This is a genomic window from Streptomyces sp. HSS9-12 (genome assembly GCF_054963655.1).
Map to the genome: position 1 here is coordinate 1 of NZ_JBUEGC010000054.1, position 41,283 is coordinate 41,283.

Annotated in this window: 35 protein-coding genes, 1 tRNA gene and 5 pseudogenes; 20 read left to right on the forward strand and 21 right to left on the reverse strand. The window is 68.8% G+C overall.

Features of this window, described 5'->3' with window-relative positions:
• Nucleotides 1-96: 96 nt before the first annotated feature.
• From ACY34J_RS24120 to ACY34J_RS24145, 6 genes are all read right to left on the reverse strand, one after another.
• Nucleotides 97-1,239 carry an LLM class flavin-dependent oxidoreductase gene (locus ACY34J_RS24120; protein WP_462728743.1) on the reverse strand — a complete coding sequence of 381 codons (1,143 nt, stop codon included), beginning with the start codon at nt 1,237-1,239 and terminating at the stop codon, nt 97-99.
• A 32-nt stretch (nt 1,240-1,271) separates the two neighbouring features.
• The gene (locus tag ACY34J_RS24125; RefSeq protein WP_462728742.1) at nt 1,272-2,456 is read right to left on the reverse strand and encodes an SfnB family sulfur acquisition oxidoreductase; all 1,185 of its coding nucleotides are present in this window, start codon (nt 2,454-2,456) and stop codon (nt 1,272-1,274) included.
• Nucleotides 2,457-2,461: 5 nt separating this feature from the next.
• The gene (gene ssuE, locus ACY34J_RS24130; protein WP_462728741.1) at nt 2,462-3,016 is read right to left on the reverse strand and encodes an NADPH-dependent FMN reductase; all 555 of its coding nucleotides are present in this window, start codon (nt 3,014-3,016) and stop codon (nt 2,462-2,464) included.
• Nucleotides 3,017-3,073: 57 nt separating this feature from the next.
• Complete coding sequence (locus ACY34J_RS24135) at nt 3,074-4,291, reverse strand: acyl-CoA dehydrogenase family protein (protein ID WP_462728740.1); 1,218 nt, start codon at nt 4,289-4,291, stop codon at nt 3,074-3,076.
• A 51-nt stretch (nt 4,292-4,342) separates the two neighbouring features.
• Nucleotides 4,343-5,461, reverse strand: a complete 1,119-nt coding sequence (gene sfnG / locus ACY34J_RS24140) for a dimethylsulfone monooxygenase SfnG (RefSeq protein ID WP_462728739.1) — start codon at nt 5,459-5,461, stop codon at nt 4,343-4,345.
• Between the two features lie 161 nt (nt 5,462-5,622).
• The gene (locus ACY34J_RS24145) at nt 5,623-5,706 is read right to left on the reverse strand and encodes a putative leader peptide (RefSeq protein ID WP_351532065.1); all 84 of its coding nucleotides are present in this window, start codon (nt 5,704-5,706) and stop codon (nt 5,623-5,625) included.
• Nucleotides 5,707-5,842: 136 nt separating this feature from the next.
• Here ACY34J_RS24145 and ACY34J_RS24150 point away from each other — a divergent pair, with 136 nt between their 5' ends.
• Nucleotides 5,843-6,790 carry a LysR family transcriptional regulator gene (locus ACY34J_RS24150; RefSeq protein ID WP_462728738.1) on the forward strand — a complete coding sequence of 316 codons (948 nt, stop codon included), beginning with the start codon at nt 5,843-5,845 and terminating at the stop codon, nt 6,788-6,790.
• 684 nt (nt 6,791-7,474) lie between these two features.
• On the opposite strand, the gene ACY34J_RS24155 is transcribed toward ACY34J_RS24150, so the two are convergent.
• The gene (locus tag ACY34J_RS24155; protein ID WP_462728737.1) at nt 7,475-7,975 is read right to left on the reverse strand and encodes a transposase family protein; all 501 of its coding nucleotides are present in this window, start codon (nt 7,973-7,975) and stop codon (nt 7,475-7,477) included.
• Between the two features lie 325 nt (nt 7,976-8,300).
• Entirely contained in the window at nt 8,301-9,473 is a 1,173-nt protein-coding gene (locus ACY34J_RS24160) for an epoxide hydrolase family protein (RefSeq protein WP_462728736.1), read from the reverse strand.
• 102 nt (nt 9,474-9,575) lie between these two features.
• Here ACY34J_RS24160 and ACY34J_RS24165 point away from each other — a divergent pair, with 102 nt between their 5' ends.
• Nucleotides 9,576-10,151 carry a CGNR zinc finger domain-containing protein gene (locus tag ACY34J_RS24165; protein ID WP_462728735.1) on the forward strand — a complete coding sequence of 192 codons (576 nt, stop codon included), beginning with the start codon at nt 9,576-9,578 and terminating at the stop codon, nt 10,149-10,151.
• Here ACY34J_RS24165 and ACY34J_RS24170 read toward each other — a convergent pair.
• Entirely contained in the window at nt 10,094-11,815 is a 1,722-nt protein-coding gene (locus ACY34J_RS24170; RefSeq protein WP_462728734.1) for a hypothetical protein, read from the reverse strand. The two genes, ACY34J_RS24165 and ACY34J_RS24170, sit on opposite strands and share 58 nt — an antisense overlap.
• Nucleotides 11,816-12,104: 289 nt before the next feature.
• Here ACY34J_RS24170 and ACY34J_RS24175 point away from each other — a divergent pair, with 289 nt between their 5' ends.
• Nucleotides 12,105-12,308: a cold-shock protein gene (locus ACY34J_RS24175; protein WP_462728733.1), complete on the forward strand. Its 204-nt coding sequence runs from the start codon at nt 12,105-12,107 to the stop codon at nt 12,306-12,308.
• Between the two features lie 64 nt (nt 12,309-12,372).
• Here ACY34J_RS24175 and ACY34J_RS24180 read toward each other — a convergent pair whose 3' ends face one another.
• Together ACY34J_RS24180 and ACY34J_RS24185 are read right to left on the reverse strand one after the other, a co-directional pair.
• The gene (locus ACY34J_RS24180; RefSeq protein ID WP_462728732.1) at nt 12,373-12,750 is read right to left on the reverse strand and encodes a fic family toxin-antitoxin system, toxin component; all 378 of its coding nucleotides are present in this window, start codon (nt 12,748-12,750) and stop codon (nt 12,373-12,375) included.
• Nucleotides 12,750-12,971 carry a hypothetical protein gene (locus ACY34J_RS24185; protein WP_462728731.1) on the reverse strand — a complete coding sequence of 74 codons (222 nt, stop codon included), beginning with the start codon at nt 12,969-12,971 and terminating at the stop codon, nt 12,750-12,752. Before ACY34J_RS24185 ends, ACY34J_RS24180 begins: the two co-directional genes overlap by 1 nt.
• A 493-nt stretch (nt 12,972-13,464) precedes the next feature.
• Between ACY34J_RS24185 and ACY34J_RS24190 the strand changes: the two are divergent.
• Nucleotides 13,465-14,563 (forward strand): annotated as a pseudogene (locus tag ACY34J_RS24190) (MerR family transcriptional regulator).
• Between the two features lie 103 nt (nt 14,564-14,666).
• On the opposite strand, the gene ACY34J_RS24195 reads toward ACY34J_RS24190, so the two are convergent.
• The gene (locus ACY34J_RS24195; protein WP_462728730.1) at nt 14,667-17,090 is read right to left on the reverse strand and encodes an ABC transporter permease; all 2,424 of its coding nucleotides are present in this window, start codon (nt 17,088-17,090) and stop codon (nt 14,667-14,669) included.
• Nucleotides 17,087-17,779: an ABC transporter ATP-binding protein gene (locus ACY34J_RS24200; protein WP_462728729.1), complete on the reverse strand. Its 693-nt coding sequence runs from the start codon at nt 17,777-17,779 to the stop codon at nt 17,087-17,089. Before ACY34J_RS24200 ends, ACY34J_RS24195 begins: the two co-directional genes overlap by 4 nt.
• Nucleotides 17,780-18,001: 222 nt before the next feature.
• Between ACY34J_RS24200 and ACY34J_RS24205 the strand changes: the two genes are divergently transcribed.
• Nucleotides 18,002-19,297 carry a sensor histidine kinase gene (locus tag ACY34J_RS24205; protein WP_462728728.1) on the forward strand — a complete coding sequence of 432 codons (1,296 nt, stop codon included), beginning with the start codon at nt 18,002-18,004 and terminating at the stop codon, nt 19,295-19,297.
• Entirely contained in the window at nt 19,294-19,980 is a 687-nt protein-coding gene (locus ACY34J_RS24210; RefSeq protein ID WP_462728727.1) for a response regulator, read from the forward strand. Before ACY34J_RS24205 ends, ACY34J_RS24210 begins: the two co-directional genes overlap by 4 nt.
• Before the next feature lie 185 nt (nt 19,981-20,165).
• Here ACY34J_RS24210 and ACY34J_RS24215 read toward each other — a convergent pair.
• A pseudogene (locus tag ACY34J_RS24215) lies at nt 20,166-20,312 on the reverse strand (ATP-binding protein); the annotation flags it as partial.
• A gap of 145 nt (nt 20,313-20,457) precedes the next feature.
• Here ACY34J_RS24215 and ACY34J_RS24220 point away from each other — a divergent pair.
• The 10 genes and pseudogenes from ACY34J_RS24220 to ACY34J_RS24265 all read left to right on the forward strand — a co-directional run bounded on the left by ACY34J_RS24220 (nt 20,458) and on the right by ACY34J_RS24265 (nt 28,968).
• Nucleotides 20,458-21,522, forward strand: a complete 1,065-nt coding sequence (locus ACY34J_RS24220; protein WP_462728726.1) for a tyrosine-type recombinase/integrase — start codon at nt 20,458-20,460, stop codon at nt 21,520-21,522.
• Entirely contained in the window at nt 21,519-21,833 is a 315-nt protein-coding gene (locus ACY34J_RS24225) for a helix-turn-helix domain-containing protein (RefSeq protein ID WP_462728725.1), read from the forward strand. The genes ACY34J_RS24220 and ACY34J_RS24225 overlap by 4 nt, the downstream gene beginning before the upstream one ends.
• Nucleotides 21,834-22,238: 405 nt before the next feature.
• On the forward strand, nt 22,239-23,477 hold the full coding sequence (locus ACY34J_RS24230) for a tyrosine-type recombinase/integrase (protein ID WP_462728724.1): 1,239 nt from the start codon (nt 22,239-22,241) through the stop codon (nt 23,475-23,477).
• Nucleotides 23,478-23,723: 246 nt separating this feature from the next.
• Nucleotides 23,724-23,948: a hypothetical protein gene (locus tag ACY34J_RS24235; RefSeq protein ID WP_462728723.1), complete on the forward strand. Its 225-nt coding sequence runs from the start codon at nt 23,724-23,726 to the stop codon at nt 23,946-23,948.
• Nucleotides 23,949-24,148: 200 nt separating this feature from the next.
• Nucleotides 24,149-25,234: a Mu transposase domain-containing protein gene (locus tag ACY34J_RS24240; protein WP_462728722.1), complete on the forward strand. Its 1,086-nt coding sequence runs from the start codon at nt 24,149-24,151 to the stop codon at nt 25,232-25,234.
• Between the two features lie 129 nt (nt 25,235-25,363).
• Nucleotides 25,364-26,148 (forward strand): annotated as a pseudogene (gene istB / locus ACY34J_RS24245) (IS21-like element helper ATPase IstB).
• Nucleotides 26,149-26,204: 56 nt separating this feature from the next.
• The gene (locus ACY34J_RS24250) at nt 26,205-26,978 is read left to right on the forward strand and encodes a methyltransferase domain-containing protein (RefSeq protein ID WP_462728721.1); all 774 of its coding nucleotides are present in this window, start codon (nt 26,205-26,207) and stop codon (nt 26,976-26,978) included.
• Between the two features lie 391 nt (nt 26,979-27,369).
• Complete coding sequence (locus tag ACY34J_RS24255) at nt 27,370-27,675, forward strand: hypothetical protein (protein ID WP_462728720.1); 306 nt, start codon at nt 27,370-27,372, stop codon at nt 27,673-27,675.
• Nucleotides 27,669-27,872 (forward strand): hypothetical protein, encoded by a 204-nt coding sequence (locus ACY34J_RS24260; RefSeq protein ID WP_462728719.1) that lies wholly within the window; start codon nt 27,669-27,671, stop codon nt 27,870-27,872. The genes ACY34J_RS24255 and ACY34J_RS24260 overlap by 7 nt, the downstream gene beginning before the upstream one ends.
• A 1,022-nt stretch (nt 27,873-28,894) precedes the next feature.
• Nucleotides 28,895-28,968 (forward strand) — tRNA-Met (locus tag ACY34J_RS24265).
• A gap of 198 nt (nt 28,969-29,166) precedes the next feature.
• Here ACY34J_RS24265 and ACY34J_RS24270 read toward each other — a convergent pair.
• The 3 genes and pseudogenes from ACY34J_RS24270 to ACY34J_RS24280 form a co-directional block, all read right to left on the reverse strand.
• Nucleotides 29,167-30,045: an alpha/beta fold hydrolase gene (locus tag ACY34J_RS24270; protein WP_462728718.1), complete on the reverse strand. Its 879-nt coding sequence runs from the start codon at nt 30,043-30,045 to the stop codon at nt 29,167-29,169.
• 134 nt (nt 30,046-30,179) lie between these two features.
• Nucleotides 30,180-31,266, reverse strand: a pseudogene (locus tag ACY34J_RS24275) (integrase core domain-containing protein).
• Between the two features lie 351 nt (nt 31,267-31,617).
• Entirely contained in the window at nt 31,618-32,463 is an 846-nt protein-coding gene (locus tag ACY34J_RS24280) for a ribonuclease H family protein (protein ID WP_462728717.1), read from the reverse strand.
• Nucleotides 32,464-32,550: 87 nt separating this feature from the next.
• Here ACY34J_RS24280 and ACY34J_RS24285 point away from each other — a divergent pair.
• Nucleotides 32,551-32,643, forward strand: a pseudogene (locus tag ACY34J_RS24285) (hypothetical protein); the annotation flags it as partial.
• Nucleotides 32,644-32,679: 36 nt separating this feature from the next.
• Here the strand turns inward: ACY34J_RS24285 and ACY34J_RS24290 are convergent.
• Genes ACY34J_RS24290 through ACY34J_RS24305 form a run of 4 tightly spaced genes read right to left on the reverse strand, consistent with a single transcriptional unit; the run spans nt 32,680 to nt 37,066 of the window.
• Nucleotides 32,680-33,444, reverse strand: a complete 765-nt coding sequence (locus ACY34J_RS24290) for a carbohydrate ABC transporter permease (RefSeq protein WP_462728716.1) — start codon at nt 33,442-33,444, stop codon at nt 32,680-32,682.
• Between the two features lie 53 nt (nt 33,445-33,497).
• A complete protein-coding gene (locus ACY34J_RS24295) occupies nt 33,498-34,457 on the reverse strand; it encodes a carbohydrate ABC transporter permease (protein ID WP_462728715.1) in 960 nt (319 codons plus the stop codon).
• A complete protein-coding gene (locus ACY34J_RS24300) occupies nt 34,447-35,778 on the reverse strand; it encodes an ABC transporter substrate-binding protein (RefSeq protein WP_462761975.1) in 1,332 nt (443 codons plus the stop codon). Before ACY34J_RS24300 ends, ACY34J_RS24295 begins: the two co-directional genes overlap by 11 nt.
• 25 nt (nt 35,779-35,803) lie before the next feature.
• Nucleotides 35,804-37,066, reverse strand: a complete 1,263-nt coding sequence (locus ACY34J_RS24305) for an ROK family transcriptional regulator (RefSeq protein ID WP_462728713.1) — start codon at nt 37,064-37,066, stop codon at nt 35,804-35,806.
• A 77-nt stretch (nt 37,067-37,143) separates the two neighbouring features.
• On the opposite strand from ACY34J_RS24305, the gene ACY34J_RS24310 reads away from it, so the two are divergent.
• Genes ACY34J_RS24310 through ACY34J_RS24320 form a run of 3 tightly spaced genes read left to right on the forward strand, consistent with a single transcriptional unit; the run spans nt 37,144 to nt 41,257 of the window.
• Complete coding sequence (locus tag ACY34J_RS24310) at nt 37,144-39,357, forward strand: alpha-N-acetylglucosaminidase (RefSeq protein WP_462728712.1); 2,214 nt, start codon at nt 37,144-37,146, stop codon at nt 39,355-39,357.
• Nucleotides 39,354-40,256 (forward strand): N-acetylmuramic acid 6-phosphate etherase, encoded by a 903-nt coding sequence (locus ACY34J_RS24315; RefSeq protein ID WP_462728711.1) that lies wholly within the window; start codon nt 39,354-39,356, stop codon nt 40,254-40,256. Before ACY34J_RS24310 ends, ACY34J_RS24315 begins: the two co-directional genes overlap by 4 nt.
• Nucleotides 40,253-41,257 carry an N-acetylglucosamine kinase gene (locus ACY34J_RS24320; protein WP_462728710.1) on the forward strand — a complete coding sequence of 335 codons (1,005 nt, stop codon included), beginning with the start codon at nt 40,253-40,255 and terminating at the stop codon, nt 41,255-41,257. The genes ACY34J_RS24315 and ACY34J_RS24320 overlap by 4 nt, the downstream gene beginning before the upstream one ends.
• Nucleotides 41,258-41,283 lie beyond the last annotated feature (26 nt).

Below are 41,283 nucleotides of genomic sequence, written 5' to 3' on the forward strand. Positions count from 1 at the left end.
GGCGTAGCGCTTGTTGCGTGTGGTCGTCCGCCGCAGCAGGCAGTGGTCGGCCACACGCCGAATCTGGTGGTCAGTGCGTAGGTGCCTGATGTTGTTTCAGCTGGCGAACGGTACCTGCGCCGCCTGCTCCGGCCGGGGGTCGTGCGGGTGGTGCCACAGGCCCTGCGCGGCCAGCCGTGGCAGCACTCCCTCACCGAACCAGTACGCCTCCTCCAGGTGCGGATAGCCGGACAGCACGAACTCGTCGATGCCAAGGGCGTGGTACTCGCGGATTCGTTCGACGATCTCGTCGTGGCTGCCGACCAGCGCGGTGCCCGCGCCACCGCGCACGAGGCCGATGCCGGCCCAGAGGTTCGGGTGGATCTCCAGGCTCTCCCGGCTCCCTCCGTGCAAGGCGAGCATGCGCCGCTGTCCCTCCGACTCGCTGCGGGCCAGTCCGGCCTGCACAGATTGCACCGTCTGCGGGTCGAAGCCCGCCAGCAGGCGGTCCGCTTCGGCCCATGCCTGTGTGGAGGTGTCGCGGGTGATGACGTGCAGGCGGATACCGAAGCGGACGGTGCGGCCCTCCTGCGCGGCCAGCGCCCGGATCCAGGCGATCTTCTCTGCGACCTGGGCGGGCGGCTCACCCCAGGTGAGGTACACGTCGGCGTGCCGTGCGGCGACCTCCCCGGCCACGGGGGACGAGCCGCCGAAGTACACCTCGGGCACCGGGTCGGGTACCCGGGCGAGCTTCGCCTCCTCGAGTTGGAGGTGCTCCCCCGCCAGGTCGACGGTCTTTCCGTCCCACAACTCCCGTACAACGTGGAGGAATTCGCCAGTACGGCGGTAGCGGGCGTCCTTGTCGAGGAAGTCGCCGTAGGCGCGCTGCTCGTGGCCCTCGCCGCCCGTGACGACGTTGAGCAGGAGCCGACCTCCGGTCTGCCGCTGGAAGGTGGCGGCCATCTGCGCGGCGAGGGTGGGCGAGACGAAGCCGGGGCGGAAGGCGACCAGGAACTTCAGGCGCTCGCTGTGCTGGGAGACCATGGCAGTGGTCAGCCACGCGTCCTCACACCAGGCACCGGTGGGGGTGAGCGCACCCACGAATCCCAGGTTTTCGGCGGCGCGGGCGATCTGGCTCAGGTAGGCCACTGTCGGCGGCCGGTCTGGTCCCAACGCGGTGGCCGGGGTGCCGTGGCCGCCGCCGACGACATGGCGGCTGTCGCCGTTGGTCGGAAGGAACCAGTGGAAGGTGAGGGACACGTGAGGTCTCCGATCTGAATGCCCACTGCCCGTCACAGCAGGCCGTGGCGCGGTGGCCGTGTGCCGCTGAGCACGTATCTGCCGATGTGCTGGATCTTCCAGCGGGCCGGGTCGTGCAGGGTGTGGGTGCGGGCGTCACGCCAGTGGCGATGCAGGTTGAGGGAGTTGAGCGCGGAACGGGTGCCGGCCACCTCGAACAGGGCACCGGTCACCTCGACCGCGACGTGTGCCGCGTGTGCCTTGGCGGCGGCCACGGCGATCGACGCCTCGGCCGCCGAGTCGTCGGTGAGGTCGGCGCGCGCCGCGTCCACCGTGCGGGCCGCCTCGCGCAGCAGGGCTTCGGATGCCCGCAGTTTGACGGCGAGTTCACCGAACCGCTGGATCAGCAGCGGGTCCTCGGCAGCCGTCTCGGCCCCGCTTTCGAACCAGGGACGGCTCTTGGTGCGGACGAACTCGGCGGCTTCGGCCAGGGCACCCCCGGCGATTCCCACGTCGATGGCCGCGTGCAGCAGCTGTGCGAGCGCACCGTGGAGTTGGGGTTGCTGGAAGGTGAGGTGATGGGGCAGGACGCGGTCGGCCGGAACGGGCACGGCGTCGAGCCGCACGGTGCCGCTGGCCGTGGTGCGCTGACCCATTCCGTCCCAGTCGTCGATCACGCTGAGGCCGGGGGCGTTTCGGGGGACGTAGGCCACGTGCAGGTTCTCGTCCTCGGCGCGGGCGAGGACCGGGATCCAGTCGGCGAACAGCGCACCCGTGGCGTAGTGCTTGACGCCGGTCAGGACGTAGGAGTGGTCGGAGCGTGGTTCGAGGCGGGTACGGATGTCCTGGACGTGTTTGGTGCCCGCCTCGGACTGGGCGTTGCCGAAGCGGCGTCCGGCGAGCACCTCGGCGAAGAAGAACCTCTGCTGCTTCTGGCTGCCCTGACGGCGTACCACGTTGACGTAGACGAAATGGCTCTGCGGGATCTGGGCGAGGCTTGCGTCGGCTGAGGCCAGCAGCCGGAAGATCTCGGCGAGGGTGAGCATGCTGACGTCTGCACCGCCGTGCTCGGCGGGGACGGTGACGGCGAGGAGCCCCGACGCGGACAGTTTCTCCACCTCGGCCCGTGGGAGCTTGCGTTCGGCGTCGCGTGCGCAGGCCCCGGCGCGGAATTCCTCGGCCAGGGCGGCGGTGACGGCGAGGGCCTCGGCGTCGTCGGCGATCACGTGCGCGGACATGGTGCTCAGCCGGCCGCGGCCAGGATGGGGCTGTGACCCAGCGCCGTCGAAAACTGGTCGATCACCTGGGTGAGTGCCTGGACAGCACTCGCCACGACGGCCACAGAGCCGTCGTCGCGCACGGTGATGTCCTTGTCGAGGGTGAACCAGCCCTGCACGATGTGGGCCGCGCCCATGGAACTGAGGACCGGGCGGAGCGCGTAATCGATGGCCAGGACATGGGCCGTCGACCCGCCGGTGGCCAGCGGCAGCACGGTTTTGCCTGTGAGGGCGTACTGCGGGAGCAGGTCGAGGAGTGCCTTGAGGACGCCGGAGTACGACGCCTTGTAGACGGGGGTGGCGATGACGACGCCGTCTGCGTGGGCGAACAGTTCGGTGACCTCCACGATGGCGGGGTGCCGGAAGTCGGCGCCGAGCAGGGCCTGGGCGGGGATGGTGCGGACGTCCAGCGGGATCACCTCGTGGCCCTGTGCGACGAGCCGGTCGTCGAGGTGGCGCAGCAGCCGGTTGGTGCGGGAGGAGGCGGAAGGGCTGCCGGAGACGGACAGGACGGTGGCCATGGGTCCTCTTTCGGGGAGCGGAGGCGCCCGCGCACGGCGGGCGCCCCCGGGGAAGGGTCAGGAGTACCAGGTGGGTTCGGGCAGTGCGCCTTCGAGGACCCAGCGGCCGACCTCACGGCGCTTGTAGGTGACGGGGTCGTGCAGGGTGTGGGTGCGGACGTTGCGCCAGAAGCGGTCCAGGCCCTCGGCGGTGGTGGTGGACCGGGCGCCGGTCACCTCGAAGATGCGGCTGGTGATCTCCAGGGCGACCTCGGTGGCGCGGGCTTTGACGGCCGCCACGCGCACCTCGAACTCGCCGCGGATCTGCTCGGTGACCGCGCCGGGGTCGTCGTGCAGCGTCTGTCCCTCGGCGGCGACGGCGTCGGCGAGCGCCTCGGCTGCCCAGAGCTTCGCGGTGAGGTCACCGTAGGTGTCGATGACGTGGGGCTCGTCGACCGCGCGCTCGTGGCCGCCGTGCAGCCAGGGCCGGGTCTTGCTGCGGGTGTAGGTGGCCGCCGTCTCCAGCGCGCCGCCGGCGATGCCGAGGTAGAAGCTGACGAAGACGAGCTGGATGGTGGGCACGTTGAGGGTGTTGTAGGTGCGCGGCTGGAACTCCTTGTCGACATAGCCGGCCGCCGAGGACCACGGTGTGCGGACGCCGTCGATGGTGACGCTTCCGCTCTCGGTGAGCCGCTGGCCGATGTTGTCCCAGTCGTCGTGGAAGGTCAGGCCATCGCTGTCGGAGGGCACGATCGCGAAGACATGCTGGTCGGTGCCGTCCAGGGCGCCTTCGAGGACGGTGACGTCGGAGACTTTGCTGCCGGTGGAGAAGGTCTTGCGGCCGGTGAAGACCAGGTCGTCGCCTTCCTCGGTGACGACGACGTCCTTGTCGCGCGGGTTGACGGCCCCGCCGAAGAACCAGCGGTTGCGCGCGGCCTCGGCCTCGATGTGCTCCCACTGTTCGCGGGTGCCGACCAGGCGGGCGGCCCAGTTCCACAGGTAGTGGTAGCCGAGGAGCTGGCCGATGGAGCCATCGGCCTTGGCGACCTCGCGTACGACGCGGTAGGCGGTGGTCCAGTCCTGGCCGGCGCCGCCGTGCTCGAGGGGGCCGAGCAGGGTGACCAGGCCGGAGTCCTTCAGGAGCTGGACCTCGGCGTACGGGGTGGCGCCGGCGCGGTCGCGTGCGGCGGCGTCGGTGGCCAGGACCGCCGCGACCTCGGCGGCGCGTGCGGTCCAGTCCTGGGCGGTCGCCGGGGCGGGGCGGGTCTGCCATTCGGTGGCGGTGGTGGTGCTCATGCGGGTGACCTCTTTCGCGGGGCGGAGCGATGTGGGAGAGGCAGGTGCGGGTCAGACAGGCGCGGGGGCAAAGTGGGGCTCGTCGTCGGGAAGCTGCGTTTCCAGTTCCCGTACGAGAGGCAGCACGTGCTTGCCGAAGTACGCGACCTCCTCGTGGTAGTGCAGAAAGCCGAGGAGAAGGAGGTCGACGCCGAGCCTGCGGTAGGCGACGATGCGCTCGGCGATCTGCTCGGGAGTGCCGATCAGCCCCGTGCGGAAGCCGTCGTTGTACTGGACCAGGTCCTCGAAGGTCGAGTCCTGCCACATGCCCTTGCCGTCGGCGGTGGACCGGCCCGCCTGCTTCACGGCCGCACCGAAGCCCTCGACGGCGTCGGAGTCGGCCTTGGCGACGATCTCCCGGAGGGTGTCGCGGGCCTCGGCCTCGGTGTCGCGGGCGATGAGGAAGCCGTTGAGACCGAACCTGGGTGCCGTGCGGCCCGCTCGGCCCGCCGCGGCGCGTACGTCGTTGATCTGCTCGACGACTCCGTCGAAGTCCTTGCCGTTGGAGAAGTACCAGTCGGAGACCCGGCCGGCCATCTGCCGGGCGGCGGTGGAGTTGCCGCCCTGGAAGATCTCCGGGTGGGGGCGCTCAGGGGCGCTGAGCGGCTTGGGCTTGAGGGAGAAGTCACGCAGCCGGTAGAAGTCACCGGCGAGTTCGGTGTGGTCCTCGGTCCAGATCTGGCGCAGGGCGCGGATGAACTCCTCCGAGCGGCGGTAGCGCTCGTCGTGCTCCAGCCAGGGCTCGCCGAGGGCGGTGAACTCGTCCTTGAACCAGCCACTGACGACGTTGACGGCGAAACGGCCGCCGGACAGGTGATCTGCGGTGGCGCCGAGTTTGGCGAGGACACCCGGGTGCCACAGGCCGGGGTGGACGGCGGCGATGACCTTCAGGCGCTCGGTGGCCAGCAGCAGGGCAAGGCTGAAGCTGGTCGACTCGTGCTGGAACTCGGCACCGTAGCTGGCCATGTAACGGACCTGGCTGAGCGCGTACTCGAAGCCGTTGTTCTCAGCGAGGACGGCGAGTTCGCGGTTGTAGTCGTACCCCCAGTGGGTGCGCTGCTCGATCGTGCTGGTGACCAGTCCCCCGCTGACATTGGGAACCCAATAGGCGAATTTGACGGGCGCGGGCATGCGGAACTCCTGTTGCGGAATGCATGGTTGTTCAGGGACGCCACATCCCGGGAAAGGGGCGGGCGCGCGGCAGCGCACAGTTCAGATGGCGCGGTAAAAACGTGGCAGCGGCGTGTGCGGCGACAGCCGTGGCGTGACCAAGGGGCGGCGGATCGCGAGGATCAGGCCGCTGAGCAACAGGAGGCGCTGGAGACGCGCGCGAGGTCGACATGGCGTCGCCGCGTGAGGTCCAGTCGCATCTTCATGCCGTCGATCGTGGCAGTGGCCGCTGAGGACAGTCAAGGGAAATCCGACCGGTTCCGTATCGCGGACCACCGGATTTCACGAAGCTGTGACAGGGAAACCCTTGAACCGGTCCCGGGACGTAGGAATTCTGCTGCCGTGCGGACAGAACAACTGGAATACATCGCCGCAGTGACGCGTCTCGGCTCGCTGCGCCGGGCCGCGGAGGAACTACGCCTGTCCCAGCCGGCATTGAGCGAAACCGTCAGAAACCTGGAACGCGAACTGGGAGTCGATCTGCTGGAACGCAAACGCACCGGGGCGACGATGAGCGCGGAGGGCCGGGAGCTGCTGCCGCACATCGTCGGCGTACTGGAGGCGGTGGACCGGCTGCGGGCCGCGGCGGGCGAGCAGCACCGCATCAGCCGCATGGTGCGGGTGGGTACGGTCAACGCTGCTACCGTGCCGCTGCTCATCCCGGTGGTGCGCGCCTTCCGTGCCGCGCACCCCGTCACCCAGGTGGAGGTGGTCGCCGCGCAGCAGACGGACATCCACCGGGCCCTGACCGAGGGCGGTTTCGACCTCGGCCTGGTGAACCACCTGGAGGGCGACGACGTGCCGGCCGCCCTGGAGTCGACACAACTGCTGCACGGGCAGCCGGTGGTGTGCCTGCGGCCCGACAGCCCGCTCGCATCCCGAGCCGCGGTGAGCGTGGACGACCTGCTGACCCAGCCCCTGATCGCCATGCGCTCCGGTTACGTCATGAACCGCTATGTGCACCGGCTCCTGAACGGCCGCGCCCCGTCCCTGGCGTACTCCACCGACGGAGCGGAAATGGGCAAGCTGATGGTCGCGCAGGGACTCGGGGCCACTGTACTGCCGGACTTCAGCATCATCGGGGATCCGCTGGAGCGACTCGGCGCCATCACCTACCGGCCATTGGCAGGCGCCCCGCCCCGGGTGCTGCTGATGCTGCAAGGACGCAGAGCCCAGTCCGTGCCGCGGGCGGCGCGTGACCTGCGGGAGACATTCGTGCGCCGGGCTGGGAAGCTGGGCGGGACGCTGAGCTCGTCGCCGAACCAGGAGGCTGATTCGGTGACTGGCTGAGTGGCGGTGCCGTGGTGGTGCCGCAGGGCGACGTCCGCGGCGGCCGGCCAGGCGCTCGGGGCGTTCTCCCGACGGGGTTCCGCCGTGATGCCTCGCCTCCAAGAGACATGGTCGAAAGCGGCCGCAACGGGGATGCGAGCGGGGCGAACACGCCGAAACCCCGCGGTGCCCTGCACGGACACCGGGGACGGTTCGTCGGGTCGCGCAACCGCCAGGCGGAGTTGTGTGAGCGGCGCGGCCACGAGTGCCTGAGGGCGGCGGGGGCCGGTCCCCAGCACGAGCTGGTCGTCACGGACCGCGTCGTGCGCACACTGGCATGCCCATGGCCGTATGGGGCTGCTTCGCCCGGCACCGGACATCATCTTGCCCTGTCACGCGCCACCCGCCCGCACGGAGTGGCAACCCACACAGGGGTGCGGGGCGCCCTAGCAGGCGACGGCGCCCACTGTCATCCGTATGCCGAAAACCGCCACGGCCAAAGGCTCTACCCTGCGCCTCTTTGACCGCGGCAATGGTGGCTGACCCCGGCCAGCCGCCGCCAAGCTGACAGGGCACCGGCAGTGCCAAAGGGCGAGCACGGTCGCGTCTGTCTCGGGTGCGAGTCAGGCACCAGGGGATACGGCGGCCACCGTGAAATAGATGACGCGGCCCACACGCGTGCCCTGCCCGCAGATCGAGGCGAGGTCACTTCGGATCTTGCCTGGGACATCGGTGGCCTGGATGGTGCAGGCCACCACCACCCGCTGGGTGGAGGCCAGCGCTGCGAACAGGGACGTGCCAGGCAGTTCCCTTGGGATGTTGGTCCAGTGGCTTTCGGCGTCCCGGCCCTGGTCCCCGCCGCCGCTGACGCCGCCGGTTGCGAAGTAGGCCAGGATCTCCTCGCGCCAGCGGCGCAGAGTCTTTCGACGTCGCCCTGGCGGTGAGCTTGGCGCGGGGCGTGGCGTAGGGCTGGACCTCGGTCCAGGTCCGACGAGCAGACGCCGGTTCGGGACACCGCCAGATCCGCTTGCGCCATCGCACCCGCACCGGCCGTCCGAAGCACGGAGCGTCGTGCAGCAGCTGGACTTGGCGGCCGTGGCTGATCGCGACCACCCCGCAGTCAGGACAGCCGGTGAGGACGTCGGCGGACTCGACCTCGAGCAGCACGCTGCCGTCCTCGCCGGTGGCCACATCGAGGACATGCATGCTCTGGACACCGATCAGTTCATCAGCCCGCGGACACCACCGGCCAAGAGACGGCGACGGCCCGCAGGCACACGTAGAGTGCGCCAACGTCAGGGTCTTTCAGGAGGAGCAGCTTGGTCGCCGCCGATCGTGAAGGCCCTGACGCCTTCTCAGCTCGCTGACACGCCGAGCAGCAGACCCAGTCGTGGGTCCTTTCTGGGTGGCCCTGAACTGCAGCACCACTGTCGAGATGCGGGGGAGATTGCCACCTCTCCCGCGGATTACTTTGACGAAACGGTCTTGATCTGGGTCGCCGGTCATCGAGTGCCGGGTCGCCGAGCCGCGTTCACCGATTAGCGGCCAGCACTGCCGCGAGGCCTTCTTGCAGATCTTTGACGAAATACTCGGGAACCTCCAGCGACGGGAAATGTCCCCCGCTTTCGGGCGACCTCCATCGGACGATCTGTCGGTACCGCTCCTGTGCCCAGGGGCGCGGACACTTCTCGATGTCGCGGGGATACATACTGATGGCTGACGGGACGTCGACCCGAAGTTCGGGATCGAGCGAGTTGTGGCTTTCGTAGTAAATGCGGGCCGCCGATGCGCCGGTCCGCGTCAGCCAATAGAGGGTGACGTCGTCAAGAATGCTGTCTCTGGAAATCGTCTCGAACGGGCTATCTTCGGTGTCTGACCACTCGGCGAACTTGTCAAGGATCCAGGCAAGAAGGCCGACCGGTGAGTCGACGAGCGAGTAGCCGATGGTCTGCGGTCGGGTTGCCTGCTGCTTCGCGTACGCCGCGCGGTGGCGCCAGAAATCGCAGGTTTCCTCGGTCCACTTGCGCTCGACCGCCGTCAGCCCGTCCGTTGTCAACCCGGGCGGTGCCTCCGCGAATGTTGTGTGGATGCCGAGAACGTGCGCCGGGAACCTGCCGCCGAGGACCGTGGTGATATTACCTCCCCAGTCTCCGCCGTGGGCTGCGAACTTGCTGTAGCCGAGCCTTCCCATCAGTTCCACCCATGCGGCCGCGATCTTTTCGGTTCCCCACCCGGTGGTGGCCGGCTTGTCGCTGTAACCAAAGCCTGGTAGCGACGGGACCACGACGTGGAACGCTGGCGTGTCTGCATCTTTTGGATCTGCCAGCTCGTCTACTACATCGATGAACTCAGCAATGCTGCCTGGCCAGCCGTGCGTCAGGATCAGAGGAGTGGCATCTGCGCGCGCGGATCGGCGGTGCAGGAAGTGGATTCCCAGGTCATCAATGGTCGTGCGGAACTGGCCGATACGGTTGAGGCGCTCTTCGAACGACCGCCAGTTGTACCCGGTGCGCCAGTAGTTCACGACATCGGCGAGGTCGGCGAGAGGAACGCCCTGTTCCCATCGGCGAGGGCCGGGCGCGGCGCGATAGACCGTCTCAGCCTCCGGTAGTCGCGCCGCGGCTAGTCGCGCGCGCAGATCGTCGAGGTCAGCGTCAGTTGCGTGGGCTTCAAATGCTTGCACGTCGCTGGTTGGACGGGGCATGAGACCTCCTGGCCATCGCGGCACCGGCTATGACCTTCGCGAACCGGCTAAGACGGTTCTAGCATGTCTTCATGCCAGCGTGGAACCAGCTAAGGTGGTTCCATGCGTGCTGGGTTCCCTGACTTCCGCCTCGGTAACGTGCTGGCGACCAGCTTCACGGGGACTCTGTCGGAGCGTCATGGCAACGCTGTGGAGCGCATTCCCACGCCGCACCGACTCATCGACTGGCTGGCAGTGAACGGCCTCGCCGTGGACTCCTGCACCACTGCCCAGCTCGAACTCGCTCGGGAACTGAGGGAGTCGATTCACATCGCCGCGACAGCGGCCGCGATCCAGGACGCTCTCCCTGCATCCGCTGTCCAAGTCATCAATGACTGCAGTGCTGAGGGTCGGGCTGCTGCGATCCTGACGCCCGAGGGTAAGCGGCAATGGCGGCTCAGCTCGGGTTCCTGCGTGGAAGATGCCCTCAGCGTGATCGCCGCCGATGCGATCAGCATCATTGCAGGCGAACGAGACGGAAGATTGGCCTTGTGTGCATCACCAACCTGCCAAGCCGCCTTCTTCGACACCAGCCAAAGTCGCACCCGCAAATGGTGTGACATGAACACGTGCGGGAATCGTCAGAAGAAAGCACGCTTCAACGCCAACCAGCGCAAACACCACAGATCAGCGGAGTGATCGTTACGCTCGGTACATCCAAGGGGGCCCCACGCCTGCGACACATCTGTCGCGGTGGATGCACCCCAACGGCACACTAACCTTGACTCTGTCGGGGATCTTGATGTTGAGGTCAGCTGCCGAGAGTTCGCCAGGACTTCGTCCGGGGGATCCCCTGCTGGTCCAGCAAGGTCTGGAAGGCGGTCGGCGGCCTCGATGAAGAGGTTTCCTCGGTAACTGGCCGACCACTGAGTCGCTCGATGTTCACGGCGATGGCCGTGAGTACGTGTTGCAGGTGGGCTTTCGGCTGTCCTCGGTAGCGGCAGTGGCGCATGCCGTGTCCGTGGGCGAACTCGTTGATAGTGCCCTCCATGCCGGAGCGGACCGCGTAGCGGGCCTTCCAGTCGGACGTCTGCTGCTCGGTGCGGACGCGGACTTGCAGGTCGCGGAGTTCTCGCGGGGGAAAGCCCATATTGCGGGCGTTCTCGCGGGAGCTGGTGCACCGGGTGCGGTCCGGACACGGCTGGCACTGACTTCTTGGTGAATCTCGCCACGATCAACGGGGCGGCGGTGGGCGAGGAGGTCGGGTAGGGGCCGTGCCAGCCCTTGCTGACCTGGCCCCGGGGGCAGGTGACTTGCCGCCGGTCGAAGTCGATGCGGAAGTCGTCCCGGTCGAATCCTTCGTTCCTGCGGTGCTGACGGGTGGGGTTGCCCGGCAGAGGCCCGCTGACGGTGACCTGGTGTTCGCGCTCGGCTCGTTCCAGGTGCACCAGGGAGGTGTAGCCGCCGTCGACCAGGTGCTCGGCGGGCAACAGACCACGACACTCCAGGCGCGTGTGAATGCCGGGCAGGGCCTGGGCGTCCTTCGTGGCGGCCGAGGTGGTGGCCACATCCGTGATCACGTTGACGCTGCTGGAAGCACACGTCTCGGTGACATGGGCGGCGAACCCCTTCCAGCTGATGATGTGCCCGTGACGGACGTAACGCGCGGTGGTGTCGTAGGGGGAGACGATCGCCGAGGAGGAGGACGGCAGCCCGCCGTCATCAGCAGTGCGCCAGCACAGGCGGCCTGTCGCGTCGCGGTAGTAGTTCTGCACGACGATCTGCCGCAGAGCCTCGGCCTGCGGGCCGGGACGGTAGCCCGGTCCGGTCCGGTGGAGGTGCTCCAGCAGCCGGCAGGCGTCGTCGCCGGCGGCGAGGATCCGGGTCTTGGGCCGGGTGGGGTTCTTGCCCAGGCGGACCGGACGGCCATAGCGACGCCCCCACTCCTCGTCAATCAGGCCGACCAACAGATGCCCGGCCGTACGGGCCACTTCCTCCAGCGCAGCACGGACCGCCTCGGTGATCAGTTCCAGCCCACACGATCTGCTGCAGCTTCTGCCCCTCCTGGTCAGCCAGTCTGCGTACACGGACAGGCTCAGCCACCGCGCCTCCACCGGTCGAATCGGTGCACCGCAGCCGGGCCCTTCGAAGCACTCGCTGTAGGCCTCCCCCGGCGCCGACCAGGACGAGCGCGCTGGCTGTGGAAAGCGCAACAGACTGTTGCTGTATCCCTTGTCGGCCGCGAGGCTGTCGGGCTTCGTGCGCGGCCTATTTGGCCCGATGCGGGGGACGCGGATCTTCTCCAGCACGGCCTTGAACTGGGTGCAATCCGCCCGCTGCCCGCCGTTGACAATCCGGGGCACGGGCGGCAGCGGCCGTCTGCGCTCAGGTGGACACTGGTCGCCCCGATACACCGCTCGGGCCGATGCAAGCACCCGACCACCGCCGTCCGGCACCCATGGCGGGGCACATACCTTTGGCCGTTGCTCTCTGGCGGCGGCCAGTTCCGCGGTGTAGCGTCGCTGACAGATGTCGTGGTTCGCAGAACCTGCCCGCGCTCCGGCGTGGGCGCTTTGCTGTGCAGTGCAGGACCAGGGCGATCACCTCCGGGTCCGCGCGGTGCGGATCCGATATCGACTGAGAGGCACCAGCATGGCCAGCGGAACCGTCAAGTGGTTCAACTCCGAAAAGGGCTTCGGCTTCATCGCCCAGGACGGCGGCGGCCCGGACGTCTTCGCGCACTACTCCAACATCAACTCCTCCGGCTACCGTGAGCTCCAAGAAGGCCAGGCCGTGACCTTCGACGTCACGCAGGGCCAGAAGGGCCCGCAGGCGGAGAACATCACCCCCGCCTGACCTCGCGGCTGGGCATCAGCAGGCCCCGGAGCATGCGCTCCGGGGCCTGGTGCATCCTGCTCGGTCAGGTGATCCAGGTCTTCACGGCTGCGGCGGTGTCGCGGATCGTGAGGCGCCCGTCGGTGACGGCGGCGACGAGGTCGGCGGCGGCGTCGGTAGTCACCTTGATCTGATGGCCGCTGGCCTGGAGATAAGCGGCGGCGACCATCGCGGCGAAGAGTTCGTTGCTGTGCTCAAGTGCGGGGACGCGGGCGACGCAGTGCAGTAGAGCGGCGGCCCGGTGGTGGGGCTCGGGGTAGACGAGGGCCCCCATGACCGTGTGGCGATGGCGGGCTGCAGCGGCGGCCATGGCGCCGTAGTCGGTGACGTCCGGATCGCCGGGGACATACGTCTGGGCGACCTCCAGGAGCCAACTCTCGTCGATGGAGACGATCGGTGCCATCAGGCGGCGGTCTGCCCCTCGCCGGTGCCGAAGCGGGTGGCGAAGCCTTCGGCGTGCTCGGCGGCGAACGTCTTGGCGGCCTCGGTGAACCGGGCGCGCGTGATGTCGGCGGTCAGCAGCTTGGCTGCGTATTGCTCTGGCTCGGCGTGCCCGCCGGCCGCGAGGCGCTCCAGTTGCTCGTAGGTCTCGTCGTCGACCTCGATACGGATTTCCCTGGCCATGCCCCTCACGGTATCGGGACTGACCGGGCGGGGGGGAGGGCAGATGCCCGAACAGACCAGGCGTAGTGCCGCACAAACCTGCGGCACGGGCAGCCGCCAGGTGCCTTCCCCGTGAGACCGAAAGGTGCGCCCAACTCTCCCCACCGGAGGATCACAGCCCGGCAGCGGGCCGGATCAGCCGTGTGCCTGCCTGCCTCCGGTTCGCCGGGGCCCCGACTGGCTATGTCAGTTTCAGAGGGAGTCATTTCGAAGCGACTTCGGGAGTCATTCTGGGGCGGGCATCGTGATCAATGTCAGTGACTTTTGATGTCACTCGGCCGCTGCGGGGCCACTCGGTCCGGTTCCAGGCTTCTCTGAACCAGACCATCGCTCTGGCTTGCGGGAGTCGCCTCGGGCCGCTGCTTCGCGTTCGGCTCTTGCTGCCGTGAGTGAGGTTCTTGACCCTCACGTGGCGTCAGGCTGCATAGTCGGTGCCGTGGAGGATCACTGGACCGTGGGACGCGTGGCCGAGCTGGCCGGCGTGAGCGTTCGCACGCCTGCATCACTATGACGAGATCAGGCTCGTTCAGCCGTCGGCGCGGACCGCGGCCGGATACCGGGCTTATTCGGCAGGCGACGTGGAGCGGCTGCGGGAGGTGCTGGCCTATCGGCGGTTGGGCTTCGGGCTGCGGGAGGTTGCGGAACTGGTCGGCGACCCGTCCACCGACGCGGTCGCGCACCTGCGCCGACTGCGCGGCCTGCTGCTGGAGCGGCGTGATCGCGCTGACGCCATGGTGGCGGCCATTGACAGGGAACTTGAGGCACGGGCGAAGGGACTGATGGTGACGCCGGAGGAGCAGCTGGAGATGCTCGGTGCACGGCTGTACGACGCGATCGGCGGCGCTTACACCGCGACACGGCGTACCGAGCCGCGGATCGCCGCGCGGATCTGGGACGCGCTCGGGGACGCGCAGACGGTGCTGAACGTCGGGGCCGGCACCGGCTCCTACGAGCCTGCTGATCGCGACGTGACCGCGGTGGAGCCATCGGCGGTCATGCGGGGGCAGCGGCCAGTTGGCTCGGCGCCGTGCGTGGCCGCTGCCGCGGAGAGCCTGCCGTTCGAGGATCAGTCCGTCGACGTCGCGATGGCCGTCTCCACCGTTCACCACTGGGGGGACCCGGTAGCGGGGCTGCGCGAGATGCGGCGCGTGGCCCGCCGCGTGGTGGTGCTCACGTTCGACACCGACGAGCCCGGATGGCAGGACCGGTTCTGGCTCACCCGCGACTACCTGCCCGAGTTCGCCTCCGTCCTCGCGGAGTTTCCCTCGCTTGCTGGGATGGCCGGCGCGATCGGCGCCCGCGCTGAGCCGGTGCCCATCCCGTGGGACTGCGCTGACGGCCTGTTCGAGGCGTACTGGCGCCGACCGGGGGCGTATCTGGAGGATCATGTGCGCCGTGCGATGTCGGTGTGGACGAGGGTCGGGCCAAAGGCCGAGCAGCGGGCGGTGCGAAGCCTCAGCGCCGACCTCGACTCCGGCCGGTGGGCCGAGCGCAACAGCGGCCTCGCCGACCTCGACGCGGCAGATCTCGGCCTCCGCCTGCTCATAGCTTGACCCGCGTCGCAGGTTCAGCGTCATGGCGGCTCCTGGACGGCCCGCTGGTGCTTGACCCAGCGGGTCTGGCGGATCTGCCCAGCGGCTCGCGCTCCGCCGGACGCTACTCGGTGCGCAGCGCCGTGGCCGTAGGGGCCTTGGCCGCCCAGCCGGCCGGAACCAGCGCGCCCAACATCGCGATTACGACCCCGCCCAGCCCCAGCAGGACCAGCTGAGCAGGGCCGTACACACCGAGGACCGACGACGGCATACGGGTGCCTACGGCACGCCCCATCATCGGCATGACAACGTGGTGCAGCGCGTACCCCGCCGGTACGCCGATCAGCCCGCCGACCACGCCGATCGCGGTCACCGAGGCGAGCACCAGGCTGATGGTCTGCCGCGGCGACATGCCGATCGCCTTGCAGACGCCCAGGTCGCGGATGCGTTGCCGGGTGTCCAGGACGACGGAGTTGAGCACGCCGAGGCCCGCTACGGCGACCAGCATGAGGGTGAGCAGCACCGCCATCGCGTCCATGATGAGGATGACGCCCTTCTGCTCCGAGGGCGGGATGGTCGTGGCGTCGCCGCCCAGAGGCTGTACCACCGCCGCGAGCTTCGCTGCGAACTCGTCGGCCGAGACGCCGGACTTCACGTCGGCGAGAAAGGTACTGGGCTCGGCCGAGGGGAAGTTGGCCATGTCCGCGTGGATCTCCAGCTCATGGCCCGAGGTGTCGAAGGACTCACCGACGATCCGCAGGTCGGCGGTCTCCTTCTCGTAGGTCACCCGCACCGTGTCACCGACCTTGGTGCTGGTCCGTTCCAGGAAGCGTGAAGGCACCACGACCTGCCCCTTGCCGGTGATCCAGTGCCCGGAGAGCATGTCGTAACTGCCGGAGCGGGAATCCCCTTCGTAGAGGCTGGCCTGGACCGAGCCGGAGACCTGGGCCACGGCGACCTCGGTCTGGAGCTTGCCGTAGTACGACTTCAGCCCCGCCTCGGACTTGAGGGCGGCCCGCACCTTCGCCGGATCGGCGACCTTGGGCCTGGACGTGCCGGCCGTGCTGCTGCTGACGGGAGACGGGCTTGCCGCGTCGTCCACCGCAGGAGGCTCCGGCGGCGCAGGAGGAGCGATGTCGTCCAGCTTGACCGTCGTGACCGTGACCGCGGCACGGCTCTCGGGGTCCTGCGAGGCGCCAACCGCACTCAGGGACGAGGTCAGTCCCACCGCGAAGGTCGCCGCGACCGTGCCGAACGCCACCGCGAGCAGCAGCGCGAGGGCACGCACCGGATGCGTGAAGGGGGTGGCGAGGCCGTAGGTCACCGGCCGAGGCAGGGGCAGCCGTCCCATCACCCGGTGCGCCCACTGCCCGCGCCCCGTGCGCGGTGCCCGGCCGACCGCGATGGCCTCGACCGTGTGCAGGCGTCCGGCGCGCAGTGCCGGGACCAGCGCCGCGAGTCCCACGACGAGCAGTGCGGCGGCCGGCACCGCGACATCCACCCACCAGGCCACCGAGAGCGAGACGGTGCCGTACATCTCCTGGGTGTCCGCCAGCAGCGGCACCGCCAGGAGGTTGCCCAGCACAACGCCCACGGCGATGCCGGCACCGGCCGGAATCAGCGCCTGGGCCACGTAGGCGCGGACGACCTCGCGCGGAGTGAAGCCGATGGCCTTGAGGATGCCGATCCTGCGCAGGCTGGTGCCGACCGCACCGCTGATCACACTGCTGACGATGATCACCGACATCACGATGCCGAGCACACCGAAAGCCATCACGAACGGGACGGTCGCCGCCGCACCCTGATCAGCGGCGCGCTTGGTGTCCAGCCAGGACTGGGTACCCAGCAGCGCCCCGGACTTCACGGAGGCGGCGAGCTTCGCCCGGTCGGCGAGGATCTGCCTCTTCGTGCTCGCGGAGTCGAAGCGGTAGAGCATCTGACTCGTGACGGTGTTGCCCTGCGAAGCCAGCGCGTCGACCTGCGCCGAGGTCGCCCAGGCGTCGGCGGACCTGCCGGCCGACACGGCGAAGCCGACGACCGTAAGTGTCGGGGCGTTGGCGGCGTCCGACGCCTTGAAGGTGGAGCCGATCTCGACGGAGGGGCCCTCGAACGACGCGCCGAGCACGATCTCGCCCGGCTTCTGCGCCCACCGGCCGGACTTCAGTTCCACGCGGTCCACGTCACCGTCCGGACCGGACCGCCCGACCAGGGTCAGCGTCGGCATTTGGAAGCCTGACTGGTCCACCGGGCGGAACGCCGTGGACGGGTACGGCCCAGCGCTCGCCGTGACACCGGCCAGCTTCCCGGTCTCCGCCAGCTGCGCCGCACTCGCCTTGGCCGGATCGAACTGTGCGGTGATGTGCGCGCCCCGCTGCTTGTTGAAGGCGTGGTCGAAGGGGGCGGCTGCGGCGACCATGAGCGACCCGGCAACCACGGCCGAGGCCACGGCCATCATCGTGGCCACGGCGATCACCACTGTCTGCACCCGCCGCCGGCCCACCCCGGAGCGTACGACCCGGCCCAGCGCGCCGGGACCGAACAGGCTCATCGGACGGCCTGCGCGTACGAGTCGAGGGCGACCTGACCGTCGACCAGGTGAATCGTGCGGCTCGCGCACGCCTCCGCCAGCGTCAGGTCATGCGTCACCAGCACGATGGTCTGTCCCCCGCGGTGCAGATCCATCAGCAGATTGCGGACGTCGTGGCCCGAGGCGGTGTCGAGCGCGCCGGTGGGCTCGTCAGCGAGCAGCAGCGCGGGCCGGTTGATCAACGCCCGGGCGACCGCGACCCGCTGGCGTTCACCTCCGGACAGCCGGCCCGGGTAGGCGCGGGCATGTTTCTGGATGCCCAGCATCTCCATGAGCTCACCCGCGCGGGCCGCGGCCTTGCGCCGGCTGGTCCCGGTCAGCTGGGCCGGGAGCTGGATGTTGTCGGTGACAGTGAGGTCGTCGAGAAGATTGAAGAACTGGAAGGCCATGCCGATGTGCTCGCGACGGAACCTGGCGAGTGCGTGCTCGCTCAACTGGTCGATCCGTCGCCCGGCCACGATCACGGCTCCATCGGTCGGCTTGTCCAGGCCGGCGACGAGGTTCAGCAGGGTGGACTTGCCGCTGCCGGAAGGGCCCGTCACGGCAAGGGCCTCACCCTTGGCGACGCTGAACGTGAGCGGTCCGAGTGCCGGCGCGCCGGCGCTGTCGTAGCGCTTCGCCGCACCCTCCAGCTCGATCACTTGATGCATACGAGTTGTCCGTCCTTCACGGTCGCGAGGCACATGCCGTTTTGTCGGCCCCGCGAATCTAAAGGCTGCCGCGGATGGGGCGCGTCGGCCGTGGAACCAACATCAGGCCCTTCCTCCGGAGGGTTCGGCCGCGGAGTCATACCTGAGAAGGAGTCCTCTGGGACAACGCCCTGAACGGACAGGCGGACGCGGGCCGGGCGGAGAGCGCACGACAATGTGGGGATGGAGACGGAAGACCGGCGCAGCTGGCATCAGCAGCTCATCGACGCGTTACGCCCGGAGGCGAAGGCCTCCCCGCTGTCTCGGCGAGCGGTGCGCACCGATGTGGCGCTGGCGGTCGTCCTGACCGTCATCGCCCTGTTCGTGGCGGTGCGCTATCCCGGCGGCGGGCCGGTGAACATCGACCCGAAGGCCAATGTCGGGGCCGGGGTCCCGGCCCCGCCCTCGCCGCCCGTCCCTGGTCAGGCACCCGTGGAGGACGAGCCCTCCTCCGTGCCCTGGGCCCTGGTCGTCCTGTCGACGCTGCCGCTGGCAGCCCGGCGCCGGTATCCGCTGACCCAGTTCGTGGCGGTACTGGGCGCGGCACTGGCCATCGGCAGCTCCGCCTCCTGGATCACCGTCCTGGCCTGTGTCATCGGTGCCTACAGCGCCGTCGTATACAGCCGATACCGGATAGCGGCGATTGCCGTCCTGGTGATCGCCGCCGCGCTGTCCGGTCTCGCTTTCCGCAACGCGGACCCTGTGCTCCCGGGATGGTCCAGCCCGGGATTCGTGCTGCTGGTGGCCGGGATGCTGGCCAGCCTCGTCCGCTTCCTGCAACTGCGGCTGGCCTCCAGCCGGGACCGGGTCACACAACTGCAGGAGGCTCAGGAAGAGGCCACGCGCCGGGCCGTCGAGGAAGAGCGTGCCCGCATTGCCGCCGAACTGCACGACGTTGTGACCCACAATGTGAGCGTGATGGTGATCCAGGCAGGCGCGGCCCGCAAAGTGATGGATGTGGTACCCGAGCAGTCGAAGGAGGCACTGCTGGCCGTCGAGGCGGGCGGCCGGGCCGCCATGGCCGAACTGCGCCATGTGATGGGCCTGTTGGCCGCCCCGGACCGCGAGAGGCCCGACGGCCTGGAGCCCCAGCCCGGGCTCGCGCAGCTCGACGCGCTGGTCGCACGAGTACGCGCCGCCGGGACGCCCGTGAGCGTCGAGGTGTGGCTGCCGCCGGATTCGCTCCCACCCGGGGTGGACCTCGCGGCGTATCGCGTCGTACAGGAGGCGCTGACCAACACGATCAAACATGCGCGCGGCGCGGAGGCGTCCGTCGCCATCGGTTACACCGACGACGGGCTGGAGATCGAGGTCACGGACACCGGCGGCGACAAGGAATCCCCGCCGGTGGAGAGCAACGGCCGTGGCCACATGGGGCTGCGCGAGCGGTTGGCCGTCTACAAGGGCGAGCTGACGGCCGGGCCGACAAAGGCCGGCGGATACCGGGTCACGGCCCGTATCCCGCGGAGCACCGTATGAACATGGACCAGCCACCGCTGCGCGCCGTCATCGCCGACGACCAAGCCCTCGTACGCACCGGTTTCAAGATGATCCTGGCCGCGGACGGCATCGAAGTGACGGCCGAGGCGGCCGACGGGTCCGAGGCTGTCGCAGCGGTCCGCCGTACGCGGCCCGACGTCGTCCTCATGGACATCCGGATGCCGGAGATGGACGGCATCGAGGCCACCAGGCGCATCCTCGGCGACGCCGGCCCGGACGGAACGCGGGTCATCATCCTCACCACGTACGACCTTGACCACTACGTCTACGCCGCGCTCACGGCCGGCGCCAGCGGCTTCCTGCTCAAGGATGTCACCCCCGAACATCTGGTCTCCGCCTTACGCCTGGTGCAGTCCGGCGACGCTCTCCTCGCGCCCACGATCACTCGTCGGCTGATCGAGCGGTTCGCCCATCGCGACGAACCGCAGACCATCGCCGCGCACCGCGATCTGTCCGACCTGACCCCGCGCGAGCTCGAGGTGCTCCGCCTTCTCGCGACGGGTCTCAGTAACGCCGAACTCGCCTCCCGGCTGTTCCTCAGCCCGACCACGGTCAAGAGCCACATCGGCCGCATCCTGTCGAAGCTGGACCTGCGCGACCGGGTCCAGGCCGTCGTCTTCGCCTACGAGACGGGTCTGATCGCCCCGGGCGGTGGCGCCTAGCTCAAGCGTATGTCCAGCATCCCGGGCGTCGCCGCAGACCAGTGGCTGTGTCACTCTTCGCTGATGTCGTTTCGACATGAGTTCGGGAAGTCACTCGCGGAGCTGCCGCGTGATCGATGTCGATGAAAATTGATGTCACTCAGACGCCTTTGAGGGCTGCGCTGGCGAAGCGGCGCTCGGCAAGTTCAGCCGACTGCGGTCTGCTCAGCCAGGGCTTTGGTGTGGGCGAGGCGGTAGGAGTCGGTCCCGGTCTCGATGATCGTGCCGTTGAAGGTCAGCCGGTCCACGATCGCCGCGCAGAGACGCGGGTCGGTGAACGTCTTCGTCCAACCATCTGGGGCTGGCACTTGTTCCCTCACAAGAGTTGCCGCTGCCACCTGGCCGTATCCCGCTCTGTCAGTCCTCGTTGGTTCTCGCGGTGGCGCCCCGGTTTTCAAGGTGCTGCCTTGACCGTTCAGGTGCGAGGAAGGTGTGCCGGTGGCCGAGGCCAGACTCCAGGTCATCGCGGGCGGGGCCGTCCCGCAGCAGCCCCTGGCGACGGACCCGTGGCAGTTCCAGGCCGTGTGTGTCGATGCGTTCGTCGCCTCGTGGCGGGCTCGCGGGTTCAGCCCGGTGACCATCGACAACGACATCGGCCTGCTGGAGCGGACCCTGTCCGCGTTGGGGCGGCCGGCGTGGGAGGTGACGCCGGAGGACATCGACCGCGTGGTCGGTGACCTGGCGGTGAAGGGCCGGGCGACCTCGACCCGGCGCGAGTATGTGCAGATCTTCAAGGGCTTCCACCGGTTCCTGCAGGCCCGCAAGGCGGCCGAGATCGAGGCCGCGTTCGGCGTCCGCCTGGTCTGTCCGGTCGACGAGTTCAATGCCTCCCGGCATGTCGGCGACGACTCCCCGGCCCTGGTGCCGCCGCCGACACCGGAGCGAGTGGCGGAATTCTTCGACTTCATGAAGCAGCGGATCGCGACCGCGAGGAAGTACGGGCCCGCCGCAAGGGACTATGCGCTGTTCCGGACGCTGTATCACGCCGGGGTCCGCTCGGAGGAGGCATCGCTGCTGGAGCAGCCGGATGTGCACTTCTCGCGGGGCCCGTTCGGCAAGCTGCACGTCCGCTTCGGCAAGGGAGCCCACACCTCCGGGCCACGGCCGCGCTGGGTGCCCATGCTCGACGGCCTGGACCTGGTGCTGCGGTGGTTCCTGGAGGACGTGCGGGGCAAGTTCCCCGACTCGCCGGTGCTGTTCGCCGACGAGTCCGGCGGAAGCCTGCATCGCGGGACCATCCGCAACCGGCTGCGCTATCTGATGGAACTCGAAGGCCGCCCCGCCGCCGAACGGTTCAGCCCGCATGCCCTGCGAAGAGCCTGCGCGACCCACAACTACGAACGCGGCGTCGACCTGGTGGCGATCCAGCAGATGCTCGGGCACTGGACGGTCAGCTCGACCATGCGCTATGTCCGGCCCTCCGCGACCTTCATCGAGGACGCCTATCAGCGGGCCGTCGCTAGCACCCTGGCCGAGTTGACCGGGAAGGACACCACGGCATGAAGATCCGATGGCGGCTGCGGATGGCCGCCGCCCAGCGCGAGGTGTGGACCGGGACGGAACTGCGGCGGCTGCTGGCCGAGAAGGCCGGCCTGGAGCTGTCCTCGGCGTCGGTGTCCGCGCTGTTCACCAGGGAGCCCTCGCAGGTGAAGATGACCACCCTGGCCGCGTTGTGCACCGCGCTGGAGTGCACCCCCAACGACCTGATCGAGGTCGACGCGACCCCCGTTGAACGGCCCGTCGCACCGCCCCGACCGGTCGCCGATCTTCCCAAGGCGGCCTCCGCCCGGGGCCGGTCGATGCCGCCCCTGTGACCGGCGGAGACTGCGGTGGGCAAGAAGCAGCGGGACTGCGTCACATGCGGGGCCCCGGTCGGCTATCGCGACCGTGAGCACTGCTGCCGGTGCTGGCGTCGGATGCAGGAGCAGGCAGCGAAGGCGGCATGTCCGTCCTGCGGCAAGGACCGCGTGCTCCAGCCGGACACCGGCCGGTGCATCACCTGCTCGCGGGTCTGCCAAGAGTGCGGCCATCCTGTCCGTGCGGCCCAGAGCAGTCTGTGCCGGGACTGCCGCCGCAAAGCCGAGCGGCTCGCCGCCCAGCAGCCCTGCCCGCGCTGCGGCAAACCCGGCTATCTCCGGGAGGACACCGGCTGGTGCGGGTCGTGCTCGCGCCCGGGTCCGCCGAAGCAGACGCCGCGAGTCTGCCGCGAATGTGGGCAGTTGCGGCGCCATGCCGGTCTGGGGCTGTGCTCGGCCTGCTGGCAACGGCACCCCGGCCGCCCCTTCATCCGCGGCGAGCATCTCCGTGACCAGCTCACCGACCCGCCCGCCTGGCTCGACGACTTCGTCGCGCATGTCGCAGCCCGCTTCTGCGTCGCCCGGGCCTGCGGCCTCGTCACCGACCTGGGCCGGATCCTGAACGACGAGCACGCCAACTCGCCTCAGGCCCTGCTGGAGCGATCCGGCAAAACCGGACGGTCGATGGGCTCCTTCGCCCGCGCCCTGGAGGACTTCTTCACCCTCCACGGCCTGGCCCTGCCCACCAACCAGGCCGAACGGCTCGCCGCCAGTCGGCGCAAGCGCCGCATTGACGCCGTCCCCGAACCCCTTCGGCCCGCTGTCGTCGCCTTCGACGCCTCCCGCATGCGAGCCCAGGACCGGGCCCGCCGGGCCGGCACCCGCCCCCGCAGCGATCACACCCTGGAAACCGCCCTGTCCATCCTGCGCGACCTGGCCCGCTTCCTCACCGAGCACCGCGGCAAGAACGACTGGGCCCTGGTCGACGTCCACGACATCGAAGCCTTCCTGGCCAGCCTGCCCAAGGCCCGCAAGCGGCAGCTGGTCGTGCTGCGGCAGTTCTTCCGCTTCGCCCGCTCCCAGCGCATCGTGCTCATCGACCCCACCCGCACCCTGACGGCGAAGGAGCCGACCGGCTTCCGCGGCCGCACCCTCACCCTCGACCAGCAGCGCGAACTCTTCCGCCGCTGGACTACCGACGACCTCGTCCACCCGCACGAGGCCCTGCTCGGCATCCTCTCCCTGCTGCACGGTGCCTCCAGCGCAGAGGTCCGGATGCTGAAGATCGCCGACATTGACCCGCGGACGCAGACGATCCGGCTCGGCAAGCGACCCCACCCGATGCCGCTGGACCCTGCCTCCTGGACGGTGCTGCAGCGGTGCCTGGCCCACCGCGCGGCATGGCCGACGGCCAATCCACACGTGATGGTCACCAAGGGAACCAAGGCCGGGCGGAGCCCGGCCTCAACTGCCTACCTCTCCCACGTTCTCGACGACTGCGGATATCCGCCTCGCATGATCCGCTGCACCCGCCTCGTCGACCTGGTGAACACCATGGACCCCAAGCTCGTCGCCGCCGCCTTCGGGATGGACCCGCAGGCCACCTTGATCTATCTCGCCGAACGCGTCGACGAGGGGCGACTTCACCGACAGACGCCATAGCGCGGACTCGAACTTCCCACGCAGTGCGGCCCGTTGTGGCATCCTGACCACAGCTCTCGTCGGGACCATTGCCGACAGGCGGCTCGTGACCGCCGGAGAGTACGCAGCCATAACGGATCCCGGACCGGGCACCTACTGACTCAAACCGGGTGAACCTGCCAACGTTCATGATCGTTGGACCGGGCTGTTTCGGCTGCGGTAAGCCGCCCCGTCAGCGCGGAGGACAACAACGCTGACGGAGATGTCATGGCGGCGGTTCTGCCGTTCCTGTCCAGCCTTCCCGGCAGGCTCGTAGCCCTCGGCCTGATCTACTTCGGTCTCGTCGCGGTGCCGACCATGGCCGCCGTGTTCTTCCGCTCGCCCAATCGCCAACAAAACGCGAAGGAAGTGCTTCAACTGCTTCTGACCTGGGGACGCCAGCCACCCGCCCAGCGCAGAGGACGACGACGCTTGCCGCCTCCGAACCCGTGATGTTTCGGCGGCACCTCGCACGAGTTCGCCGGAACAAGTGCGCTTTGCTGAAGGACTCGTTGGAGGCGATGGCGACGCTGTTCTTCTCCTCCCGCTCGGTCAGGATGGCTAGGGCGACGTTCAGTGGCCCCACCAAGGCGACTCCAACTGGCCTCAGTGGGAGGGCGTTCGGGGGCACTGAGGGGTAGTGGCGAGGCGAAGTGGCCCCACCTTGGCTGGAGGTGTGGGTCGACCTGGCCGGGCAGCGGGTGAAGTGCTACCTGTTCGCGTTCCGCCTGGCCTATTCGGGCCGGGCCGTCCATCGGATCTCCCGTTCCTGCGGGCAACAGGCGTTCTTCGAAGGACACGTGCACGCCCTGTCCGTGCTGGGCGGGGTGCCGGCCGGGCAGGTGCGCTACGACAACCTCACCCCGGCCGTTCGCAAGGTGATCTTCCGTAGTCGGCTGCGAGAGGAGAACCCGAAGTGGACCGCGCTGCGCGAGTTCTACGGGTTCCGTCCGTTCTATTGCGAGCCGGGACTGCGCGGCGCCCACGAGAAGGGCGGAGTGGAGGGTCAGGTCGGCTACTTCCGGCGCAACTACCTCACCCCGGTCCCGCGAGTGGCGACGCTGGAGGATCTCAACCAGCAGATCACCGTGTTCGAGGAGCGCGAGCTGGACCGCCGGATCCGTTCGCGGATCCGCACGATCGGCCAGGACTTCGCCCGGGAAGCGCCGCACCTGCTGCCGCTGCCGCCGGAGCCGTTCGAGACAGCGATGACCTTCCAGCCGAGGGTCGACCGCTACAGCCGGATCACGGTGAAGATGTGCTCGTACTCCGTCCCGGTCCGCTTCATCGACCGCAAGGTCACCGTCCACCTGACCGGCGACACGCTCGTCGTGTTCGAAGGCCGCCGTGAGATCGCCCGCCATGCCCGGCTCGCCGGCCGCGGCCTGGAGCACCTGGTGCTGGACCACTATCTGGAAGTGCTGCTGCGCAAACCTGGCGCTCTGGACCGCTCCGAGGCACTGCACCAGGCCCGCGCCGAGGGCACCTTTACCGCCGAGCACGAGGCGTTCTGGGCCATGGCCAAGCAGCGGCTCGGCGAGATCGAAGGAACAAAAGCCCTGGTCAGGATTCTGCTCCTGCACCGTCACCAACAGCACGCCGATGTGCTCGCGGGTCTGCGGGGCGCCGTCGAGCTGGGCACCTGCAGCCCTGGAGGCCCGCAAGGCCGCCCAGGCCGCCGGCCGGGCCCCCACCGTCACCGCCACACCGGCGCCGCCCGTTCAGCCGGGACCGCTTGACCCGCAGCTGCCACAGGTCTGCCACCTCACTCCGCGCCGCCTGGCCAGGCCCCTGCCCGAAGACGCCCGCCCGCTGCCCCGCCTGGAGCAGTGGGACGAACTGCTCCAGCTTCGCCGGAAGGATTCGTCATGACTGCCGTCCATCACGCGCTGACCGCCCAGGCGTTGGACGCCGCGATCGACACCGCCTGCCGGATGCTGCGGCTGCCCACCATGCGGGCGCAGCCGCCGACACCATCGCCCGCGCCGAACGTGAAGGGCTCTCCTACGCCGGGTTCCTCGCCGAACTGCTGATGGCCGAGTGCGAGGACCGCGACCGCCGCCGGGCCGAACGCCGCATCCGGGCCGCTCACTTCCCGCGCGAGAAGTCCCTGCGCGACTTCGACTACAGCGCCAACCCCAACGTCGATCCGGCCGTTATCCACTCCCTCGCCACCTGCGATTGGATCACCATGGGCTACCCGCTGTGTCTGATCGGCGATTCCGGCACCGGCAAGTCCCACCTGCTGATCGCCCTGGGCACCGCGGCCGCCATGGCCGGCCACCGCGTCCGCTACACCACCGCAGCCAGCCTGGTGAACGAGCTCGTCCGAGGCTGCCGATGACAAGCAGCTCGGCAAGACCATCGCCCGCTACGGACGCGTCGACCTGTTGGAAATCGACGAACTCGGCTACCTCGAACTCGACCGCCGCGGCGCCGAGATGCTCTTCCAGGTCCTGACCGAGCGGGAGGAGAAGAACAGCATCGCGATCCCTCCAACGAGGCGTTCACCGGCTGGTCCAAAACCTTCACAGACCCGCGGCTCTGCGCGGCGATCGTGGACCGGCTCACCTTCAACGCCACCCTCATCGAGACCGGCACCGAGTCCTACCGCCTGGCCCGCACCAAGGCCAAGAACAACGGCACCCAGTAGAAGCCTGTCCTTGAATGGCGCTGCCCACGGATCATGGACCGTGTTTCACTTCCCTCATGTCAACAACTCTCGGAGCGCCCCGACCTGACCAGGCTGCCTACATGCTGCGGGCTGCGGGCAGCATCGCCGGCCGCGGCTACAAGCAGGAGTTAATGGAGTTGCTGGACGTCCAGTCAGGGCAGACCGCGCTCGACGTGGGATGCGGCCCGGGTACAGACCTGCCGACGCTGGCAGAACGCGTCGGCGTGAGCGGCACAGTGATCGGCGTGGACCGTGACCCGGCGATGCTGTCCGAAGCCCGCCGACGCACCAGCGACCTGCCAGTAGTGGAGATCCGCGAGGGAGACGCCCACGCCCTGCCCGTCGAGCCCGGCACGGTGGACCGGGCCAAGATCGACCGGGTCCTCATGCATGTCGCCGAGCCGGCCAGCGTGCTGGCACAACTCCACCTGGCCACGCGGCCAGGAGCGCGGATCGCTCTGGCGGAGCCGGACTGGGACACCCTGGTGGTCGATGCGGAGGATCTCGACACGAGCCGAGCGTTCACGCGTTACACCACGTCGGAAGTGGTCCGTCACGCCACCATCGGCCGCAGCCTCGCCCGTCACGCGGACCAGGCAGGCTTCGTCGTCGAGACAGTGAGTGCCACGACCCCGGTCTTCCTCGACTTCCAGGACGCGGATCGCACCCTGGGACTCGGCCGCAACATGCAGCAAGCCTTCCAGGACGGTCGCATCGACGAAGCACGCGGTCGTCGGTGGTTCGTCTCGCTCTCTGAGGGACCTTTCTTCGCTTCCTTCACACTCGTCACCGTGATCTGCTCCCGCTGACGAAGGGCCGGGACTCGCGCGGTGACAACTGCGCAGTCCCGGTTCCCGATCCGGGGCCCGGCGGTCCCAAATCAAGCCGCCCCGCGGAGCCACCTCACAACGCCTGATCTTCACAAATCGCCCGCAAGTTGGGGCCAGTTGGAGTCGCCTTGGTGGGGCCGCTGAACGCCGCCCTAGCCAGGTCAGGACCTGGAACAGCAGCTCAGCGCCTCGCCGGTCGAGTTCCATGTGTTGGGTCGGGGACGGGACGCCGTGCGCCCTTCCGGGTGTCGGTTTTCCCGTCCCCGCCCGCTGAACCGGACGTGCCCGTTGGCCGAGCATCCGGCTCTCCACGTGATCCGCTGAGTCGAGCGAGGTATTCGCTGACCTGGCCGACGAAGGCCACATCATCGTGGTTCGTCCGGCGGAAGCGTGCTCCGTCGGGATCGACCCCCCGCCCCAGCAGGAGCCGCCCGACCTTCTCGCGGCCCCGACCGTTTCCTACGGCCTGGTGGGCGCCTTCACCCCGACGAGCCTCGATGAGCCGGACGGTGAGGAAGAGTTCGAGGACAGCTGGGACGAGGACGACGATCCGCTCGGCCCACCGGACGATGCCGTCGACGGTTCCCCCGAGCACGAGCCCTCCGTCGCTCCTGCCCGCGTTCTCCCCCGCCCGTCCCGGATCTACGACGCCGCCCAGGAGGCAGCCCAGTGGTAGCAGCCCACCATGCCGACCCCGTCCCCGAAGGGGGACAGCGGGTGGCGGCGTATGCGCCGCCGACCACACGGGACGGCTTGCAGCAGTTCGTCAGTGCTCCCCCACTGCGGGCCCAGCCCGCCGAAGATGAGGAATGGTCCCTCGAGGAACGCCTGGACTACCACTCCCGGTTCGTCGTCCTGACCACCCGGCCATAGAGCGCATCTCTCTGTCGGTGCGGCGGCTGATGCTCCTCATGCACGCCGACCGCTCCCCGGTTCGCCTTGACCCTGAGATACGCCTCCCAGACCACATGCTTCGAGATCTCGAACGACTTCGACCCGCTCACCCGGCTCCTCCCGGCATCGCCGGTTGACCGCCAAACAGGCCAGGATGATCCGTCCCCTTCGCTCCACCCGCACTACCAGGCTTCGTCACTACTACGAGACGGTCCGTCCCCGTCCCCCGCATCGGTACTCCGCCCCTTGCGGTGTTGGCCGCTTGGGGTTCTCCCTCCCGCTGCCGGACAGGCTGTCCAGCGGCCGTATCGGGGCGACAGGTTCTCACATTCCGTGAAAGAGCCCGGGCCAGGCTCGCGCCGCCTACATACCGGACGCCATCCGGGCAGTCAGCAGGCCCCCCGGACTTGTCCCAGATCCCTGGTCTCGCCCTGGTTTCGACGCCACTGGAATTTCTTACGACACGTCATCAGCGGTTCGCTCACGCTCGCCTTCCTGACCCACACCTGACGCGATCAAAGTCGCGCCTTTTCCCGCAGCACTCACCACGACCGGCACTTATGAGGGGGCGGGGGTCGGCAGCGGCCGGTAGACGCCTTCCCCGCGCAGCCGCTCCATAAGGCTGAACAGGGGTATCAGGTAGCCGCCGTCGAAAGCCTGCGTGCTCATGACCCACCACAGTAGGAACCCGCACTGACATCCAGGTACCGAGTTTCGCCGCCGACCGGCCTGGGGCAGGTCCGGGCGCGGCCCGAGAGGGGCTCGCGGACGACCAGGTCACCCCCTGACCGCTCCCGCATCGTCATCGAAGTCGGCTGACCACCTGGCCCCGACCGGGCGGGCACGGACTGCGCGATACGGCGGTCACGAACGGGCGGCGCCGGGGACAATGTCCGATTGGCCGCCGGCGGACCGGGGACGGTAGATCAGCGACCTGGCGCAGCGCGGGCGAAAGTCGATTCGGCCGATCCGGGTCGGTGCCGTACAGTTCACGGTACCGACGCGGGGTGGAGCAGCTCGGTAGCTCGCTGGGCTCATAACCCAGAGGTCGCAGGTTCAAATCCTGTCCCCGCTACTCAGACGTGAAGGCCCGGTGTATACCGGGCCTTCACTGCGTCTGGGCGCGTTCGAATAATGCTCTGCCCAGCCCATTAAAGGAAAACCACGGTGCGCGGGATGCGGCCAGGCCCGCATCCCGCGCTGAGTTGCTCCGCTGACATGAGGCTCTCCGGCGAAGGCCGGACGGAGCCGGGTTGGCCCACCGCGTGCTTGCTCAGGAGGCCTTGGACGCGGTGTTCGCGATGGCCTCGATGAGGCTCGGCCACAACTGTTCCGGCAGGTCGTGACCCATCCCAGGAATCACGATCAGTTCGCTGCCGGGTATCGCGGCGGCGGTTGCCTGCCCGCCGCTGAGGCCGACAAGGGGGTCCTCCTGGCCGTGCAGGACCAGCGTGGGAACGTTGACGGAGCGTAGATGGGGGGTACGGTCCGGTGATGCCAGGATGGCGGCGTACTGGCGGAGGTAGCCCTCCGGCCGGTGCGCGCGGTCGTAAGCCGCCGTCACGCGCTCCCGAAGCACATCGGGAGCGACCGGGAACGCCGGAGAGCCGATGACGGACGCCCGGTTCACTCCATCGGCGACGATTTCCTCCCGGGTCAACGGCGCGCCGGTGTAGCTGGGCATCGCCGCTCGGGCTCGCTGGGAGGCATGGCCGACGGAACGATCCCCGGTGGTGGACATGATCGAGCAGAGCGACCGCACGCGATGCGGGTGGTCGATCACCATTTGCTGGGCGATCATGCCACCCATGGAGGCGCCGACAACATGCGCGGCGGGAATCTCGAGCGCGTCGAGCAGGCCCGCGGCGTCCTGGGCCATGTCGGCGAGCAGATAGGGCACGCGGGAGGTGTCGCCCGCGAGCACAGCGGCCACGTCCGGTGGCGGGTGCTCGTCGAGGCTAGTAGACAAGCCGCAGTCGCGGTTGTCGTAGCGCACAACGAGGAAGCCGCGGTCGGCAAGGGCGGCGCAGAACTCCGGGCGCCACGAGGTCATCTGAGCGCCCAGCCCCATCACAAGAAGCATGGCGGGATGCTCCGGGTCGCCGAAGACGTCATACTCGAGCTCGATCCCGTTGGACTTGGCGCGCGGCATCGCGTGGCTCCTTGGTGGCCTGGGGCAGGATCGTACCGTCCAGTCGGTACGGTAGCGGTGTCCCGGCCTTGCGGCACCTCCCCGGGGCCGAAATCAGCCAGACCGTGTGCCGTTCGGAAACTCATCGCCCCTGGTCAGGCTGCGTATCTGTACTCGTTGATCACGCCGCCGAGTATTCGGGTGCGTAGAACCCGGTGAGCGGACGGGGCGACCATGGGCGTCGGGTGCTCCCGGACGAGGGGAGGGAGCTGTCGACGAGCCTGGTGGGGGCGATGACCGTTGTAATGCCGGGCGTACGCATCGAGGACGTGCCGGGCGTGGAACTCGTTCCAGATCAAGAGGTGGTCGAGGACCTCGCGCCGCAGGGTGCCGATGACCCGTTCGCAGTGGGCGTTCATCCGAGGGGCCCGCGGCGAGGTCCTCACAGCCCGGATGTCGTCGGCCGCGAAGACCGCGTCGAAGGAATCGGTGTACTTCGCCTCCCGGTCGCGGAGCAAGAAACGCAGGGAGTCCACCCGCATACCCAACTCGACGGCAAGGTTTCTCGCCTGTTGCACCGTCCAGGGACCCGGTGGGATGGGCAGTCACTCCCGCGATGTGCAGCCGGCGTGTGCCGTGCTCGAGGAACACGAGCGCGTACACCCGGCGCAGATCGACCAGGTCGATGTGGACGAAGTCGCAGGCGATGATGCCCTCGGCTTGCGCGGTCAGGAACTCACGCCACGTCGGGCTGCTGCGGCGTGGGGCTGGATCAATGCCCGCTGCGGTGAGGATCTCCCAGATCGTCGTCGAGCCGACCGGGTGTCCGAGCCGGACGAGTTCCCCTTGGATCCGTCGGCAGCCCCAGCGCGGATTCTCCCTGGCGAGCTGCAGCACCAGAGCCTTCACCGCACTCGCGGTCGACGGTCGACCGGGCCTGCTCCGGCGCTTACTGTAGTCCCACCTCCGGGCGATCAGCCTGCGGTGCCACGCCAGCAGCGTCGTGGGCGCCACCGGGAACACCTGCGCCCACCGGCGCCGGGGGATCAGCGAGGACAGCCCTGCGAACCACAGCCGATCCGTCAGCTCATAGCGCACCGGCTTCGTGAGCTGCCTGCGCAGCACCCCGTTCTCGTGCCGCAGCACCAGCAATTCCGCGTCCTTCGCCATGTCCCGGCGTAGCAGCACCGCCGGGACCACGAGCAGCTTTCGCGCCACCTGGTACACCAGTGAAACGATCACCCGGACAGGGTTCCAGCAGACCGTGATGCCGCGCCAGACCACCTCCAAGCAGCAGCGATGAGTTTCCGAACGGCACACGGTCGGCGTTGACCAGGTCGAGCACGACCTGCTCGTCATCGGTCTCATAGGGCCGCACTGAACAACTGCGCGCCGCCACCGCGGCCCTGCTTCAGACCAAGCGTCTGACCCACAGATCCCCCTCCGCACCCCTTCAGTCCCTCCGCATGACGTACGTCGGCGTCATCGGCGACAACTGGGCCCCTCGTGACCAACAGCCCGCCCCCACCGCACCGGGTCAGCGGCCATCGCCCCTGAGCCGGTGGGCTCGTTACCGCCCGGAGGTCGGTGCCGTCAGCGGCCGCTGGACCGGCTTCCGCCACGGCGCCAGCCGGATGCCTTGCGCGACCGGTAGGTCTCCCCCGCCGCAACGCGCTGCTGGTTGGCCACGAACCCTTTCTCGGCGGTCTCCGCCTCGGTGCCCCGGCAGGCTGGATGTCCCCACCCCTGCGGGTTCTTCGCGATCGCCTCTCCGGTGGCGTACGGCCGACCGCAGCGGCATCGTCCTGGAAACTTCGCCGGGATGCAGCCCGCCGGGAGCGTAGCCTCCTCCCCTCGCGGTGACTCTTCCTTCGACGCTCGCGGACTCGACCGCTGCGTGGGCGGAACGGAACGCCGACTTCGGCTGCGAGTGCCAGCAGGCGCAGCGGGCTCGGTCGGCGGCGGGGCGGATCCGTACGAGGTTCCTGCAGGCTGCTGGGTGCGGGCCGCGTGGCTGGCGGCCTGGTCAGCGAAGGCGTTCAGTTCGTCCCCGCCGACCTGGTGCGCCGCAACGTGTACGAACTCCACCGCGCGGCTGGCCAGCAGCGTGTCGATGCGTTCGACCAGGCCCTGGTTGGCCACCGGCTTGCCCGCGGCGGTCTTCCAACCGTTCTTCTTCCAGCCTGGCAACCAGAGGGTGACCGCCTTCATCGCATACTGCGAGTCCATGCGTACCTGCATCGGCACGGCCGGATCCGTTGCCTGAAGCAGTTGCTCCAGTGCGGCCAGCTCCGCGACGTTGTTTGTGGCTGTGCCCAGGGGGCCTGCCTGCCAGCGTCCTGGGGCGCCGTGGGTGTCTGCGATGCCCCATGCCCAAGCAGCGCGGCCTGGATTGCCTTTCGAGGCCCCGTCACAGGCGGCGGTGATCCGTTCCGTCATGCACCGATGATGCCAGCGCCGCAGACCAAGGACACAGAAGGCCAGGACCAATGGCGAACCAGCAGGCTGTCGGTGGCCGGGGGCACCATGTGGGGATGCAGAAGTCGCACCAGCTCCCCGCGCGCAGCACTTCCTGTGTTCCGCTATCACCCCGATCCCGTGGCCACCGGGTCGGTTGTGATGAGCGGCGAGCCGTGCGCTTGCTGTGGTGCAACGTCAGCTCTTGATTGCTCCCTGAGTGATGCCGCTGATGAAGCTGCGCTGGAACGTCAGGTAGACCAGAACGATCGGGGCGATGACGATCAGACTGGCAGCCGCCAGCAACGGGATGTCCGTCGAGTACTGGCCGACGAAGAATCCCAGACCGGTCGGCGCGGTCCGCCGGTCCGGGTCCTGCATCATGACCAGCACTAGGAGGAACTGGTTCCACGACCACATGAAGTACAGGACCGACAGCGTGGTGATCGCCGGCCGGGAGATTGGCAGCAGCACCCGCACCAACACGACGAGGTCCCTGGCGCCGTCGATGCGTGCCGCCTCGACCAGTTCGCCGGGGACGCTGGAGAAGTGCGCCTGCATCCAGTAGACGCCGAACGGCATGAACAGCGCCGCCTCGGCCAAAATGATGCCGAGGTAGGAGCTGGTGAGGCCGACTTCGCGCAGGTTGAAATAGAGCGCCACCACCACGAGCTCCACCGGCAGCGTGAGTCCCAGCACGAACCCGATCGACAGCGTCCGGTTGCCCCAGACCCTCAGTATGGTCAGCCCGTAGGCGGCGAGTGTGGCCAGCACCACCGACAGCGGCACCACGCAGAACGCGATCAAGATGCTGGAACGCATCAGGTCGGTGAAGTGACCCTGCTCCCAGGCGAGCGTGAAGGTCCGCCACGACCAGTGGTCCGGGATACTCAGCCCGCTGACCGGCGAGCCCGGAGGGTGCACGGCGGCCAGGACGATGCCTAGGAACGGCAGCAGCACCATGACCGCCAGCATTATGAGGACTCCGTACCGGACGCCGACACCGCCGCGTGTTCTCATCCCTTGTCCCTCCTGACGTACCGGATGGTGCTGACGATGGCGACCACAAGCACGGTCAGCACGACGGCCAACGCGCTGGCGCCGCCGATGTCGCCCTCTTTGAAGGCGAGCCGGTAGACCAGCAGGGCAGGCACGTTGGTCTGCCCGACCGGGCCGCCATTCGTGGTGACGAAGACGAGGTCGAAGCTGGCCAGCGCCGCGATCGTGGTGATGACGCCGGCGATCGTGATTTCCTTCCGCAACCCGGGCAGGGTGACGTGGCGGAACTGCTGGAACGGCCCGGCGCCGTCGAGGTCGGCCGCCTCGTAGAAAGACGGGTCGATCTTCTGCACCCCGGCGAGGAGGAGCATCATGCACAGTCCGCTCATCGTCCAGGTCCCGATGAGTCCGAGCGCGACCAGCGCCAGGCGGTAGTCGCCCAGCCAGGCCCGGGTGAGCGAGTCCAGTCCCACCAGGCCGAGGAACTGATTGACGACGCCAGACTCGCTATACATCCATCGCCAGGTCACGCCGACGGCGACGAGCGGCAGCACCTGCGGAAGGAAGAAGACGACCCGGAAGAACGTCATTCCCCGGCGCACCTTCCCCATGATCAGGGCAGTCATGAGCAGCCCGACGGCGATGGGGATGACCGAAAAGAAGACGATCAGCACCAGGCTGTGCAGAATGGCCTCATAGAGCGCCGGGTCCTGGAAGATCTCGACGTAGTTGTCCAGGCCTGTCCAGGTCGCCGGCAGGACACCGTCCCACTTCAGCAGGGACAGGCGCAGCGTGTTCAGTGCCGGCCAGATGGCGAAGCCAAGGTACACGCCGAGTGCGGGCAGCACGTAGAGCCAGCCGCGCACCCGCCGTCCGCGGCCGCGCGGGCGGGGTGCGCGGCCAGCGGTGGCTCCGTCTCCGCCGAGGGCCGACGCGTCCCGCGGCGGGGAGACGGGCGTTGTTACGTCATGAGCCATGATGCTCGTCCCACGACTTCTGCAGGGAGCGCAGGAAGTCGTCGGTGGTCATCTTGCCGCTGATGAGGCCTTGGACGCCGGGGGTCAGCTTGTCGATCATGCCGGGAGTCGCGAAGTCGGGGAACGGAACGATCCCGTTGCCCTGCGCCACCGGAGCGAAGCTGGCCGCGATCTGCCGGCTCAGCCCCTTCGCGCCCAGCTTGGCCTTGGTGTCGACCGGCATGAATCCGGTGCCGAATTGAATCTTCGCCGCCTCCGGCGAGCTCAGGTAGTTCAGGAACGCCGCGGCGACATTGGGGTGCTTGGACTTGGATGAGATGGCGTACGCGACGCTCGCCCCCGAGGCAACCTTCACCGGTGTGCCCGACTCCGAGGGCATGAGGAAGAAACCGACGTCATCTCCCATCTCGGACTCGAAGGTGGAGGCGGTCCAGTTCCCGGTCACCACGAACGCGCTCTTGTCCTTGGCGAAGTTGGCCCATGCGTCGGCGTCGGCCGTGGCGTTCGCCGACGCGGGGACATATCCCTTGCGCACCCAGTCGGTCAGCGTCTGGGCGGCCTTCTTCGCGTCCTGGGTCTCGATCGTGGCGCCCGGCCGCCCGTACACCCAGTCCCGGTAGGCGCCGACATCGCCGGTGACGTTGAGCAGCGCGTTCCAGAGGTGGAACCCGCCGGTCTCGAGCGCACCGATGCTCAGCGGAGCGTGTCCCGTGTCCTTCACCCGCTGCATCGCGGTCTCGAATTCGGCCAGCGTCTTCGGGACGTCCTTGACGCCCGCATCGGCCAGGATCTTCTTGTTGTAGAACACACCCAGCACGGAGAGCGCGCCGGGTGCGGCGTAGAGGCCGCCGGCGCCGAACCGCTTGGCCGACTTGTCGGACCTCAGCACCTCAAGGCTGGCTTGCGGGAACTTGCGGTTCCAGCCGTAGGCCTTGGCCCAGGGCTCCAAGTTCAGGACGAGGCCCGCCGGGACAAGGGAGTTCATCGCGCCGGGGTTGTATTCGGCGATGTCCGGCGGCCGGTCGGCCGACATCGACAGTTTGATCGACTTGACGTAGTCGGTGAAAGGCGTCTGCTGGGTCTTGATGGTGACGTTCGGATGCTTCTTGGTGAAGCCGTCGATGAGTGCCTCGGTGGGCGGGTCGTCGGTGTAGGCGAGAGTGAGCGTCACCGGTTCACTGGGCACGGCCGTCGATGCATCGATCTTTCTCGCGTCATCTCCCCCGCTGGAGCCGCCGGTGCCCGCGCAGGCCGTCAGGGCGAGAGCCGCCGCAGTGCCGAGCGCCGCGAGCGCCGTGCGCCCCCGGGCTGGTGCCGTCATACGCATGACCGTCCTCCTTGTGTCTTCAACGGGCCTCCTGACGACCGTTTCGTGCCAGGCCGAACTCGGTGCGCTCAATCTCGTCCAGCGAGTGGCGCAGGGCCCCGTGGACGACGGCGTCTTCCTGGAGGGTCGAGACCTCCAGAGCGGGCTGGTCCAGGGGCTGGTCGGAGAGGTGCCGGCGGACCGCGGCGAGCAGCGTCTCGCCGCACCGGGCCATGGGCCCGCCGATGACCACGAGCCGGGGGTTGAGGATCGCCCGGAACGCGGCGACGCCCTTGGCGAAGCTGTGTGCGACCACGTCGATCGCCTCAAGGGCCGACGGCGTACCGTCAGCAACGGCATCCAGTACGGCGTCGAACGCCCGGCCCCCGGCAGCTTCGATCCGGTCTCGGAACGCGTCGTCGCCGTCGCGTTCGGCGGCCGCCGCGGCCAAGCGAACGATCTTCTCGCCGCCGACCCGTTCCTCGAACGGGCCGAGCCCGTGCGGATGGCGGGAACCGGCACCGGCTCCTGTCCCCGCCCCGTCCTCGAACACGTCGAGGAAGCCGACGTCACCGGCGTCGTTGGAGGAACCACGGTAGAGCTCGCCGTTCAACACGATTCCGGCGCCGACGCGTTCGCCCCAGTGGACCATCACCAGGGAGTCTTCGCGCCGTTCGGCGCCACGCCACCGTTCGCCTTGGGTGGCCAGCTTGACGTCGTTGTCGAGATAGACCGGGCAGTCGAGGGCCTCTTTCAGACGGCGCATGACGATGTCGCCAGTCAGACCGGGCATGCTGGGAATGAGGCGGATCACCCCGGTCGCCCGGTCGACGATGCCGGGCGTGCCCACCGAGGCGAACCAGACGTCGCCGGAACGGACGCCCGCCGAGTCGAGCGTCCGTTCCACCGTGGCCTGGAGCGTCTCCACCGCCCCTTCACCGCTCACACCGGAGCCCAACTGCACGATGTCGGTCGCGGCGACCGTTCCGGCCAGATCCGCCACGGCCACCCTCAGGTCCTGCGGGCTGATCGAGAGGCCGAGCACGAAACCGGCCTCGGCCCGGAACCGCACGAGTTGCGCGGGCCGTCCCGCCCGGGAGGAGTCACGATCGACGGAGCCGAACTCGACAAGGCCCTCCGCGGCCAGTGTGTTGAGGGAGCGGGTGACCGCCTGCCGGGAGAGCCCGACCGCCTTGGCCAGCGCGGACACGCTCATGCTGGGCTCGGCGCGCAGCCGCCGCAGAACGGCTGCGGCGTTTACCTCCCGCATGAACTGCGAGCCGACGGCGACTATTTGCTCCATGAGGATCTCTCCGCCCCCTTGCTAGGCTATTAATTATGGGCCGTACGAAACTAACCCCACAAGGGGCGTGACTTGCGATGTCGGCCGGTGACGGCGGGCAAGTGCCGCTGTGGGCAGGCGCGGTCCGAGGTCTCGCCCACCGCCTTCTCGGACCTGCGGCGGTCGAGGCGATCCGGTTCGTTTCGTCCGCCAACGTGGGGCGTTGCTATGAGTACGAGGCGAGGGGCGGTGTGCTCACCGTCGCCGCGACGGACGGAGTGAGCGCGTCCGTCGCCCTCCATCACTATCTGCGGGAATGCTGCGGTCTGTCGGTGGGCTGGGACACCGTGCTGCCACTGCAGGTGACGCCCCTTCCAGCCGGCCGACTCCGTCAGGGCTCGGCGCGGGTCCGTGAGGGTTACTACCTCAACTTCTGCACCTTCAGCTACACGATGCCTTATTGGGACTGGTCCGACTGGGAACGTGAGATCGACTGGATGGCTCTGCACGGCATCACCATGCCGCTCGCCATCACCGGTCATGAGGCCGTACTGCACGCCGCCTACTCCCAACTCGGCCTCACCGACTACGAGATCCGCGCCTTCCTGGGCGGGCCGGGCTACCTGCCGTTCCAGTTCATGGGCTGTCTGGACGGCTTCGCCGGGCCACTCCCCGCGTCCTGGATCGAGAGCCACCGCGAGCTGGGGGCGCGCATCCTCGAGCGCGAGCGTTCCTTCGGCATGACGCCCGTGCTTCCGGCCTTCACCGGACACGTCCCGCGGGAGGTCGCGGCGGAGTCGGCACGAGCCAGTCGCCGCGACTGGCAGGGGTTCGAGACCTGGGTTCTCGACCCTGCCGACCCGTTGTACGAGCGGATCGGCGCCGAGATCACCCGCGCCCAGATCAAGCTCTTCGGCAGCGATCACCGGTATGCCGCCGACCCGTTCATCGAGATGGTCCCAGTCGACGCCGACCCGGCCTTCCCGGGGCGCGTGGCGGCGGCAACGCTGGCCGGTCTGCGGGCCGCCGACCCAGACGCGGTCTGGGTCATGCAGGCTTGGCCGTTCTCCTACCAGCGGGAGTTCTGGACCAAGGAGCGGGTCACCGCCTTTCTCGGCGCGATACCCGGTGGCCGGATGCTCGTGGCCGATCTATGGGCGGAGCACGATCCGTTGTGGAACCGCCTCGACCAGTTCTCAGGGGCACCTTGGCTCTGGTGTGCGCTGCTCAACTTCGGCGGTCGGACCGACCCGGTCGCCGACCTGCGTCGGGTACCTGCTGAGATCGATGCCGCACTGGCGGCTCCGAGGCCGCCCACCGGTCTCGGACTGGCCATGGAGGCGACACGCAATAACGCCGTCTTCTTCGAGCTTGTGGCCGATCAGATCTGGCACCGGGTCGCGGACGTCGACGCCTGGCTCGACACCTTCGTGGTCCAGCGTTACGGCGAACTGGGCGACCGGACGGACGCGTTGCTGGCTGCCTGGCACGGGCTCCTGGACTCCATCTACGCTGCCCGGAGCCTGCGGATTTTTCCCGAACAGTTCAACGGCGTCATCACCGCCAGGCCCTCGTACGCGCGCATTCCAGGCGGCGTAGCGGAGCTGCGCGCCGACGTGGCCCGAGCCCTCTGGTACCGGCCGACCGTCCTGGCCCAGGCATGGGAACGGATGATCGACGTGGCCGACTACGATCGTGACCTGATCGCCGGTCCGCTGGGGCACGATCTCGTCGAGGTAGGCATCGCCTTCATGGCCAGGGTCGCCGACCGCTATCACCTCGACGCCGTGGAGGAGTCGGTGCAGCTCGGCAGCGCCAGCGCACCGCGCATCGCCCGGTTCCTTCGTGTCTTCGATGACCTGAACCGGATGCTCGCCTGCCGTCGCGAATACACCTTCCAGCACTGGGAGTCGAAGGCGCTGTCGTGGGCCACCGACCCGGCCGACCGCGACGTCCTGCTGGACAACGCCCGCCGCATCATCACCGTGTGGGGCCCCACGGCCGTCCCTCTGCTCGACGACTACGCGGGCCGGCACTGGGGTGGGCTCGTCGGCGGTTACTACCGCGACCGCTGGGAGTTGTGGGCACGTGGCCTCGACCGGGTGCTCAGCGCACCTGGCGACAGCCACGAGGCGGAACTGCGGGAACGGCTCCGCGAACGCGCCGAGGTCTTCCTGCGGGAAGGCCCGGCGCCGCCCCCGGCAGAGCTGGGCGACCTCGCCACTGAGTCCCGCCGACTGTTCACCGCGTACGCGGGCGAGGCTGGCTCGCTCGCCCTCCCGTCCGAGCACGATCAACGAGGAGCACGATGACCCGGGTGGTACCACCGACCGAGCGCCGTAACCCGCGCACCGCTGACATCGACACCCTGAACTCTCGCGATGTCCTCCGGCTTTTGCGGGACGAGGACGCCCGGGCGGTCGAGGCCGTCGGCGCCACGCTCGACGAACTCGGCCGGGCGGTGGACGAGGCACATCGCCGACTCAGCCAGGGCGGGCGGGTGCACTACTTCGGCGCCGGTGCGTCCGGACGGCTGACGGTGCTGGATGCCACGGAGGTCACGCCGACCTTCGGCGTGCCGGGCAACCTGTTCACCGCCCACTTTCCCGGCGGACCCGCCGCCGTCGCCGACTCGTCCATCGACCGCGAGGACTCCGATGCCCTGGGCGCCGCCGACGCCGAGGTGCTCGACGCGAACGACGTGGCGATCGGTGTGACGGCATCCGGAGCCACCCGCTACGTCGCCGGTGCGCTCCGCACGGCCCGAGCCACCGGTGCCCTCACTATGCTGGTCACCTGCAACCCGGACGCCCCGCTGCGCGAGGTGGCCGAACTCAGCATCATCGCCGACACCGGCCCGGAGGCGCTGACCGGCTCCACCCGTCTCAAGGCGGGCACGGCGACCAAAGTGATCCTCAATTCGTTCTCGACAGCCCTCATGATCAAGGCGGGCCGGACGTACGGCAACCTCATGGTCGGGCTGGTCGCCACCAACGCCAAACTCAACGAGCGCGCGGTGAACCTGCTCGTCGACGCGACGGACGAGAATGAGGCAACCTGCCGCAATGCACTGGCCGAGGCGGGCGGGCGAATCCCGGAGGCGCTCGCGCGACTGCTCACCGGCTGCTCGCCCGAGCAGGCGCGGACCGCGCTCAGTGACTACCCGGGCGTCCGGGCAGCCGTCGCCGCGCTGGGCGGGCGTGCTGGATGAGCAGCCGGACCGGTTTCATTGGCGTCGACATCGGCGGTGGAGGGATCAGGGTACGGATCGAGGCCGGACAATCCAGCGCTTCCGGGGAGCTCACGGCACCCGTCCCACGCGCACGAGGCTGGGTCGACCTCAATCGGCTTGCCCCGCGGATCGCCGGGGTCGTCGAGAACGCGGCATCCGACCTGGAGATCGACCGGTTCACCGGAATGGCGATCGGCATCACCGGAATCCCAGGCCTGGTCAGGGACCCGGGCACACTCTGGCACACCCTGCGGGAACGGTTCGACCCGGGAACACTCGTAGTCGCCAGTGACGCGGTGACCACGCACATCGGCGCCCTCGGATTCCGGCCGGGTGTCGTCGTCGCCGTCGGCACCGGCGTCATCACGCTCGGCACCGACCTGGACGCCATCTGGAACCAGTCCGACGGATGGGGATACCTGCTCGGCGACCACGGCGGCGGCGCCTGGATCGGCATGCAGGGCCTGCACGCCGCGCTACGCGCGCACGACGGCCGAACCGGCGGGTCGGAGGCGTTGCACGAACACCTGACGACCCGCTTCGGGCACCCACTGGACCTGGTGACGCTTGTCTACGAGTCGGACTCGGCGGCCCAGCTCCTCGCGTCGTTCGCACCGTTCGTCGCGGAGGCGGCGCGCGCGGGGGACCCTGTCGCCCAACAGATCTGGACGGAGGCCGGGAGGCAACTCGGCCAGACAGCGGCGGCCGCCGCGTCCGGAGTCGAACCGGTCTTTTCCTGGGGCGGCCGGATCTTCGACGCCGCCGATCTCCTGCTGGAGCCGTTCCAGAGCACCGTCCGGGCCCTGATCCCCGACGCCCGTTTCACTCCACCTCGAGGGACCTCGACCGCCGGCGCGCTCGCCCTGGCTCAGGCCGCCGCGAACGGCTCGGTGCGGCCCCACTCCCCTTACCTGTACCTCTTCACCGCCCGGTCGCCAGCGCCGGACGGAGAGTCGATCAAGGCAGGTACGGACAGGTAGTGCTTGGCGCCGAGCCGGGCTTCAAC

Coding starts and splice junctions, on each gene's coding strand:
- ACY34J_RS24125 (WP_462728742.1), bottom strand. CDS start 2,456: ATGTCCGCGCACGTGATCGCCGACGACGCCGAGGCCCTCGCCGTCACC.
- ssuE (WP_462728741.1), bottom strand. CDS start 3,016: ATGGCCACCGTCCTGTCCGTCTCCGGCAGCCCTTCCGCCTCCTCCCGC.
- ACY34J_RS24135 (WP_462728740.1), bottom strand. CDS start 4,291: ATGAGCACCACCACCGCCACCGAATGGCAGACCCGCCCCGCCCCGGCG.
- sfnG (WP_462728739.1), bottom strand. CDS start 5,461: ATGCCCGCGCCCGTCAAATTCGCCTATTGGGTTCCCAATGTCAGCGGG.
- ACY34J_RS24145 (WP_351532065.1), bottom strand. CDS start 5,706: ATGAAGATGCGACTGGACCTCACGCGGCGACGCCATGTCGACCTCGCG.
- ACY34J_RS24155 (WP_462728737.1), bottom strand. CDS start 7,975: ATGCATGTCCTCGATGTGGCCACCGGCGAGGACGGCAGCGTGCTGCTC.
- ACY34J_RS24160 (WP_462728736.1), bottom strand. CDS start 9,473: ATGCCCCGTCCAACCAGCGACGTGCAAGCATTTGAAGCCCACGCAACT.
- ACY34J_RS24165 (WP_462728735.1), top strand. CDS start 9,576: ATGCGTGCTGGGTTCCCTGACTTCCGCCTCGGTAACGTGCTGGCGACC.
- ACY34J_RS24175 (WP_462728733.1), top strand. CDS start 12,105: ATGGCCAGCGGAACCGTCAAGTGGTTCAACTCCGAAAAGGGCTTCGGC.
- ACY34J_RS24180 (WP_462728732.1), bottom strand. CDS start 12,750: ATGGCACCGATCGTCTCCATCGACGAGAGTTGGCTCCTGGAGGTCGCC.
- ACY34J_RS24185 (WP_462728731.1), bottom strand. CDS start 12,971: ATGGCCAGGGAAATCCGTATCGAGGTCGACGACGAGACCTACGAGCAA.
- ACY34J_RS24195 (WP_462728730.1), bottom strand. CDS start 17,090: ATGAGCCTGTTCGGTCCCGGCGCGCTGGGCCGGGTCGTACGCTCCGGG.
- ACY34J_RS24200 (WP_462728729.1), bottom strand. CDS start 17,779: ATGCATCAAGTGATCGAGCTGGAGGGTGCGGCGAAGCGCTACGACAGC.
- ACY34J_RS24205 (WP_462728728.1), top strand. CDS start 18,002: ATGGAGACGGAAGACCGGCGCAGCTGGCATCAGCAGCTCATCGACGCG.
- ACY34J_RS24210 (WP_462728727.1), top strand. CDS start 19,294: ATGAACATGGACCAGCCACCGCTGCGCGCCGTCATCGCCGACGACCAA.
- ACY34J_RS24225 (WP_462728725.1), top strand. CDS start 21,519: ATGAAGATCCGATGGCGGCTGCGGATGGCCGCCGCCCAGCGCGAGGTG.
- ACY34J_RS24235 (WP_462728723.1), top strand. CDS start 23,724: ATGGCGGCGGTTCTGCCGTTCCTGTCCAGCCTTCCCGGCAGGCTCGTA.
- ACY34J_RS24250 (WP_462728721.1), top strand. CDS start 26,205: ATGTCAACAACTCTCGGAGCGCCCCGACCTGACCAGGCTGCCTACATG.
- ACY34J_RS24270 (WP_462728718.1), bottom strand. CDS start 30,045: ATGCCGCGCGCCAAGTCCAACGGGATCGAGCTCGAGTATGACGTCTTC.
- ACY34J_RS24280 (WP_462728717.1), bottom strand. CDS start 32,463: ATGACGGAACGGATCACCGCCGCCTGTGACGGGGCCTCGAAAGGCAAT.
- ACY34J_RS24290 (WP_462728716.1), bottom strand. CDS start 33,444: ATGGTGCTGCTGCCGTTCCTAGGCATCGTCCTGGCCGCCGTGCACCCT.
- ACY34J_RS24295 (WP_462728715.1), bottom strand. CDS start 34,457: ATGGCTCATGACGTAACAACGCCCGTCTCCCCGCCGCGGGACGCGTCG.
- ACY34J_RS24300 (WP_462761975.1), bottom strand. CDS start 35,778: ATGACGGCACCAGCCCGGGGGCGCACGGCGCTCGCGGCGCTCGGCACT.
- ACY34J_RS24305 (WP_462728713.1), bottom strand. CDS start 37,066: ATGGAGCAAATAGTCGCCGTCGGCTCGCAGTTCATGCGGGAGGTAAAC.
- ACY34J_RS24310 (WP_462728712.1), top strand. CDS start 37,144: ATGTCGGCCGGTGACGGCGGGCAAGTGCCGCTGTGGGCAGGCGCGGTC.
- ACY34J_RS24315 (WP_462728711.1), top strand. CDS start 39,354: ATGACCCGGGTGGTACCACCGACCGAGCGCCGTAACCCGCGCACCGCT.
- ACY34J_RS24320 (WP_462728710.1), top strand. CDS start 40,253: ATGAGCAGCCGGACCGGTTTCATTGGCGTCGACATCGGCGGTGGAGGG.